46 protein-coding genes, 2 pseudogenes and 1 riboswitch (1 of these 49 only partly in view) are annotated in these 57,098 nt (G+C 72.6%); of the genes and pseudogenes, 20 read left to right on the top strand and 28 right to left on the bottom strand.

Annotated features, from left to right (window positions below):
* Positions 1-115 (bottom strand): annotated as a pseudogene (locus ACIGW4_RS26330) (transposase) (its annotated part extends 263 nt beyond the left edge of the window); the annotation flags it as partial.
* Positions 116-249: 134 nt separating this feature from the next.
* On the opposite strand from ACIGW4_RS26330, the gene ACIGW4_RS26325 reads away from it, so the two are divergent.
* Both ACIGW4_RS26325 and ACIGW4_RS26320 read left to right on the top strand, forming a co-directional pair.
* Positions 250-1,497: a sensor histidine kinase gene (locus ACIGW4_RS26325; RefSeq protein ID WP_399583164.1), complete on the top strand. Its 1,248-nt coding sequence runs from the start codon at positions 250-252 to the stop codon at positions 1,495-1,497.
* A pseudogene (locus tag ACIGW4_RS26320) lies at positions 1,485-2,136 on the top strand (response regulator). Before ACIGW4_RS26325 ends, ACIGW4_RS26320 begins: the two are co-directional and overlap by 13 nt.
* Before the next feature lie 127 nt (positions 2,137-2,263).
* On the opposite strand, the gene ACIGW4_RS26315 reads toward ACIGW4_RS26320, so the two are convergent.
* From ACIGW4_RS26315 to ACIGW4_RS26270, 10 genes are all read right to left on the bottom strand, one after another.
* On the bottom strand, positions 2,264-2,893 hold the full coding sequence (locus tag ACIGW4_RS26315; RefSeq protein ID WP_359588593.1) for a class I SAM-dependent methyltransferase: 630 nt from the start codon (positions 2,891-2,893) through the stop codon (positions 2,264-2,266).
* A gap of 195 nt (positions 2,894-3,088) precedes the next feature.
* Positions 3,089-4,318: an MFS transporter gene (locus ACIGW4_RS26310; protein ID WP_399583162.1), complete on the bottom strand. Its 1,230-nt coding sequence runs from the start codon at positions 4,316-4,318 to the stop codon at positions 3,089-3,091.
* 3 nt (positions 4,319-4,321) lie between these two features.
* Entirely contained in the window at positions 4,322-4,579 is a 258-nt protein-coding gene (locus ACIGW4_RS26305; RefSeq protein ID WP_399583160.1) for an acyl carrier protein, read from the bottom strand.
* Positions 4,580-4,602: 23 nt separating this feature from the next.
* Positions 4,603-6,180, bottom strand: coding sequence for an amino acid adenylation domain-containing protein (locus ACIGW4_RS26300; protein WP_399583159.1), 1,578 nt, complete (start codon positions 6,178-6,180; stop codon positions 4,603-4,605).
* Positions 6,177-7,517 carry a condensation domain-containing protein gene (locus ACIGW4_RS26295; protein ID WP_399583157.1) on the bottom strand — a complete coding sequence of 447 codons (1,341 nt, stop codon included), beginning with the start codon at positions 7,515-7,517 and terminating at the stop codon, positions 6,177-6,179. The genes ACIGW4_RS26300 and ACIGW4_RS26295 overlap by 4 nt, the downstream gene beginning before the upstream one ends.
* 87 nt (positions 7,518-7,604) lie before the next feature.
* Positions 7,605-8,753: a TauD/TfdA family dioxygenase gene (locus ACIGW4_RS26290; RefSeq protein ID WP_399583156.1), complete on the bottom strand. Its 1,149-nt coding sequence runs from the start codon at positions 8,751-8,753 to the stop codon at positions 7,605-7,607.
* Positions 8,754-8,799: 46 nt separating this feature from the next.
* Complete coding sequence (locus ACIGW4_RS26285; RefSeq protein WP_123456542.1) at positions 8,800-9,738, bottom strand: fumarylacetoacetate hydrolase family protein; 939 nt, start codon at positions 9,736-9,738, stop codon at positions 8,800-8,802.
* 18 nt (positions 9,739-9,756) lie between these two features.
* The gene (locus ACIGW4_RS26280) at positions 9,757-11,007 is read right to left on the bottom strand and encodes a hypothetical protein (protein WP_123456543.1); all 1,251 of its coding nucleotides are present in this window, start codon (positions 11,005-11,007) and stop codon (positions 9,757-9,759) included.
* On the bottom strand, positions 11,004-12,140 hold the full coding sequence (locus ACIGW4_RS26275; RefSeq protein WP_359588601.1) for a pyridoxal phosphate-dependent aminotransferase: 1,137 nt from the start codon (positions 12,138-12,140) through the stop codon (positions 11,004-11,006). Before ACIGW4_RS26275 ends, ACIGW4_RS26280 begins: the two co-directional genes overlap by 4 nt.
* A gap of 478 nt (positions 12,141-12,618) precedes the next feature.
* The gene (locus ACIGW4_RS26270; protein ID WP_399583154.1) at positions 12,619-13,875 is read right to left on the bottom strand and encodes a cytochrome P450; all 1,257 of its coding nucleotides are present in this window, start codon (positions 13,873-13,875) and stop codon (positions 12,619-12,621) included.
* A 461-nt stretch (positions 13,876-14,336) separates the two neighbouring features.
* Between ACIGW4_RS26270 and zapE the strand changes: the two genes are divergently transcribed.
* From zapE to ACIGW4_RS26255, 3 genes are all read left to right on the top strand, one after another.
* On the top strand, positions 14,337-14,846 hold the full coding sequence (gene zapE, locus ACIGW4_RS26265) for an AFG1/ZapE family ATPase (protein ID WP_399583153.1): 510 nt from the start codon (positions 14,337-14,339) through the stop codon (positions 14,844-14,846).
* A gap of 210 nt (positions 14,847-15,056) precedes the next feature.
* Positions 15,057-16,115, top strand: a complete 1,059-nt coding sequence (locus tag ACIGW4_RS26260) for a PP2C family protein-serine/threonine phosphatase (RefSeq protein ID WP_398709084.1) — start codon at positions 15,057-15,059, stop codon at positions 16,113-16,115.
* A gap of 153 nt (positions 16,116-16,268) precedes the next feature.
* On the top strand, positions 16,269-16,664 hold the full coding sequence (locus tag ACIGW4_RS26255) for a hypothetical protein (protein ID WP_123456547.1): 396 nt from the start codon (positions 16,269-16,271) through the stop codon (positions 16,662-16,664).
* A gap of 333 nt (positions 16,665-16,997) precedes the next feature.
* Here ACIGW4_RS26255 and ACIGW4_RS26250 read toward each other — a convergent pair whose 3' ends face one another.
* From ACIGW4_RS26250 to ACIGW4_RS26235, 4 genes are all read right to left on the bottom strand, one after another.
* Positions 16,998-18,974, bottom strand: coding sequence for an FAD-dependent oxidoreductase (locus ACIGW4_RS26250; protein WP_399583150.1), 1,977 nt, complete (start codon positions 18,972-18,974; stop codon positions 16,998-17,000).
* A 56-nt stretch (positions 18,975-19,030) separates the two neighbouring features.
* The gene (locus tag ACIGW4_RS26245) at positions 19,031-19,909 is read right to left on the bottom strand and encodes a TetR family transcriptional regulator C-terminal domain-containing protein (protein WP_399583148.1); all 879 of its coding nucleotides are present in this window, start codon (positions 19,907-19,909) and stop codon (positions 19,031-19,033) included.
* Positions 19,906-21,351 (bottom strand): flavin monoamine oxidase family protein, encoded by a 1,446-nt coding sequence (locus ACIGW4_RS26240; protein WP_399583146.1) that lies wholly within the window; start codon positions 21,349-21,351, stop codon positions 19,906-19,908. Before ACIGW4_RS26240 ends, ACIGW4_RS26245 begins: the two co-directional genes overlap by 4 nt.
* 88 nt (positions 21,352-21,439) lie before the next feature.
* The gene (locus ACIGW4_RS26235; RefSeq protein WP_399583145.1) at positions 21,440-22,060 is read right to left on the bottom strand and encodes a TetR/AcrR family transcriptional regulator; all 621 of its coding nucleotides are present in this window, start codon (positions 22,058-22,060) and stop codon (positions 21,440-21,442) included.
* A gap of 132 nt (positions 22,061-22,192) precedes the next feature.
* On the opposite strand from ACIGW4_RS26235, the gene ACIGW4_RS26230 reads away from it, so the two are divergent.
* On the top strand, positions 22,193-23,752 hold the full coding sequence (locus ACIGW4_RS26230; RefSeq protein WP_399583143.1) for an APC family permease: 1,560 nt from the start codon (positions 22,193-22,195) through the stop codon (positions 23,750-23,752).
* A gap of 72 nt (positions 23,753-23,824) precedes the next feature.
* Here ACIGW4_RS26230 and ACIGW4_RS26225 read toward each other — a convergent pair whose 3' ends face one another.
* The 8 genes from ACIGW4_RS26225 to ACIGW4_RS26190 form a co-directional block, all read right to left on the bottom strand.
* Positions 23,825-24,610, bottom strand: a complete 786-nt coding sequence (locus tag ACIGW4_RS26225) for an SDR family oxidoreductase (RefSeq protein ID WP_398709073.1) — start codon at positions 24,608-24,610, stop codon at positions 23,825-23,827.
* Positions 24,607-26,829 (bottom strand): acetate--CoA ligase family protein, encoded by a 2,223-nt coding sequence (locus tag ACIGW4_RS26220; protein WP_399583142.1) that lies wholly within the window; start codon positions 26,827-26,829, stop codon positions 24,607-24,609. The genes ACIGW4_RS26225 and ACIGW4_RS26220 overlap by 4 nt, the downstream gene beginning before the upstream one ends.
* Positions 26,826-28,031 carry a Glu/Leu/Phe/Val dehydrogenase dimerization domain-containing protein gene (locus ACIGW4_RS26215; RefSeq protein ID WP_399583140.1) on the bottom strand — a complete coding sequence of 402 codons (1,206 nt, stop codon included), beginning with the start codon at positions 28,029-28,031 and terminating at the stop codon, positions 26,826-26,828. Before ACIGW4_RS26215 ends, ACIGW4_RS26220 begins: the two co-directional genes overlap by 4 nt.
* Positions 28,028-29,713, bottom strand: a complete 1,686-nt coding sequence (locus ACIGW4_RS26210) for a thiamine pyrophosphate-binding protein (protein ID WP_399583138.1) — start codon at positions 29,711-29,713, stop codon at positions 28,028-28,030. The genes ACIGW4_RS26215 and ACIGW4_RS26210 overlap by 4 nt, the downstream gene beginning before the upstream one ends.
* The gene (locus tag ACIGW4_RS26205) at positions 29,713-30,870 is read right to left on the bottom strand and encodes an acyl-CoA dehydrogenase family protein (RefSeq protein ID WP_399583136.1); all 1,158 of its coding nucleotides are present in this window, start codon (positions 30,868-30,870) and stop codon (positions 29,713-29,715) included. Before ACIGW4_RS26205 ends, ACIGW4_RS26210 begins: the two co-directional genes overlap by 1 nt.
* Positions 30,871-31,193: 323 nt before the next feature.
* Positions 31,194-32,006 (bottom strand): ABC transporter ATP-binding protein, encoded by an 813-nt coding sequence (locus ACIGW4_RS26200; protein ID WP_399583134.1) that lies wholly within the window; start codon positions 32,004-32,006, stop codon positions 31,194-31,196.
* Complete coding sequence (locus tag ACIGW4_RS26195) at positions 32,003-33,037, bottom strand: FecCD family ABC transporter permease (RefSeq protein ID WP_398709065.1); 1,035 nt, start codon at positions 33,035-33,037, stop codon at positions 32,003-32,005. Before ACIGW4_RS26195 ends, ACIGW4_RS26200 begins: the two co-directional genes overlap by 4 nt.
* A 140-nt stretch (positions 33,038-33,177) precedes the next feature.
* Positions 33,178-34,224: an ABC transporter substrate-binding protein gene (locus ACIGW4_RS26190; RefSeq protein WP_399583132.1), complete on the bottom strand. Its 1,047-nt coding sequence runs from the start codon at positions 34,222-34,224 to the stop codon at positions 33,178-33,180.
* A gap of 67 nt (positions 34,225-34,291) precedes the next feature.
* Positions 34,292-34,496, bottom strand: a riboswitch (cobalamin riboswitch).
* 207 nt (positions 34,497-34,703) lie between these two features.
* On the opposite strand from ACIGW4_RS26190, the gene tsaD reads away from it, so the two are divergent.
* From tsaD to ACIGW4_RS26170, 4 genes are all read left to right on the top strand, one after another.
* Positions 34,704-35,774 (top strand): tRNA (adenosine(37)-N6)-threonylcarbamoyltransferase complex transferase subunit TsaD, encoded by a 1,071-nt coding sequence (gene tsaD, locus ACIGW4_RS26185; protein ID WP_398709061.1) that lies wholly within the window; start codon positions 34,704-34,706, stop codon positions 35,772-35,774.
* Between the two features lie 535 nt (positions 35,775-36,309).
* Complete coding sequence (locus ACIGW4_RS26180) at positions 36,310-38,157, top strand: glycoside hydrolase family 15 protein (protein WP_399583130.1); 1,848 nt, start codon at positions 36,310-36,312, stop codon at positions 38,155-38,157.
* Between the two features lie 30 nt (positions 38,158-38,187).
* Positions 38,188-39,591, top strand: coding sequence for an MFS transporter (locus ACIGW4_RS26175; RefSeq protein ID WP_399583128.1), 1,404 nt, complete (start codon positions 38,188-38,190; stop codon positions 39,589-39,591).
* 60 nt (positions 39,592-39,651) lie between these two features.
* Entirely contained in the window at positions 39,652-39,936 is a 285-nt protein-coding gene (locus tag ACIGW4_RS26170; RefSeq protein WP_359588628.1) for a hypothetical protein, read from the top strand.
* Positions 39,937-40,113: 177 nt separating this feature from the next.
* On the opposite strand, the gene ACIGW4_RS26165 is transcribed toward ACIGW4_RS26170, so the two are convergent.
* A complete protein-coding gene (locus ACIGW4_RS26165) occupies positions 40,114-42,372 on the bottom strand; it encodes an ABC transporter substrate-binding protein (protein WP_399583126.1) in 2,259 nt (752 codons plus the stop codon).
* 380 nt (positions 42,373-42,752) lie between these two features.
* Positions 42,753-43,442, bottom strand: coding sequence for a TetR/AcrR family transcriptional regulator (locus ACIGW4_RS26160; protein ID WP_399583125.1), 690 nt, complete (start codon positions 43,440-43,442; stop codon positions 42,753-42,755).
* A gap of 386 nt (positions 43,443-43,828) precedes the next feature.
* On the opposite strand from ACIGW4_RS26160, the gene ACIGW4_RS26155 reads away from it, so the two are divergent.
* Both ACIGW4_RS26155 and ACIGW4_RS26150 read left to right on the top strand, forming a co-directional pair.
* Positions 43,829-44,332 (top strand): hypothetical protein, encoded by a 504-nt coding sequence (locus ACIGW4_RS26155; RefSeq protein WP_399583123.1) that lies wholly within the window; start codon positions 43,829-43,831, stop codon positions 44,330-44,332.
* Between the two features lie 52 nt (positions 44,333-44,384).
* The gene (locus ACIGW4_RS26150) at positions 44,385-46,106 is read left to right on the top strand and encodes a serine/threonine-protein kinase (protein ID WP_399583121.1); all 1,722 of its coding nucleotides are present in this window, start codon (positions 44,385-44,387) and stop codon (positions 46,104-46,106) included.
* 522 nt (positions 46,107-46,628) lie between these two features.
* On the opposite strand, the gene ACIGW4_RS26145 is transcribed toward ACIGW4_RS26150, so the two are convergent.
* Both ACIGW4_RS26145 and ACIGW4_RS26140 read right to left on the bottom strand, forming a co-directional pair.
* Positions 46,629-46,841, bottom strand: a complete 213-nt coding sequence (locus ACIGW4_RS26145) for a hypothetical protein (RefSeq protein ID WP_359588635.1) — start codon at positions 46,839-46,841, stop codon at positions 46,629-46,631.
* Between the two features lie 39 nt (positions 46,842-46,880).
* On the bottom strand, positions 46,881-47,045 hold the full coding sequence (locus tag ACIGW4_RS26140; protein WP_399583119.1) for a hypothetical protein: 165 nt from the start codon (positions 47,043-47,045) through the stop codon (positions 46,881-46,883).
* Between ACIGW4_RS26140 and ACIGW4_RS26135 the strand changes: the two genes are divergently transcribed.
* Complete coding sequence (locus tag ACIGW4_RS26135) at positions 47,044-47,478, top strand: DUF6892 domain-containing protein (protein WP_123456569.1); 435 nt, start codon at positions 47,044-47,046, stop codon at positions 47,476-47,478. The genes ACIGW4_RS26140 and ACIGW4_RS26135 overlap by 2 nt on opposite strands.
* Before the next feature lie 253 nt (positions 47,479-47,731).
* Here ACIGW4_RS26135 and ACIGW4_RS26130 read toward each other — a convergent pair whose 3' ends face one another.
* Positions 47,732-48,688, bottom strand: coding sequence for a YafY family protein (locus ACIGW4_RS26130; protein ID WP_185094703.1), 957 nt, complete (start codon positions 48,686-48,688; stop codon positions 47,732-47,734).
* Between the two features lie 62 nt (positions 48,689-48,750).
* Between ACIGW4_RS26130 and ACIGW4_RS26125 the strand changes: the two genes are divergently transcribed.
* The 7 genes from ACIGW4_RS26125 (at position 48,751) to ACIGW4_RS26095 (ending at position 56,950) form a co-directional block, all read left to right on the top strand.
* Positions 48,751-49,365 carry a TIGR03086 family metal-binding protein gene (locus ACIGW4_RS26125; RefSeq protein WP_399583116.1) on the top strand — a complete coding sequence of 205 codons (615 nt, stop codon included), beginning with the start codon at positions 48,751-48,753 and terminating at the stop codon, positions 49,363-49,365.
* Between the two features lie 226 nt (positions 49,366-49,591).
* The gene (locus tag ACIGW4_RS26120) at positions 49,592-50,251 is read left to right on the top strand and encodes a choice-of-anchor M domain-containing protein (RefSeq protein ID WP_399583115.1); all 660 of its coding nucleotides are present in this window, start codon (positions 49,592-49,594) and stop codon (positions 50,249-50,251) included.
* A 76-nt stretch (positions 50,252-50,327) separates the two neighbouring features.
* On the top strand, positions 50,328-52,067 hold the full coding sequence (locus ACIGW4_RS26115) for a choice-of-anchor M domain-containing protein (protein WP_399583113.1): 1,740 nt from the start codon (positions 50,328-50,330) through the stop codon (positions 52,065-52,067).
* A 77-nt stretch (positions 52,068-52,144) separates the two neighbouring features.
* A complete protein-coding gene (locus tag ACIGW4_RS26110; protein WP_399583112.1) occupies positions 52,145-53,689 on the top strand; it encodes an anchored repeat ABC transporter, substrate-binding protein in 1,545 nt (514 codons plus the stop codon).
* Positions 53,686-55,323 carry a TIGR03773 family transporter-associated surface protein gene (locus tag ACIGW4_RS26105; RefSeq protein ID WP_399583110.1) on the top strand — a complete coding sequence of 546 codons (1,638 nt, stop codon included), beginning with the start codon at positions 53,686-53,688 and terminating at the stop codon, positions 55,321-55,323. The genes ACIGW4_RS26110 and ACIGW4_RS26105 overlap by 4 nt, the downstream gene beginning before the upstream one ends.
* Entirely contained in the window at positions 55,320-56,075 is a 756-nt protein-coding gene (locus ACIGW4_RS26100) for an anchored repeat-type ABC transporter ATP-binding subunit (RefSeq protein WP_399583108.1), read from the top strand. The genes ACIGW4_RS26105 and ACIGW4_RS26100 overlap by 4 nt, the downstream gene beginning before the upstream one ends.
* Positions 56,072-56,950, top strand: coding sequence for an anchored repeat-type ABC transporter permease subunit (locus ACIGW4_RS26095; RefSeq protein WP_399583106.1), 879 nt, complete (start codon positions 56,072-56,074; stop codon positions 56,948-56,950). Before ACIGW4_RS26100 ends, ACIGW4_RS26095 begins: the two co-directional genes overlap by 4 nt.
* Positions 56,951-57,098 lie beyond the last annotated feature (148 nt).

Raw genomic sequence — 57,098 nt, 5'->3', positions numbered from 1 at the left:
CCACGAAGTCCCGTATGTCGTCGCGGACTCCGTCGGCGTCCCGGGACGCGCGGCTGAGCAGGTGCCGCATACCGGCCGGACTGCTGTCACCGGCATGCTCCGGGATCGTCCGGCAGAAGCCGACCTGCCGATCCGAGACGCTGTCCGCCCACGGGCCAAGATCAAGATCTGCGGCTGGTACCAGGTTCACCATGAGATCGGGTACAGGTTTCATGGCACCGCCCTCCTGCGGTGCCCTAGCGTCGTGCCATGACTATTCCGGCTGGACTGAGACGCACGGTCCTCCGGGCGCGGCGGGACACCGGCTTCCTTGCCGCCGGTGTGCTGCCGCACCTGGCGCTGGTGCCCGTGTGGGCCTGGGCGGCGGCGACCACCGCCAGAACGGAGAACTGGCTCCTTACGGTTTTCGTGTCGGCCGCCCTGGTCCTGCTCGGCACCCCGGTGCTGACGACCGTTCAGCGGGCTCGCTACCGGCTGCTCATCGGTGTGGACGTCCCCCGGCTCACCCCCACCGCGCCGGAACGACGGACGTGGGCCTCGACCGCCCGGTGGCTCGCGGCGACGCGGCCTTGGCGCAAGATCGGCTACCACCTCCTGCTGGGCCCGCTGCTCGCGCTGCTGGAGCTGCTGGTGCTCGCGGTGGCAGCGGCGTGCCTGGCGGGCGTCCTCGCCTGCGCCTGGTCATGGGCGCTGCCCACCGGAATCCGCCAGGACTGGTTCGGCTACCTGACCCAGTTGCCGGCTTACACAGCGGCTGGACTCCTCCTCCTGGGTGCCCTGCCCTGGACCGCGCGGGCAGTGGCCCGGGCCGAGGCGCGGCTGGCGTCGGGCCTGCTCGGGCCCAGCCGGGCGCAGCGGCTCCAGGAGCGGGTCGATCAGCTGGCCGTGAGCCGGACCAACCTGATCGAGGCCGTCGACGCGGAGCGCCGCCGGATCGAGCGCGACCTGCACGACGGCACCCAACAGCGGCTGGTGTCTCTCGCGGTCAACCTGGGTCTGGCCATTGCCACCTGCCCGGACCTGCCGAGTGATGCCCGCGAGGTGATCGCGAGAGCGCACCTGGAGGCGAAGGAGGCGATCGCCGAACTCGATGACCTGGTGCGGGGGCTGCACCCGGCCGTCCTCGAAGACCGGGGCCTGGACGCGGCGTTGTCCGGGTTGGCTGCCCGCACGCCCCTGCCGGTGCGGCTGCGGGTCGATCTGGAGGAGCGGGTGGCGCCCGACGTGGAGTCAGCCGCGTACTTCGTGATCTCCGAGGCGCTGACCAATGCAACGAAGCACGCCGACGCGATGCGCGCAGAGGTGACGGTGCATCAGGTCGGTGAGGTGCTGCGGGTGCGCGTCACCGACGACGGGCTGGGCGGTGCCGACGCCGCCGCCGGGACGGGGCTGACCGGGCTGGCCAAACGGGTCGCTTCCCTCGACGGGGTCTTCCACGTCAGCAGCCCCGCCGGCGGGCCCACCACCATCACCGCGGAGCTGCCGTGCGCACGGTGATCGCCGAGGATTCGGTGTTGTTGCGGGTCGGCCCGATCAAGGTGCTGGAGAGGGGCGGGTTCCAGGTCGCCGCGGAAGCCGGCGACGCGGAGGGGCTGTTGGCGGCAGTGGCGGAGCACCGGCCCGAACGTGCCTTGATCGGCGTCCGGATGCCGCCCGGCTTCATCGACGAGGGGGTGCGGGCGGCGACGGAGATCCGCCGCCGCTGGCCGGGGACGCCGGTGGTGCTGCTTTCGCCGTACGTGGAAGAGCGGTACGCGGCTGACCTGCTGTCCGCGGACACCAGCGGTGTGGGCTACCTGCTCAAGCAGCGGGTTGCCGATGTCGCCGACTTCGTGGCGGCGGCCCGGCGAGTGGCGGACGGGGGCACGGTCCTGGACCCGCAGGTCGTCGCCCAGCTGCTGCTGCTGCGCGACAGCGACCCGCTCGCGCGGCTGCCCCCCCCGCGAACGGGAGGTGCTCGGCCTGATGGCCGAGGGGCGCTCCAATGCCGGCATCGCACGGGCGCTGCTGGTCAGCGAGAGCGCCGTGGTGAAGGACATCGGCAACGTCTTCGCCGAGCTCGACCTGCCCGTGGTCGACACGGACCACCGCCGCGTCCTGGCCGCGCTGCGGTTCCTCGGAGCGTCCCGGTCCTGACCTTCCCGTCCGTGATCACGATCCACGGCTGGAGTACCAGCCCCCGTGGCCTTCGCCCCGGCCGCGCTCTGGCTCGGACCGGCCGTCCTCATCACCGGCCACATCGAAACAGACGGCTTCCTCGTGGTCACGAACGGCGGGCCAGCAGGTGGGCGTCGAGGAAGCCCCGTTCGGAGCCCGGATCGTGGAGCAGCCGGGCGAAGGGAGCGAGCCCGGCATCGGCCAGCAGTTCGGCGAGGCGGTCCGCCGGCCAGCTGTAGGCGGGTGTCACCTTGTGGTCGAACCGGACCGGCTCCGGTCCGTCGGTCCCGAAGAAGGACACCAGGAGCAGGCCCCCCGGAGCCAGGACGCGTACCTGCTCGGCGAGCAGCTCCGGGAGTTCTCCCGGAGGGGTGTGGATCATCGAGTAGTGGGCCAGTACGCCGCCGAGCGCGCCGTCCTCGACCGGCAGGGACTCCATCCGCGCCTCCTGGAAGCGCAGCGCCGGATGGGCCCGCCGGGCGTGGTCGACCATGCCGGGGGAGAGGTCGAACCCGAAGGCGTCCAGGCCCAGTTCGTTCAGCATGGCCGTCAGGTGTCCGGGCCCGCACCCGACGTCCGCTGCCCGCGGGTTGCCGGTCGCGCGCACCAGTTCGGCGAAGGTGCCGATCATGGACCGGGCGAACGGTTGCGTCTCCAGCCGGTTCGCGAACAGTGATGCGTACAGCTCGACGACTCCGTCGTAGGCCGCCCTGGTCTCGTCCTGGTGATCCGCCACAGGCGGGACTCTACAACCGGCCCGATGGCTGGTCTTGTCGCACAGCGCGGCCGTGGTGCGGGAAGCGGCCGCCGACCTCGCCGAACGGTACGGCTGCGAGGCGTAGGACCGGCGCCGGCGGGGGCACGCGTCTCGAGGGCTCGTACTCGCGGGGCAGGGCCCGGGGCCGTGTCCCGCGCTCGCGTCCCCGTGGCCTCATTGCCGGGCGGCGGCCTCGCGCCGGTGGAACGCGGCCGTCGTGGCGAGGCCGAGGAGCGCGGCGCCCGCCCAGTAGGCCCAGCCCAGTCGGTGCTGGAACAGCGTGGTGAACAGTGCGCCTCCGGCGAAGCCGCCGAGGGACTCGCCGAGGGTGGCGCTGACCTGGCGGAAGTTGAAGACCTCGACCATGGGGCGGTCGCCGCCGAGTTGTGCGTAGGCGGTGCTGACCATGGGCGAGAAGACCATCTCGGCGGTGGCGAAGACACCCACGGCGAGGAAGGTCAGGGCGATGGACGCGCCGGGGAGCGCGAGGAGGAGGAAGGAGAGGCCGAACACGGCGATGCCGACGCGGATGACGGCCCACGGCGCGTGTCCGCGGCCGAGTGCCCGGTTGGTCAGGCGGGTGACCACGACCTGGCCCGCGACGATGACGACCGCGTTCACGGTGTAGTAGGCACCGCGTACGGCCGGGGAGCCGGTGACGTGGGTGACGTGGATGGCGAAGGCCGAGAAGAACTGGCCGTACATCACGCTGCCGACGAGGGTGAGCAGGGAGACGGTCCGTACGCGCGGGTCGCGCACCATGTCCGCGACGACCCGGAGCCCCAGGGGTCTGCGGGTGGCGCTGTCGGAGGGCCGCAGGCCCCGCGGTACGAGGGCGAACATCAGCACGGCGGTGAGCACGAAGATGCCGGCGATCACGGGGAGCAGGACACGGGGGTGGTCGCCGAGGACCAGGTTCGCCGCCAGGGGGCCGACGGCGGCGGCCACGTTGATGGCGACCTGGATGTGGGCGAAGGCCGTGTTGCGCGCGGTGGATTCGGCCTGGGTGAGGGCGACCAGTACGCGTGCGCTGATGTTGTTGGCGCTGACGCCGAGCCCGGCGAGGACCAGGGAGGCGAGGATGCCGACGGGGTGCGTCATGCCGTGCAGCAGAAGGAAGCCCGCACCCGCGACCACCAGGCCGCCGGCGGTCGTTGCGCGTACCGGAAGCCTCTGCAGGGTGTTGGCGAAGAAGAGCGAACCCCCCTTGTAGGCGAAGGTGAAGGCGAACAGCGCGGTGCCCGTCAGCAGGGGGTCGGGGTGTCGGGTGAGGATGCCGATGATCGTCGGCAGGACCGGGACCAGGCAGTAGAAGCCCAGGCCGGAGAGGAGGAAGTCGACGACCACGGGAGCCGCGATGGTGCCGCGGCTCCCGGATCGGGCGGTGGTGGCGTCCGCAGCCATGCGTCAGTGGCCGGCGAGGGCCTGGGCGCGGGCGTCGGCCGTGGCTCGGACGAGTCCGGCGAAGGACGCGTCGAGGAAGAGGTCGGCGATGTCGACGTCGGCCTTGACGGCGTCGCTGAGGGAGGCCACGAGCTCGGCGGCGAGGAGCGAGTCGCCGCCGTCGGCGAAGAAGTCGGAGTCGTCGGTGATGTCGTCGGCGGAGGTTTCGAGGATGAGGGCCCAGTGCTCGCGGACGGTCTCTTCGATGGCGGTGGGGTTCATGGGATCTCCTTGGCGGATGCGGGTCAGCTGTGGTGGAGCAGTCGGGTGCGGTCGACCTTGCCGTTGGTGGTGAGCGGGAAGGCGTCGAGGTGGATGATGCGACGGGGCACCATGTAGGAGGGGAGCGAGGCCGCGAGCGCCGTGCGCAGGGTGCGCGGGTCGACGGCGTCTCCGGTGTAGAAGCCGGTGAGTTCCAGGTGGCCCGCCCGACCGGGGGCGGCGACGACGACCGCGTCCTGGACGGGCTCGGCGAGCCTCAGCGCGCCCTCGACCTCGGCGAGTTCGATGCGGAAACCCCTGATCTTGACCTGGGAGTCGAGGCGTCCGAGGTGGACCAGGTCGCCGTCGGGAGTGAGGGCGACGCGGTCCCCGGTGCGGTACCAGGCCTCCGCCGTGGGGGGAGCGCCGTCGGCGAGGGGGCGGTAGGCGTCCCCTTCGCGGACGAGGAACCGGCCGGCGTCGTCCCGGGGGTCGAGGTAGCCGGCGAAGCGTTGCGACCCCCGCACGCACAGCTCGCCCTGCTCGGCTTCGTGGCCGTCCGCGACGACGACGCACTCCAGGTGGTCGTACACGCGCCCGATGGGCAGGGTCCCGTTGTCCGTCCGGGGCCAGTACCGGGGATCGGCGGCGAGCGAGTGGCTGCTGACGGAGACGGTGCACTCCGTGGGGCCGTACAGGTTCTCCAGCCTGCTCTGCGGTGCCGCCCGGTGCCAGGCGAGGGCGTGGTCCGCGGTCAGGGGCTCTCCGCCGAACATGCTGACCTTCAGCGTCGGCATCGACGCGTCGGCCAGTTCGCCGAGTTTGACGGCCGTGGCGATGGTGGAGGGAACGGAGAACCAGTGGGTGATCGCCTCGCGGCGCACCCAGGCGACCGGGTGCAGCAGGTCGTTGGGGGCGGGGGCGACCAGGGTGGCTCCCGACCCCCAGGCGACGAACATGTCGAAGACCGAGGGGTCGAAGGCGAAGTCGAAGGTCTGGGTGAGCCGGTCGCCGACGCCCATGCCGTAGGCGTCGATGTTGTGGTGGACGCAGGCCAGGGCGTTGGCGTGGGTGATGGGCACGCCCTTGGGGCGGCCGGTGGTGCCCGACGTGAAGATCACGTAGGCGACGGGATCGTCCCCGTGCGCCGTGGCCGCCGACCGCTCCCGGCGCGCGGGCGCCGCCCGTACGGGAACGGGTGCCGACGGCGTGGGCGACGCGCCGATCGCGATCACGGCGGGGGCGTTCGGCGCCCCGGCGAGCGGCGCCGGAGCGGCCGCCCCGGTCGTGTCGACCAGGAGGGACAGGCCCGCCGCTTCGCAGATGGCGCTGACGCGTGCCGTGGGGGCGGCCGTGCTGATGGGCACGACCGCGGCGCCCAGGCTCAGGAGCGCGAGATAGGCGGCGTAGGTGGCCGTGGTCTTGTGCCCGGTGAGGCCGACGCGGGCCGGGAAGGCCTCCCCGGTTCCGGCCGCCTCCACGAGGGTGCGGGCCGTGGCCGCGGCCGCGTCGATCAACTGGGCGTAGGTGAGGGCGGGTTCGCCGGACACGACGAGCGCGGTGGCCGTGGGGTGGCGGCGTGCCGTCCGGGCGACGAGGTCGTGGAGGGTCGTGACGGTCATGCGGTCGCCTCCGCGGTCCGGTCGTGCTCGACGTCCGCGACGAGGGCGTCGAGGCGGTCGAGGAAGCGCCGGGCGAGGTCCTCGATCCAGGTGGTGGAGAGCAGACTGGGGCAGTAGGTGGCCCGCAGCGTCAGACGGGAGCCGTTGCGTTCGACCATGACGCTGAGCAGGTCCAGGATGCTGCCGGCCGCGGTGGGGTGCTGCTCGGCGACGACGCCGGGAAGGGGGAGCAGGTCCGTGAATCCGTCGATGAGTTGGAACGCGACGGCGGATTCCGGATTGGGCACGTACTGGCGGTCGAGGAGTGCCGCCTCGTTGACGGCGTCCAGGGAGACGCGGGCGTGGGCGAAAGCCGTCATGGCGGCGCGATGGGTGGCCGCGAGCTGTTCCCGGGTGCCGGCGCCGGGGTCGGTCGGCACACGCAGCACCAGATTGTTGGAGAAGCGCCCGACGCCTTCCCAGAGGGGTGCGGAGAGGCGGTTGGCGTAGCCGCATTCCACGAGGTGCTCGCGCGCTCCGGTCAGGTCGGCGAGCGCGCCGCCGAAGGCGGACAGCAGCAGCACGTACGGGGTGGTACGGGCTTCGGCCGCGGCCCGGGCGAGCCGGTCGGCCGAGTGGTGGGGCAGGGGCGTGGTGTACGTGGTCGCGTGCCGGTCCTGCGACGGCGTGACGGGCAGCGGCGTGACCGCCGGGGCGTCGGCCAGGCTACGGGCCCAGTGGGCCAGGTTGCGGTCGAAGCCGCCCGTCGTGGAGCGCTCGTGCCACCAGTGGGCGTAGTCGGGGAACTGAACGGGCAGTTCGGGCAGTTCCGCCGGGGCGGAGGTGATCTCGGCGGTGTACAGCGCGGCGAGGTCGCGCAGGGCGATGCGGACGCTGGTCTGGTCGCAGATGATGTGGTGCAGGACCACGCACAGGATGGCGCGCTCGGGCCCGGTGCGGGCGAGTGCGAAGCGGGCGGGCGGGCCGGCTTCGAGGTCGAAGGAGCGGTCCGCGACGGCCGCGGCCCATCGCCGCTCGGCCTGGTCGGGATCGAGGGCGTCGTCGGCCAGGTCCTCGGTGGCCAGCGACGGCAGGTGTTCGGCGGTCGCCGGGAGCACGTGCTGCCACAGCAGGTCGCCGTCGGTGCGGAACTCGGTGCGCAGGGCCTCGTGCCGGGCCACGAGTCGGTCGACAGCGCGGCGCAGCGCTCCTTCGTCCAGCGGCCCTTCGAGGGTGAAGGCGGCCGAGAGGTTCATGAAGGCGTTGTCGCTTCGGCCATGGTGGGCACGCCAGTCGCGGCGCTGGGCCGGGGTGGTGGGTGCGCGGCGGATGTCCGGGCGCGGCGTGATGTAGCTCATGGGCGGGCTTTCTGTCGGGCGATCGGGGCCGGGGCCCGGGGCGCCGCCGGCGAGGACGTCTCGCCGGCGGCGCCCCGGGCGGAGGGGTCAGGCCTGGACGGAGCCGAACAGGCCCGTCTTCTCGGACAGGGCGACGCCCTTGGCGAAGAACTCGTCGCGCATGACCTGGCACTGGCGCACGTGACGGTCGCCGTTGTAGCCCGTCCTCGCGTGCAGGACGCGCAGGTTGTCGAAGAGGAGGGCGTCTCCCGCGGCCATGGTGTACTCGATGCGCTGAGCGGGCTCGTAGGCGATGCGGAACGCCGTGCGCAGGGCCGCGTAGGTCTGCTCCATGAGGTCCTCGTCGACGCGGATGGCGGTCATGGTGCGCTCGTTGAGACGCACTTCGACGACCTCGCCCTCGTGGTCGAGGAGGATGGCGGGCAGGTCGGAGGTGATGACCTGGTCCTCGATGCGGCGCTGGTGCTGCACCGGGACGCGGGTGAGCAGTTCGTACGCCTCGGGGTCGCGCTCGCGCAGGATGCGCGCGACGTTGTACGCGTCGACGAGCTGGGAGACGCCGCCCCCGCACGGGCTGGGCTTGATGCAGTGGAAGATGTTGATGCCGGTGGGAACGCGTCGGTAGGCCTCGTCGGTGTGCGGCAGGATGGGACCGGCCAGGTCGGCGAGGATCTGGGGCTCGGCTCGGGTGATGAGGTCGAAGAACTTGCCGTAGTGCGTCTCGCGCAGGTACCCGATCTCGTCGGCGAGCTTCTCGATGCCGTCGTGGTCGGTGCCCAGGCCGCGCAGGAGGACGAAGCCGAATTCCGCGACGGCCACGTGCAGCTTGCGGCGCTCGGTGTCGTCGGTCAGGACCTTGTCCCACTCGACGGTGGGCCACTGGGTCAGTGTGCCGTCCCAGACGGTCTTGACCGGCTTGTGGGAGTCGCGCAGCGCGGTCGGGCTGTAGGCGTTGGTGCGCAGCCAGTGGGCGGTGTAGACCGACTGGTGGCCGTCGTCGTCCCAGGTGACGGCGAGGGTGTCGGGCTCGGCGACGACGGTGGCCGGGGCGACGTCGTCCGGGATGTCCAGCAGCCGCTGGAGCCTGCTGCCGGTGGCGTGCGGTCCGCAGTCGGCGCAGGCGCAGTTGTCGCGCAGCCACATGCTGTGCAGGGTGCTGTGGTGGCCGTCGCTCCACTGGATGCGGACGGCCGCGGTGTCGAAGGACGCGCTGGTGATGGTGGCCGTGTCGGCCATGGCGGTCTCCTTTGCGTGCAGGATCGTGAGGGGGGTGGCGCGGTGGTCAGGCGCGCGGGGACAGATGGGGGGCGACGACGGTGTTGGTGAGGCGCCCGATGCCCTCGACCTCCACCTCGATCGTGTCGCCGGCGGTCAGGAAGACGGGCGGCGACAGCTCGCCCAGGTCGGAGGGCGTTCCGGTGAGGACGACGTCGCCCACCTCCAGGGGGGTCAGCCAGGACAGACGGCTGATGATCTCGGCGACGCCGAAGGTCATGTCCGCGGTGTTGCCGTCCTGGATGACGTCGCCGTTGAGGTAGGTGCGGACGGCCAGGTCGCCGACGTCGCCGATCTCGTCGGAGGTCACGAGCGCGGGACCGAGCGGGCCGAAGGTGGCGAGCATCTTGCCGCTCGTCCACTGGCTCGTACGGAATTCCAGGTCGCGGGCGCTGATGTCGTTGGCACAGGAGTAGCCGGCGACGTGGGACAGCGCCTCGTCGGGCGAGACCTGGTGGGCGCGCTCGCCGATGATGACGGCCAGCTCGCCCTCGGGGACGGGCTGGTCGGTGTTGGACGGGACGTGGACCGCCTGGCGATGGCCGCGCAGCGCCGAGGCCGTCTTGTGGAAGACCGTCGGGTGCTCGGGGGTCGGTTCGTTCAGCTGGGCGAGGAACGACCGGTAGTTCATGCCGACTCCGATGACCTTGCCGGGGCGCAGCACCGGTGGTTCGAAGTGGACCTCGTCGGCCGGGACCCCGTGCTCGGCCAGGTGCCTGTCGAGGGTTTCGGGGTCGGTGAGTACGTTGTTCCAGGCTTCGCGGACGGTGTCGAGCGCGTAGGAGGCCAGGACGTCCTCGACCGAGCGGAAGGCCCGGTCGCGGTGCAGGCAGGCGGTCGGCAGGGGCAGCGTGTTGAGGTTGACGACGTGCCCGTCGTGCAGGACTCCGGCGAGGGTGAGGGTGGGGTCGCCCGTGTGCGGGGGGCGGTAGGTGACCAGGCGCATGATGTGCTCCGGGGCCTGTCAGGCCGGTGGGACGGTGTGGGGAGAGGGTCGGGCCGCGAGGTCGAGGACGCGCGCCGCCTCCTCGCGACCGCGCAGTGTCGTCGCGCGCTGTTTGCAGTGGTCCAGGACCGCGGCGACGGCCGCGTCGTCGGCGGGGAGCCCCATCTCGCCCAGGATGGTCGCGATGGAGCGGCCGCTGCTGTTGGGGCCCATGAGCAGTGTCTGCTCGCGGCCGAGGGAGGCGGCTTCGACGGCGGAGTAGATGAGGTCCTCGAAGTCCCGTCCCATGGCCCGCGCCTTGACCAGGGCGGTGGCGTGCGTGCCCGTCGCGGTGCTGAACGCGTCCGCTCCGACGAGGGGCTGGTGTGCCGGTACGTCGACGTGGAGCACCTCGGCGACCGCGGCGCACATCTCGGGAAGGCGCTTGAGGTCGAAGTCGGTGTGTCCGGCTTCGGCCAGTACGGCGATGAACTGCTCCAGGGCGAGGTTTCCCGTGCGCTCGCCCAACCCGAGGAACGTGCCGCTGATCACTCCGGCGCCGGCGCGTGCCGCCGCCAGCGAGTTGGCCAGGGCCAGACCGCGGTCGTTGTGGCCGTGCCAGGCCAGTACGGCGTCGCTGCCCGCCCGTGAGAGGACCTCGCGGGCGAATTCCGTGTGACGTGCGGCCCCTTCGGGCAGGCACTGGCCCACCGTGTCGTTGAGGACGACGCAGCGGGCTCCGACGTCGACGGCCGCGGTGATGCAGTCGGCGAGGACGTCGGGAGGGGTGCGGGTGGAGTCCTCGAAGGCGATCCGGAAGTCGAGGCCCTCCGCCGTCGCCCGGCGGGCCACCCGCTGGAGGCGGTGCAGCATGTCCGGCAGCGACCAGTCCTCGACGTGGCAGCGCAGCGGGCTGGTGCTCAGGTAGAGGTCGGCGAGGACGGGTGCTCCGGTGCTCTGCCCGATCTCCAGCAGCGGCGTGAGGTCGGACGGCACGGCGCGCGCCATCAGGACCGGCTCGATGTCGAGCCCGTTGTCGACGATGTGCCGCACGAGTGCCGCGCACTGCTCGTACTCGTTGTGCGAGGCGGCGGGGAAGCCGAGGAACGACACGTGCACGCCGACGGCGGCGGCGAGGTCCAGCAGGTGGGTGCGGTGGCCCAGTGTGGGCCGGCGCACCGCCACGCTCTGGAGGGACTCGCGTACGTCGTCCTCGATGCGTACTCCGCGCAGCGCCGCGTCGGCCCGGGGGTTCCAGCTGTGCAGCAGGTCCGCGGCGGCGGGGCTCATCGTGCGAGGGTCTCGGTCAGCCGTCGCACGGTGTCGCCGAGGCGGGCGGCGGCCTTGACGAACATGGCCGGGTCGCGCATGAGGGCGACGCGGACGTAGTGGTCGCCGACGCTCTTGTCGGTCCAGTAGAACTCGTTGCCGGGCAGGACGTGGACGCCTTCGCGTGCCAGTTCGGCGACGACCTCGGCGGAGGTGATGTCCGCGTCGATGCGCAGCCAGCTCACGCTCATGTGCTCGCGCTCGACGGGCGTCAGGAAGGTGCCGGCGAGCTCGGCGTGCAGCACGGCCCGGTTCTGGGCGGCGACGCCGCGGATGTGGCTGCGGCCGTCCTGCAGCGAGGTGCGCAGGAAGTCCGTCACGAGGTCGATGGAGAACGGCGACACGTGGAGCAGGAAGTCGGAGTTGATGTGCGAGATCGCCTCGACGAGCCGCTTGGAGACGGACAGGAACGGGCCCTTGAGCTCAAGGGTGGGCCAGGTCTTGCCGGTGTCCTCGATGACGATGCAGTCGATGTCGGCGTCGGCGAGCATCTTGTACTGGTCGTAGACGTCCTCGTCCGGCATGTAGAACCGGAAGCACGAGTCGAGGATGAGGGTCTTGCCGGTGCGGGCGCAGAAGTCGACGATGCGCTCGAAGTTGGGGCGCCGCACGGTGGCCCCGGTGGGGTTGTTCGGGCTGACGATGAACAGCGCGTCCGTCGTGATCCGGTCCAGGAAGGCCGTGAGCACGTCGCCGTCGGCCTCCAGCAGGTCGTCCGGGATGGGCTCCAGGGGGATCTGGTGGCGGAGCAGGATGTCCTTGAGGTTGTCGAAACAGGGCTCGATCAGGGTCGCCGACAGGTTCTTCAGGCGCAGGTAGTTGGCGATGATCTCGATGCCGGCCGACGCGGTGAAGCAGGGGAAACGGGCGAAGTGGTCCGTGTCGAGCGTCTGCTGCCCCAGGGCGTAGAACGTCTCGAAGTACTCGGCCTCGATGGCGTCCTGCTGGCGGCGGTCGACCTGCCGGAACTTCTGGGGGGTGGAGTCGACGACAGCCTGCTCCTGGGGGCTCCAGGCGCGGTAGGCGTGCCCGTCGGCGAGGTTGTACTCGTAGGACAGAACCGATACCTGACGCTCGGTCAAATTGCGCAGCACAGAGACTCCTGGTGCTTTTCGTGGGGAGTGTGGGCCTTGCGGCGCCTCGATCACGAGGCGGAGGGCGACTGTTCGACGTTGAACTAGGTCGCGTGCAAGGTGCGGCCGTGACGACGTGTCGCACCGGTATGCGCTCCGCCGTCCGGGTGTCCGGATACCGAACAGTAGGAACGCTACACGGATGATCAACCGAAACTCAACCGCCCCCGGAGGCTTTATTTCAGAGCAACGCACAATGGACAGGAGGGAATTCATGTGGGTGTCCATGTCCATCCCTTTTGCTGACCCTGTGTCCGTAAAGCGCCGTTCGGGCCGCGTGGGCCGCGGCCTGTCGTCGCACTCCTCTCCCGCCGTGTGATGGCAGCGGTCATCGCCTCAACCAGGCTCACCAGAAAGGGAGTTGAGGAAAGCGAAGGGGCTCCGCACGCTTGGCGTGCGGAGCCCGGGGGCGGCTACCCGTCCGAGGTGTGACCCGGCCTCAGCAGGGCGTCAGAGCCGCGTACCGGTCGAGGGCGTCACTGCGCGCCTTCATGGTCATCGGCATGCTCTTGATGCCGGCCACGAAGTTCGAGTGCAGATGCTCGACCTCGCCGACGATCTCGAAGTGGTCGAAGCCCTCGAACAGCTCGGTGAAGAGGATCTTCAGACTCATCCGGGCCACGGCGTGTCCCACGCAGTAGTGGGGGCCGCTGCCGAAGGCCATGTGCCGGTTGGGCTTGCGGCGTACGTCGAAGGTGAACGGGGCGTCGAAGACCTCCTCGTCGCGGTTGGCCGAACCGAGCCAGGCCACGACCGCGTCACCGGCCCGGATCCGCTTGCCGCGCAGTTCGACGTCCCGCACCGCGTACCGCATGAAGTGGTTGGCGGGCGAGGACCAGCGCAGCGCCTCGTCCACGCCTGAATGGAACAGTGACGGATCGCTGCGCCACAGTTCGAGCGCCGGTGTGCCGGCAATGGCCGCCATGGCCCCGGTGGGAACGAAGGGGGTGGTGACGTTGGCCCCCAGGATCAATCCGTAGCAGTTCGAAAGGACCGCGCCCGAATCCAGTTTCTCCCCGTCGACCTCCGTGTCCATGAGCAGGCTGATGAGATCGTCGCCCGGATTCCGGCGGCGCTGTCGGACGACGTTGTGGAAGTATCCGAACAATTCGCGATGGGCGCGTTGGAGGGTCGCGTTCTCTCCGCCGGGCTCCGCGAAGTCGGGATCGCCGGGCGCGACGGCCATCGCCGTCAGGCGGGTGAGGTGATCCCAGTCCTCGCGCGGCAGGCCCATCATCGTGCTGGCCGTGGCCATCGGCAGCGCCATCATGACCCGGGCGAAGTCGAACGGTTCACCGCTGACGGCCGGTGCGAGCAGCCGGCGCACCGCGGCGGTGACCGCGTCGCGGTACGGCTCCACATTCCTGGCGGTGAGCGCGCGCCGCAACGGCTCCCGCATCCGTGTGTGGCGCGGCGGATCGGTCGCGGCCATTTGACGTCCGCCGGCGGGATCCTGCTTCCCCAGCAGGAAGAGCATGGTTCCCCGCTCGGAGGTGAAAAGGGTGTGATCCCTCAACACCAGGTCCACGTCGGCGAATTTGGTGACGGACCAGAATCCGCGGTCTTCGTCCACCTGCTGCCATCTCACTGGGTCGCGATGCCGCATCGCGGTCCACACCGCATGCGGATCTCCATGGGCGTACAGATCGCTGTCCGTCAGATCGGTCGCTTCGAGGTCGACGTCGTCCGGGGACACGGAATGATCAAGTTTCATTTTCTTCGGGCAATCCTGGTGATGACACACCCGTCGCGAGCAGGCGCATTCGGCTGCATCGGGGCGTAACGAATCAGTCGTCCCGGCCTCCCGTACCGGCGGGAGGGGGAAGCGAGCGGGCCAGGCCCCTCCCGCTCTGTCCGGTGAACACACGAGGACGACGGCGAGGGGCTCTCAAGGCTCCGGCTGTGGACATGTGTAGCACCTCGCCGTCCGAAGGCTGAACGTGGCCGTCGTTTTGGGCGTAAAGGTCCCCTCAGAAATGGGAAGTTCTTGACGATCTTCCCCGTGAGTCGGACGCCGGGCCTCGAAGGGGGGCGGCAGGTCATGAGTCACGAGATCCGTGACGAGGGCGTCGTAGGTGTGCACCGCCATCGGCTGGAGCTGGAGCTGGAGCTGGAGCTGGACGACTCCACGACTTCTTCCGCCGGCTGCACGACGGGGTGACCGCACCGGGCGCCCGTCACGACGGGCAGAGCGCCGTCGACAGCGCCCTCGGCGAGCTGATCGGTGACAGCCGGGTCCTGGTCTTCGACGAGTTCCACGCACACGACGCGGGCGACACGATGCCGATCGCACGCCTGTTCCGCACGCCGCTGGACCGCCGGATCACCCTGGTCACCACCTCGAACCACCCGCCCGCCGGACTGATGCCGGACCCGCTCCACCACCACCTGTTCGAGCCGACCATCCAGCTCATAGAGGAGCGGATGGACGTCCTGGACGGTGTGCCCCCGCCGGCCGAGGTCTCCGCGGACGGACGGCAGAGGTTCGCCAACCCGGTGGACGTGGCCCGCGACCGTGACATCCGGCTCGTCCTCATCGGCGCCGACCCCCTGGCCGCCCTCCCCGCCGACCAGGCCCTCACCCGCGACCTGGACCGCACGGCGAGCCGCCTCGCCATGCGCCGGCGGACGGACCGAGACGGTCGGGTGCGGCCGACCGGGACGTAGGGCCGCTCTCCGGAGATCGCCTTTCCGGAGATCGCCGCCACTGGTCCGTGGCCGTGGCCGTGGCCGTGGTCCGCGTCCGTGCCCGGCGGGTCGGAGAGGGGCCGAGAGGACACGCCCCGGCGTCTGAGGTATGCCTTTTACGTGTGCCCCCTCAGGCGTGACCTCGTTCCCCGTCCTTCACGGCGCGGCGGGCGGCGGTGGCTGCTCGCCGTGCCGCTCGCGCTGATCGCGGCGGTCACGGTGGTGGACGTGGTGGTCCCTCCCGATGTGCACCTGGGGCCGTTCCTGATCGCCGCGCCCGCGATGACCGCCTCCTTCGCGGGTCCCCGGGCCACGGCCTTCGTGGGGGCGGTCGCGGTCGTCGCGCAGACGGTGGTGGCCCTCGCGCGGACGAGCGTCACGGACCTCAACCACACGTACCAGATCGTCGCCCTCGTCCTGATCTCGGTCATCGCGACCTTCTTCGCCCACCTGCGCGAACGGGACGAGAACCGGGTGGCACGCCTGCGTTCGATCGCCCACGCCGCCCAGAGCGTCGTCCTGCCGCCGCTTCCCGAACGGACAGGGCCCCTGCGGATCGCCTCGCTCTATCTGGCGGCCGAGGAGGAGGCGCAGATGGGCGGCGACCTGTACGCGGCGGCACGGACGGCGTCCGGGACCCGGCTGCTGATCGGCGATGCCCGCGGCAAGGGACTCGACGCGATCTGCGAGGCCTCGCTCGTCCTGGGCGCCTTCCGGGTCACGGCCCGCCGCGAACAGGAGCTGCCGGAACTGGTCGGACAGCTGGAAGCGGGAATCGGCTCGGCCGAGCGGACCCACGGGGCGACGGCGGCCCCGGTCGACGGCGCCGACGAGGCCTTCGTCACCGCGCTGGTGCTCGACGTCCCCGACCAGGAACCGGTGGTACGTCTCGTGAACTGCGGGCACCCCCCGCCGCTGCTCCTCAGCCGGGGGCGGGTGATCCCGCTCGACACGGCGCACACGAGGCCGCCGCTCGGGCTCTCGGACGTCCTCGCGGCGCACGCGACGGTCGAGACCTTCCCCTTCGGCGTCGAAGACGTGCTGCTCCTCCACACGGACGGAGTGACGGAGGCACGTGACCACTCACGCGCCTTCTATCCCCTGACGGAGCGGCTCGCCGCCTGGGCGGGCGACGACCCGGCGATCCTGCTCGGCAGGCTGCGGGCCGACCTCCAGACGTACGTCGGCGGCCATCTCGGCGATGACGCGGCGCTGGTCGCGGTGCAGAGGATCGCGCCGGAGCCGTAGGGCCGGTGGCTTTCGGGCCGGCCCGACGAGCACAGGAGCGTGACGATCGGCGAGGGCGAGGGCGGGCGCCTTCGTCCACCCCCCACCGTCCCGCGGCAGGCGGAGGGGCTCGGCGTTCTACGCTGGTGGACAGGAGCGCGCGAGGAGGCTGGCATGGCAGGCCGCCACCGGTACCACCTGGATCAGGACGGTCACTCGATCACCGTCCTGCACGACGCGCGGCGCCGGCGCGCGGAAGTCTGGGTCGACGGCAAGACCGTCGCCGTGGCCCCGACCCCGCGCCACCACGCCACCGTCCTGGAGGGGGAGATCCCCGCCCTTCCGCCCCGGCGCATCGTCGTGAGGATCGGCCACCCCGACGACGTGGGCGACGTCCCCCTGTGCGTGCTGGAGACGGGCGGCGAGCACTACCTCATGCCCCACATCGCCCTCACCCCGCAGGAGCGAGAACCGGCGGAACGGACACCGCCGGCCCGTACGCCCGGTGAGCTCCTGGCCCGGTGGAGAGCACGGCGCCGACACCGCCGAAGCGACCACCGCACGCGGTAGGGCAGCGGCCCGCGCCCGTGGCTCCCGTGGCTGCGGCACGGCCGCGGCCGCCCGCATCGGGGCCTCACCGGCGCGCGGATCCGCCGGCCTCACGGCTCGACCGCGCGAGATGACCTCTCGACCGGACGAAGAAGCCCCATGGCCTGCATGATGTGCCCTGCATGATGTGCATGGATGGCATGTTTTGCCGCCCCCTTCGGTGGGCGGGATTCAGCGACGTCGGGTTCATGAGACGTTCGCCCCGCCGCGGACGGGGCCGGCCGGCGGTCGGCGGTGCGCGAAGAGCTCAGGGGCGAACGACGTGCGGGCCCTTCGGCGGCGGAATCGCCGTGTCTACAGCCCGGACGCCACCGTCAGGCCCTCCAGTACCGCCTCCTCCACCGTGCGCGGGCTGACGCAGTCGCCCACCGTGAAGACACGGTCGGGCGCGACGCCCAGGGCGAGCGGGTCGGGGTCGGTGACCGGGAGGTGGCCCTGGGCCAGGACGACCCCGGCCGTGCCCTCCAGCACCACCGGGTCCTCGGTCAGGGTGTGCTGGAGGTAGACGGTGTCGTCGTCCGCGCCGTGGAGCCGGACGTTGGAGACGATCTCGATCCGGGCGCGCACGGCCCGGGCCAGCATGGCGGCGCGTACGTACTGCTGCAGGTGCTCGCCGGCCGCGAAGCCGGTCACGCAGAGGGTCACCTTCCGGCCCCGGCCGGCCAGGAGGAGGGCGGTGCCGAGGCCGATCCAGTCGCCGCGCCAGTCCGCCACCACGATCCGCCCCCGGCGGCCGCGCGGGATCCCGGCGTCGCCGCGGATCACCGACCAGGCGTCCAGCACCACCGGGTCGTCCACCAGCTCCAGGCGCGGTCGGCGGGGCCGGGCCCCGGTCGCGAGGACCACGGCGTCCGGGGCCGCGGCGGCGAGGCCCGGGGCGTCGATCCGCGAGCCCGTCACGACGCGGACTCCGGCGCGGTGCGCCTCGCCCTCCAGGTTGGTGACCACACCTCCGAACTCGGCCCGCCCCGGGAGCCGTTCGGCAAGGAGCACCTGGCCGCCCACGCGTCGGCCCGCCTCGTGCAGTTCCACGTCGTGGCCGCGTGCGGCCGCCACGGCCGCGGCCTTCAGGCCGGCCGGGCCGCCGCCGACCACCAGCACCCTCCTGCGCCGTGTCACGAGCGGCAGAACCCCGAAGCGACGCTCCCGCCCCGTCTCCGGGTACTGGATGCAGGAGACGGGGCGGCCGAGCTGGAAGTGGCCGATGCAGGCCTGGTTGCAGCCGACGCAAGCGCGGATCTCCTCGGTACGGCCTTCGGCGGTCTTGGCCGGCAGGTCCGGGTCGCAGATCAGCGCCCTGGTCATCGCGCAGGCGTCGGCCTGCCCGTCCGCGAGGATCCGCTCGGCCTCCTGCGGCTGGTTGATCCGGCCGGCCACCATCACCGGGACGCCGACCACCGCGCGCACCTTCGCGGCGAGCGGGGCGGTGTAACCGGCGGGCCGGAACATGGGGGGCGCGATGTGCTCGGCCCCGGACAGGCTGGACGAGCTGCCCGCGCACACCGAGACGCAGTCGAGGAGGCCTTCGGCGTCGAGCCGGGCGACGGTGTCCAGGACGAGGTCGGTGTCCAGGCCGTCGTGGCTGAGTTCGTCGCCCGAGATGCGCAGGCCGACGGCGAAGCCCGGCCGGGCCTCCGCCCGGGCGCTGCGCAGCGCCTCGCGCAGGAACCGCAGCCGTCCCTCGCGGTCGCCGCCCCAGCCGTCGGTCCGGACGTTGACGTGGGGGCTGAGGAACTGCGCCGGCAGGTAGCCGTGGCTGGCGACGACCTCCACGCCGTCGAGTCCGGCCTCGCGCAGTCGGCGCGCCGCCTGTCCGTAACCGTCGACGACCTCGTGGATCTCCGCCTCGGTCATGGCGCGCGGCATGACGTGGAAGCGCTCGCTCGGTGTGGCCGAGGGCGCCCACGCCACCGGCGCGGTGCCGTCCCCGGACTCCAGGATCTCCCGGCCGGGATGGAACAGCTGGCCGAAGACCTTCGTACCGTGCCGGTGCACCGCCGCCGCGAGCCGGGCGTAGCCGGGGACGCACGCGTCGTCCGTGGCCATCAGCACGTGCGTGGTGTAGCGGGCGGACTCGTGCACGCCGGACACCTGGAGCACGATCAGGCCGACGCCGCCCGCGGCGCGGGCCTCGTGATAGGCGATCAGGTCGTCGGTCACCGCGCCGTCCTCGGCCAGGACCGTGTCGTGGCCGGAGGACAGGATCCGGTTGGGCACGGTGACGCCGCCTATCCTCAGCGGGCTGAACAGGTGGGGGAACCGCGTCGTCATGGGACGTCCTTTCTCGGGCCGGGCGGGCGGCGACCGGAGGAAGGCCGCCGCGCCCGTCAGCGGAGCGTGATGTGCGGTTCGAAGGCGTCGAGGAGCAGCTCTCGCATCCGGGTCGGGGTCATCTCCCCGTTCCCCGCGAGGATCTGGATGGCCAGGCCGTCCGCGAGAGCGGTGAACCGGCTGGTCAGCGCCTCCGGATCGGCGTCCGTGGCCATCCCCTCGTACCGGCAGGCGTGCACCAGGTCGAGCACGGTCCGCCGCCAGCGGGCGTAGATCTCGCGCTGGCCCTCCCGCAGGGCGGGGTCGAGGATCGCCTCGTTCCACGACTGCACCCACACCGACCATTCGTCGTTGTCGTCCTCGCCGCTGATCAGCTGGACGTCGATCAGCCGCCGCAGCTTCTCGACCGGCCCGTCCGCGTCCCGGAACTCGGCTTCGAGGCGCTGGTGGAGCCGCTCGGCGTAGTGGTGCAGGGCGGCGCGCAGTGCGTCGCCCTTCGTGGGGAAGTGGTAGTGGATCGTGCCCGTGCTGGTTCCGCAGGCGCGGGCGATGTCCGCGACCCGGACCTGGTGGAAGCCGCGGCGGGCGATGAGCCGCGCGGTCTCCTCCAGGATCTGGGCCCGGCGGACCTCCGCGTCGACGGCGTCGGCGCGGCGTCGCGCCTCGGGCACCGCCGGGTCGTCCGGGGCGGCGGGCGGCCGGCCCTCCCCGGTCCGCAGGTACCGCAGGGACACCTTCCCGATCCGCGCGATGGCGGCGAGTTCGCGGTCCGCGAGGCGGCGGCCGCCGTTGAGGGCCTTGGACAGGGCGGTGGGCTCCATGCCGATGCGGGCGGCGAACTCACGCTGGCTGACCGCCGCCGACCGCACCACCCGGCGCGCCCGGTCCGCCACGGCCCGGGCGTCGTCGTCCCGCCCCCGCCGGATCGCCGTCATCGCGCCGCCCCGCCCGATCCGTTCGCCTCGCCCGCCCTGCCCCGTCCGTCCACCTCGTCCGCCCCGTCCAGGCCTGCGAGGACTTCGTCGGCGGCCCGGTACCCCGACGACACCGCGCCGTCGATGTAGCCGTTCCACTCCGACGCGGTCTCCGTCCCCGCCCAGTGCAGGGGCCCGGTCGGCTCCCGCCAGCCGCGCTCGCCGTGCCCGCTCCATCCGCCGGGCGTCGCGTAGGCCTCGTACCCGCCCCGGGCGAAGGGGTCCCGGGTCCAGATCTTCTCCGTGTAGTCGCGCGGCCGTCCGGCCCGGGGGCCGGCCACGGAGACGAGACCGTCCAGGACGGCCGTCCTGCGATCGGCCTCGTCCAGGGCGGCGAAGCCGTCCAGACGGCCGCCGTACACGAATCCGACGAGAACGCCGTACGAGCCGTCCTCCGGGGAGTTGTCGAACACGACGCCGATCGGCCCGTCGCCGTACAGCGTCGCCACCCCGGACAGTCCCTCCTCGCGCCAGAACGGGGTGTCGTAGACCGCGTGGACCTTGGCGACGCGTCCCATCGGACTGTGCGACAGCCAGCCGTCCCGTGCGGCGGGCAGGGGCGGCGCGAAGTCCACGGCCCGTACGGCGTGCGGGGGCAGGGCCACGATCGCCCGGCGCGCCCGGAGCAGGCTGGTCGGGGTGCGGACGCGGACGCCGTCGGCGTCGTACGCGATCGCGAGCGCCCGCTCGCCGAGGCGGACGCGGTCGCCGAGCAGGGCCGCGACCGCGCGGGCCGGGCCGGCGGCGCCCGTGGCGAACCGGCTGTCCTGGGCGCAGCCGCGGGTCTCCATCAGCTGCTCGAAGCCGCCGGCCGCGGCGATGTAGAAGAGGACGTGGAAGAGCGAGATCTCGTCGGGCTCCGCGCACCACAGCCCCTGGACGGCGAGGGCCAGGCGGCGCAGGGCGTCCGCGTCGTCGGTTTCGGACCGGAAGAAGGACTGTGCCGTCCGTGCGTCCCATTCCTCGAAGCGGGCCGTGCGCCACGGCCGGACGGTGTCCACGGTGCGGGCGAACTCGTCGAGGAGCTCGGTGACCCGGACGTACTCGGCCGTGCCGGGCCCGTCGGCGGGCGCGGCGCCGGTGTAGGGGACCCTCGCGCCGTCGTGCCAGACCTCGATGTGGCTGCCCTTCTCCCAGGTCGGGAAGGTGCGGCAGCCGAAGCGTGCGGCGAGTTCGAGGAGGCGGGTCTGTGTGGGGCCGACCCACTGGCCGCCGTGGTCGACGGGTCCGCCGCCCGGTCGGATCTCGGTCAGGACCCGTCCGCCGACCCGGTCGGAGGCTTCGACCAGGGTGAAGTCGACGGCGTTGTCGTGGAGTCGGAGTGCCGCGGCCAGCCCGGCGTACCCTCCGCCCACGACGACGACATCGGATTCGATCAGACGCGTTCCGCTCTGTCTCTCCATGGCCCGAGAGGATGCGGCAACACTGACGGGCGCGTCAATGGTTGCGGCAGGAGGGCCGCGCCGCACGGCCGGTGAGGGAGGCGCGGCCCTATCGACCGGCCGTCAGCGTCTCGCGGTCGACGCCCAGTTCGGCCACGAGCGCGTCGTCCACCCACTCCAGCATCATGGCGCGGCTGAGCGGTCCCTTGTACGAGGTCATCTGCACGGCCAGTCCGTCGAGCAGCGCGGTCAGACGCCAGGCCACGTCCTCGGGGCGGTCGCAGGTGAACTCGCCGGCCGCCACGCCCTGCGCGACGACGTCGGCGATCGCGGCCTTCCACTGCTGGTCGAGGTCGTGGGCGACCTTCCTGAGGGCGGGTTCGCGCAGCGCGGCCGCCCAGCCCTCGATCCAGAGCCGCCAGCCCTTCGCCTGCCCGGTCGGCGCGTACCAGCGCACGGCCGAGCGCAGCCGGAGCGTGGCGCTGGTGCGGGGTTTGTCCAGGAGTCTGCGCAGGTGGGCGAGGTCGCCCTCGGCGGCATGGGCGAAGGCCTCGGCGACGAGCAGTTCCTTGGTGGAGAAGTGGTAGAGCACCAGGGAGTTGCTGACTCCGAGCGCCGAGGCGACGTCCGCGATGCGTACGCCGCTGACGCCACGGGCTTCGATCTGCTCGACGGCGACGCGCAGGATCTCCGCGCGCCGTTCCTCCACGCTCAACCGGACTCTGGCCACGGCTTTACCCTACACAGCTCTTGACAGTGCCGTGTGGCCGGGCTCACAGTGCTGGCTACTGACTGGCCGTTCAGTCAGGTGATGTGCCGCTCCGTACGTGACCCTCCCCGTGCTGCCGTAGGAGTCCGCCCCGTGACCCAAGCACCCGTCACCGCCAGCAGGGCCGAAGAGCCCGCACCCGAGACCCCCGACCTCTCCGAGGGCTGGGGCGAACAGCGCGGCCGGCTCCGCAAGGAGCTGCGCCGTTTCGACGTCCTGCTGTTCCTCATATGCACCCTCGTCGGACTGGACACGATCGGGTCGGTCGCGGCGCAGGGCCCGCAGGGACTGACCTGGATGGCCGTCCTCGCGGTGCTCTTCTTCCTCCCCTACGGACTCCTCGTCGCCGAACTCGGCTCGGCCTTCCCCGTCCAGGGCGGCCCGTACGTCTGGACCCGGCTCGCTTTCGGCCGGCTCACCGCGGGCCTCAACCAGATCCTCTACTGGATCTCCAACCCGGTGTGGGTGGGCGGCAGTCTGTGCATCATCGCCCTCACCACCTGGGAGGAGTTCTTCACGCCGCTGCCCGGTCCATGGAAGTACGCCGCCGGTCTCGTCTTCATCTGGGGCGGCGCGCTCGCCGTCGTCCAGTCCGTCCGGGTCGGCAAGTGGGTGCCGATCGCGGGCGCCGTCGCGCGCATCGTGCTGCTGGGGTTCTTCCTCGTCTCGGTGGTCGTCTTCGCCGTGCGGAACGGCGTGCACGCCCTGCCCGCGAGCGAGTTCTCACCGACCTACGCCGGTTTCGTGGCGCTCGTCCCCGTCCTGATCTTCAACTACGTCGGCTTCGAACTGCCCAGCTCCGCGGCCGAGGAGATGCGCAACCCGCGCCGTGACATCCCGCTCTCCATCCTCCGCTCCGGCGTCGCCTCGCTCCTGCTCTACGGCGGGCCCATCCTCGGCATCATGTTCGTCCTGCCCGGCGAGAAGATCGGCAGCCTCGGCGGTTTCATCGACGCCTGCAAGGCCGTCTTCACCGTCTACGGGGGTTCCATCGCCGCGGACGGCACGGTCACCCTCACCGGTGCGGGCGCGGTCTTCGGCGGCATCGCCGCCGCGGGGCTCATCATCGGCCTGCTGACCTCCGGCGTCACCTGGGCGATGGGCGCGCACCGCGCCCAGGCCGTGGCCTGCGCCGACGGCGCCGGGCCGGCCTGGCTCGGCACGATCTCCGAGAAGCACGGCACCCCGGTGCGGGTGAACCTGCTCTCGGCGGTCCTCGCGTCGATCCTCCTCGTCGCCGCCCTCAACCTCACCGGGGGCGACGGAGAGAAGTACTTCGCGGCGGGCCTGGGCCTGACGATCTGCACGACCTTCATCTCGTACGTCATCACCTTCCCGAGCCTGGTGGTGCTGCGCCGCAAGTACCCCGACACCCCCCGTCCGTACGCCGTCCCGGGCGGTCGCCTCGGCGCCTGGACGGTCACCGCGCTCGCGACCGGCCTGGTCGCCTTCACGGTGGTCGTCCTGATCTGGCCGGGCTTCGGCGTCGGCTGGTTCGGCACGGAGGGTTCCCCCGCGGACTCCCTGCCCGAGGCCTTCGCCGGCCGGCGCTCCGCGTACACGCTGAGCCAGGTCGTGCCGCTGCTGATCATCGCGGTCATCGGCCTCGTCTTCTACGCGGCGGGCGCGAAGACCCGCCGTACGAAGAACTGAGGTCCGGACCGTACGCAACGGCGAGGGGCGGCCCGACGGCCGCCCCTCGCCGTTGCGTACGGTCCCTTTCCGCTACCCGGCCGACCGCCCGTACACCTGCTTCCCCAGCCACTGGCCGCCGTCCACCGTGAGGCACTCGCCGGTCAGGTACGACGCCCCGTCGCCCAGGAGGAACAGCGACGCCTCCGCGATCTCGGCGGGGTCGGCGAAGCGGCCCGCCGGGACCGTGGCCAGAACCTCCTCGCGAGCCTCGTCGGTGGCCCACAGGGCCGCGCCGGCGCCCTCCGTCTCCGTCGGGCCGGGGGCGACGCAGTTCAGGCGGATGCCCAGCGGGGCGAGTTCGACCGCCAGGGTCCGCGTCATGGCCAGGACGCCGGCCTTCGCGGCGGCCGAGTGGACGGTGCCCGGGTGGCCGTGCCAGGCGTACGTGGCGATCACCGAGAGGATCGAGCCGCCGGTGCCCTGTTCGCGCAGCCTGCGGGCGACGGCACGGGTGCAGTAGTACGAGCCGTTGAGGACGATGTCGACGACGGCGCGCCAGCCGCCCGGGGACAGGTCGATGCCGGGGACGACGAAGTTTCCGGCGGCGTTGTTGACCAGCCCGTCAAGGCTGCCGAACCGCCCGACCGCCGCGGCCACCAGCGTGTCCACCGCCTCCGGGTCGCGTACGTCCGTCGGCACCGCGAGGGCCTCCCCGCCGGCCTTCTCGACCAGGGCGACCGTCTCGTCGAGCCGCTGCGGGGTGCGGCCGGCGACGGCGACCCGGGCGCCCGCCCCCGCCAGGGCGAGCGCGATGGCGCGGCCGATGCCGCTGCCGCCGCCCGTCACGATGTACGTCCGTCCGTCGAACCGGGTCATGTCATCACTCCATGGGCGTCGAGGGCGACCGCGCCGCCCGGGTGGACGAGCAGCGGATTGACTTCGATCTCGGTGAGCTCGGGGTGCTCGGACGCGGCCCGCGCCAGCGCGCACAGGGCGTCCGCGGCGGCGTCCAGGTCGACGGCGGGCGCGCCCCGCCAGCCGGTGAGCAGCGGTGCGTGCCGCAGGGAGAGCAGCAGCTCGCGCGCCCGTCCCGGGGTGAGCGGGGCGAGGGCGAGCGCGGTGTCGGCGAGCAGTTCGGCGGTGACCCCGCCGAGGCCGACCACGGCGACGGGCCCGAACGCCGGGTCGTACCGCACTCCGGCGATGAGCTCGACGGAGTGCGGGTGGACGGCCATCTCCTCGACCGCGTACCGGGTGGCGCCGGTGGCGTCACGCATCCGGGCGAAGGCGGCGCGCAGCGCGGTCTCGTCGGCGATGCCGAGGGCCACCCCGCCCGCCTCGGTCTTGTGGGCCAGGCCCATCGCCTTGAGGACGAGCGGGTATCCGGTGTGGCGGGCGGCGTCGGCCGCCTCGTCGGCCGTGCCGACGAACTCGGCGGCGGGAAAGTCGAGTCCATGGGACCGGAGCAGGGTCCGGACGCTCTCGTACCCCCCGTCCGCGACCGGGCGGGACGAGGACGGGGGCGGGGACGGCACCCGCTCGGGCGGCGCGTACGGTGTCGCGCGCTCGAACCGGGCCGCATGGGCCAGGGCGGTCGCGGCCTGCTCGATGCGCTCGTAGACGGGTACGCCGTGTTCGCGCAGCACGGCCAGGGCCGGGGTGTCGCGGGCCATGGTGTGGACGACGAGCAGTCGGCCGGCCCTTCCCGCGGCCTCCGCCAGCTCCTCGGCGACCTCGCACTCCTCGCGGGTCTGGGCGGGGTTGGCGGTGGCGTAGTCGCCGAAGTAACCGGTGAGGACCGTGGCATCGGTGTCCCCGCCGTCGAGCAGGGCCCGGGTGATCCGGGCGTAGTTGCGGAGGTCCGCCTCCCCGGCGCCCGCGAGGTCGACGGGGTTGCCGCAGCCGCCCCGGCCGGGGAGGTGTGCGGCGACGGCGGCCCGGGTGGCCCCGTCGAGAACGGGGACGTCGAGCCCGCGGGCGACGAGCGCGTCGGCGGCGAGCGCGCCCTGGCCTCCGCTGTCGCCGACGACGGCGACGCGCGCCGCTTCGGGGGCCGTGGGGTCTCCGTCGGCGGCGCCTGCGGGCACGGCCCGGCCCGGCCCGAGACGCGACGCCCGTCCCTGTCCTTGCTCCTGTCCCTGCCCCTGCTCCTGTCCCTGCCCCTGCTCCTGTCTCTGCTCCTGCCCCTGTCCCTGCCCTTGTCCTCGTCCCCGCGTCCGCCTCTGCCCCAGGCCGTTCCGTGCCGCCAACAGGACGGCCGTGTCGACCAGTTCGCCCGCCGACTCCAGCAGGATCGCGCCCGTGTCTCGGCAGACGGCGTCCACCACCGCCCGGGCGCTCACCAGCGCGCCCGTGTGGGAGGCCGCCGCGCGGCCGGAGGCCTCGCTGCGGCCGAGGGTCAGCAGCAGGACGGGCTTGCCGGCCGCGTGGGCGGCGGCCAGGGTGCGGGCCAGGCGCCGCCCGTCCCGGAAGTCCTCCACGTACGCGGCGACGACGCGCGTCGCTTCGTGGGCGATCAGCGCGTCGAGGGCGTCCGCCGCGTCGATGTCGCGCTGGTTGCCGAGCGAGACGAACCGGGAGAACCCCTGTCCGGCCCGGGCCAGCAGTCTGCCGATCTCGAGTGCGAGGTTGCCGCTCTGCGACACGAGCCCGACCCCGCCCGCCGGGAAGTCGCCCCAGCTCAGCCGCAGTTCGGTGGTGGTGTCGACGACGCCCATGCAGTTGGGGCCGAGCAGCCGCCCGCCGTGCGAGGTGACGAGGGCGGCCAGTTCCCGTTCCTCCTGCGGACCGGACCCGCCGGACGTGATCACGGTGAAGCACCGCGCGCCCGCCGCGAGTCCCTGGACGACCACGGGCCGCACCTGCGGCGGCGGCACCGCGACGACGACCTGTTCGGGGACGGTCGCCAGGGACCCGAGGTCCGGCAGGAAGGGTACGCCGTCGAGGTTACCGCCCCGCTGGTTGACGAGGTGGACGGTGCGCCGGGAGCGTCCGGCGAGGGCGCCGGAGGCCAGCCAGTAACCCCACTTGGCCGGGTCGGCGGAGGCCCCGACGACGGCGACGGAACGCGGATCGAAGAGGGCGTCCAGGCTCATGCGTACCAGCCGAAGCGCGCGGCGATCACCGGCAGCCGGTCCGCGACGACGCCGTGCGCCGCCGCGCGCGGGGTGGTCCCGTCGCGCTCGGCCCGGGTCAGGACCTGCTCGACCAGCGTGCGCATGGAGCGCCGGATGTGGGCGAACGCCTCGTCCGGATCCGCGCCGATGTCGCCGAAGAGGGTCCACCACCACCAGGCGTTGGTCGCCGAGTTGACGACCACGTCCGGCAGGACGGTGATGCCGCGCGCCGCCAGCAGGTCCTCGGCCTCCGGCAGGACCGGCATGTTGGCCGCCTCGGCGATCCAGCGGGCCGTGATGCCGGCCTGGTTGCCGGCGTCGACCGCGTACGAGACGGCGGCCGGGACGAGTACGTCGGCGTCGGCGGACAGCCAGGCGTCGCCGGGCAGTTCGCGGTCGTCCGCGCGCAGGGCGGCGCGGTCCACGGTCCCGTACGCGTCCCGGGCGGCAAGGAGCGCCTCCACGTCCAGGCCGTCCGGGTGGACGATCGTGCCCTTGACGTCGGCCACGGCGACGATCTTCAGCCCGGCCCGGGCCAGGAAGCGGGCGGTCGCCCCGCCCATCGTCCCGAAGCCCTGCACCGACACCCGCGTCCCCGCGTGGGGGACACCGGCCCGGTCCAGCGCCGTCAGGACCGATTCGGCGACCCCGCAGCCGCCCGCCAGCTCGTCGAGCCCGATGCCGTCCACGTCCACGGCGAACGCGTCCGCGAGCCGGCGCCGGGCCGCGGCCTCGTCGTCGAGCAGCGGGTACACGGCCTGGATCGAGGAGACCAGACCGGCCTCGGCGGCCGCGCGGTCGACGAGGTCCTGGGTGAGGCCGAGGTCCTCGCCGGTGGTCCAGAAGCGCTCGATGTGCGGCCGCATCGCGCGGAGGTAGCGGACCAGCACCCCGTACGCCTCGGGGTCGCGCGGGTCGCAGTCGATGCCGCCCTTGGCGCCGCCGAGCGGAATGTAGCGGCCCTCGGGGTCGTAGTGCAGGGCCTCCTTCATCGTCATGCCGCGGGCCAGGCCGGCGACCTCGTCGAGGGTGCAGCCCTCCCGCATCCGCAGCCCGCCGCTGGAGACGCCGCGCACGAGCCGGTCGATCACCAGGTGGCCCTGGCGGCCGGTCACGTGGTCCGTCCAGGTGAGGGAGATGAGAGGGGTGTGCGGGAGGGCGGTCGCGGTCTCGGGCGTCATCGGGGGGACTCCTCGGGAACGTCGGGAACGTCGGTGACTTCGGGAACATCGGAAACTTCGGGAACGGTGAGGACGGTGGGTCCTGGAGCGGTCAGCGCGCGGGCCAGGGCGTCGGCGAGCTCCTCCGGCGAACGGACCACCGCGCCCCGGCCGCCGTAGGCGCGGGCGAGCGCGGGGAGGTCGACGGCGGGCAGGTCCACCGCCAGGGGAGTGTCCCCGCGGGCCGCCATCTCCTCGCGGATCTCGCCGTAGCCGCCGTTGTCGAAGACCACGACGGGAAGCGGGAGCCGGAGCTGTGCGGCGGTGGCGAGCTCCTGCACGGAGAACTGCAGGCCGCCGTCACCGCTGAGGGCGACGACCTGCCGCTCGGGACACGCGGTCTTCGCGCCGATCGCGGCGGGCAGGGCGTAGCCGAGGGTGCCGAAACCGGTGGGGTGCAGATAGCGGCCTTCGGGGCCGAGGGGCAGATGGGGCAGTGCGCCGTAGTAGCAGCACTGGGCGCTGTCGGAGGTGAGGACGGCGTCCTCGGCGAGGACGCGGCGGACGGTTCGGAGGTACGGGAGCCAGCGTGCGTCGCGGGTGCGGGTCTCGTCGTCCCGGGCGGCACGGAGGGCACGGACGCCGACGGGGTCCGCGGGGACGTCGTCGGGTTTCGAGGGGACGTCGCCGGTCCCTCCCCGGCACCCGGCGAGCAGTGTCCCGAGCAGGGCGCGGGCGTCGCCCACCAGGGGCACGTCCGCCGGGAGCCCCGCGTACATCTGGGCGGGGTCCACGTCGACCCGGATCAAGGTGCCCGTCAGGGCCGGCGGCGGACCCCAGATGTCGGACTCGGCCAGCTCGGTGCCGACGGCGAGGACCACGTCGCGGTCCACCAGCCACTTCTGCACGGCCGGGCTGTGCAGCGACACGCCCAGCGAGAGCGGATGGCGCTCGTCCACCACGCCCTTGCCGTTGGCGGTGGTCACGACCGGTGCGCCCAACTCCTCGGCGAGCGCCGCGCATTCCGCGGCCGCCGCCCGGGCCCCTCCGCCCAGGACAAGGGCGGGCCGCCGGGCCGCGCGCAGGACTTCGGCCGCCCTCCCCACCGCCGCCGGGTCGGGCGCGGGGGGTCCGGCGAGCGGCGCACGCCGTACGGGCCCTGCCGGCTCCACGGTCTCGAGGAGGTCCAGCGGCACCTCGACGTGCACCGGACGGGGCCGGCCCGTACGGAAGAGGGTGAAGGCCCGTGCCACCGCCGAGCCGATCTCCTCCACCGACGACACCCGGTGGCTGAAGGCCGCGACGCCGCGCAGGGCCTCGGTCTGGCTGCGCATCTCGTGGAGGAGCCCGGTGGACTGCCGGGGATGCCGCAGCGGCATGCCGGGGGAGACGACGAGCAGCGGCACGCTGTCGGAGTGGGCCTGGCCGACGGCGGCGGCGATGTTCAGCAGCGCGGGGCCGGTGGTGGTGATCGCGACACCGGGCCGGCCGGACACCCGGGCGTACGCGTCGGCGGCGTATCCCGCACCCTGTTCGTGACGGGGCGTCACATGACGTACGCCGTAAGCCCGGAGGTGGCGGTAGATCTCCAGGTTGTGCGTGCCGGGGATCCCGAAGGCGTCGGTGACCCCGTGCGAGGCGAGGGCGCGGACGACCGCCTCGCCGCCGGTGACGGCCTCGCCCTCCTCGGGTGGAGTCGTCATCACAGGCCCCGCGAGATCACGAGCCGCATGATGTCCGAGGTGCCCTCCTCGATCTCCTCCAGCTTGGCGTCCCGCATCCACTGCTCCACCGGGTACTCGCGCGAGTAGCCCCAGCCGCCGAGGGTCTGCACGGCGGCCCAGGTGCAGTACGCGGCCGTCTCCGAGGCGGTCAGTTTGGCCATGGCGGCCTCGGTCGTCGCGGACAGGCCGGCGTCCAGGCGCTTGGCCGCGCGCCAGGTCATCAGGCGGGCCTGCTCGATCCGGGTCCGCATGTCGGCCAGCCGGAACGCCACCGCCTGGTACTCGATGATCGGCTTGCCGAACTGCTGCCGGGTGCGCGCGTAGTCGCGCGCGTACTCGTACGCGGCCCGCGCCACGCCGGTCGCCGCCGCCCCCAGCACGACCCGCGAGATGTCGAAGGTCCGCATGAGCCCCCGGAAGCCCTGCCCCTCCTCTCCGAGGCGGTTCTCCTCGGGCACGAAGGCGTCGGCGAAGAAGATCTCCCGGCACACGATGGCGCGCTGGCCCATCTTGCGCATGGGCTCGCCGAAGGTGACGCCGGGGGTGTCCTTGCGCAGCAGGAAGGCGGTCACGCCCCGGGAGCGCCGCGTGGGATCGGTCTTGGCGAAGACGACGTACTGCTCGGCCTCCCCGGCGTTGGAGATCCAGGCCTTCTGGCCGTTCAGCAGGTAGCCGCCGTCGGTGCGGGCGGCCGTCGTCACGATGGACGCGGCGTCGGAGCCGGCGCCGGGTTCCGTGGTGGCCAGGGCGGTCATCGGGGTCTCGGGGCCGGTCAGCGGGGTGAGCCAGGTCCGCTTCTGCTCCTCGGTGCCGAGTTCGAGCACCGGGTCGGCGAAGAAGCCGTTGGAGCAGAGCAGGTTCCCGATGCCGAGGTCGCCGACGCACAGCTCCTCCTGCGCGAGGCACTGGGTGAAGACGTCGGTGAAGCCGCCGCCTCCGTACTCCTCGGGAAGCATGAAGCCGGTGATGCCGACCTTGGCGGCCTTGTGCCACAGGTCCCACGGCGTCTCGACGTCGGCCTCGTCCACGGCGCGCGCCCGCGGGCGGATCTCGTCACGGGCGAAGGCCCGGGTGAGTTCGACGATGCCACGCTGCTCGGGGGTGAACGGAACCAGCTCGGTGGGGAGGTCGGACATGGTGCCTCCAGGTGTGGCAACAGGGTCGCTAACTGAACCGTCAGTCAGTATCGAGAGGGGTCGGCGGCACTGTCAACGCCCCGGATCCGTCCACTTCCGGCCACCGCCTCCGGGCCGAGGTGAAGAACGCCCGTGTCGTCGACGACGGCGACCCCGTCACCGCCGCGGGATCACCTCCGGCCCCGGCCTCGCCCTCTGGCCGGTCCGCCGCGAACTCGGCGCGGACCCGGCGACGAACCCGGACCCTGCTTGTGTGCGGACACCGGCCTCGGCGCCGCTACGACGACGCGGGACGGGAAGCCCTGTGCCGAGGCCCGTCTCGCTCAGTCACGGGAGGGCGCCGTGCCGAGGAACCGGATGTGGGGGCGGTCGTCGGGCCCGGGGCGGGACACGGAGGCGCGGACGCCGTAGACGTCCGCGACGAGCTGTTCCGTGAGGACTTCCCCGACCGGCCCGGAGGCCACCACCCGCCCCTCGCGCAGGACCACCACGTGATGGCAGTACATCGCCGCCAGGTTGAGGTCGTGCAGCGCCATGACGCACGTGAGGCGCAGGCCCGATATCAGGGTCAGGAGGTCGAGTTGGTGCTGGATGTCGAGGTGGTTCGTCGGTTCGTCGAGGAGGAGTTCGCGCGGTTCCTGGGCGAGCGCGCGGGCGATCTGGACCCGCTGGCGTTCGCCGCCGGAGAGGGTGCGCCAGGTGCGGTGGGCATGGCCGGTCAGGCCGGTGCGGGCGAGCGCGGACCGGACGGCCTCCTCGTCGGTGGCCGTCGCCGGTGACCAGGCGCGGCGGTGCGGGACCCGGCCGAGTCGTACGGCGTCGGCCACGGTGAGGTCGACCTGGGTGTCGGCGTGCTGCTCGACGACCGCGAGTCGCCGTGCGAGGGCGCGGCGCGGGACGTCGCTCAGCGGGGCGCCGTCCAGGGTCACGACCCCGGCGTCCGGGGCGAGGACGCCGGCCAGCACTCTCAGGAGGGTGGATTTTCCCGAACCGTTCGGGCCCAGAAGGCCGGTGAGCGTACCGGGGCGCGGCGCGATGGTCACGCCGTCCAGGACGAGGGAGCCGCCGGCGGTGCGGGAGACGCGCTCGGCCCGTAGTCCCGTACGGCCGCCGGGGCGTGTCGCCGGGTCGGTCATCGGGTGCTCCTGGTGCGGTACAGGACGAGGACGAACGCGGGGACGCCGACGAGCGACGTCACCACGCCCACCGGCACCTCCTGCGGGTCGAGCACGGTACGGGCGAGGGTGTCGGCCCACACCAGGAAGACCGCCCCGGCCAGTGCGCTCAGCGGCAGCAGCCGGGCGTGGCCGGGGCCCACGAGGGCCCGGATCGCGTGCGGCAGGACCAGTCCGACGAAGCCGATCGCGCCGGCGGAGGAGACCAGGACCGCGGTCAGCAGGGCGGTGACCGAGAGGAGGACGAGGCGGGTCCGCGCCACGGAGACGCCGAGCGTCGCCGCCGCGTCCTCGCCGAACGCGAAGGCGTCCAGCGTACGGGCGTGTCCGCCGCAGACCACGAGTCCGACGGCGAGGACGGCGGCGCAGACCCCGGCGTCCGTCCACCCGGCCCCGGCGAGGGAGCCGAGCAGCCAGAAGAGGACGCCCCGGGTGGTCTCGGCGTCGGCGGCGGTCATCACCACGAAGGAGGTGAGGGCGGAGAAGAGCTGCATCGCCGCCACCCCGGCCAGGACGACGCGGTCGGTCGACCCGCCCAGCGTGTGGCTGAGGACCAGGACCAGGGCGAAGGAGCAGAGCGCGCCGAGGAAGGCGCCCCCGGTGACGGACAGCAGGCCCCCGCCCGCGCCGAGGACGACGACGGCCACCGCCCCGGTCGAGGCGCCGGAGGAGACGCCGAGGACGAACGGGTCGGCGAGCGGGTTGCGCAGCAGGGACTGCAGGACCGTGCCGCAGACCGCGAGTCCGGCTCCGCACACGGCCGCGAGGAGCGTGCGGGGCAGCCGCAGGTCCCAGACGATGCCGTCGCGGATCGCGCTCAGGCCGGACGGGCCCCCGCCGAGGTGGGAGACCACCACGGACCAGGAGTCCGAGACGCGGAGGTCGGCCGGGCCGATGGTGACGGCGAGCGCGATCGAGACGCACAGCAGGACGACCCCACCCGCCGCGGCGACCGGCGTGAGCGCCCGGGAGGAGCGGACGGCAGCTCGCACGGAAGGACCCGCCGCCGGTCGGTCGGCGGTGCTTCGGCTCGGCGGACCCACCGCCGCCGATCGGTCGGCGGCGCTTCGGCTCGACGGGACCACCGCCTCGGGTTCCGGGCGGGCCGCCTCGCGAGACCGTACGGAGCGGGTCACCTCGCGAGACCGTACGTCTTCAGCGCGGCGGCGACCTTCTCGATGCCCTCGACGGTGCGGATGGTCGGGTTCATGGCCTGCCCGCTGAGGATCACGTACCGCTTGTTCCTCACCGCGGTCATGTTCCGGGTGACCGGGTGGGACTCCAGGAACTCGATCTTCTTCGCGGCGCTCTCGGCCGACTGCGCCCTGCGGGTCAGGTCGGCGATCACGAGCACGTCGGGATCGCGGTCGGCGACGGTCTCCCAGTTGATCTGCGGCCACTCCTCCTTCGTGTCGTCGAAGACGTTCTTCACGCCGAGTGCCCCGCTGACGATGCCCGGGGCGCCGCAGCAGCCGGCCATGTACGGGCCCTGGGAGTCGGAGAACCAGTAGAGGACGGACGCGTCGCCGAAGTCCGCCCCGACCGTGGCCTTCTCGACCCGGGCGCGGAGTTCGCCGACGAGCTTCTCGCCGCGCTCCGGCACGCCGAACACCCGCGCGAGGTCGCGGATCTCCCCGTACACGGTGTCCATGGTCAGCGGCTTCGTCCGCACGCCGTCGCCGTCGCCGCTGTTGTCCTTGCCGACGCAGTCGGTGGGGGAGAGGTAGGTGGGGACGCCGAGTTTCGCGAACTGCTCCCGGGGGGCCACGCCGCCCTTGCCGAGGGTGTAGAGGAAGGAGGCGCTGACGAAGTCCGGTTCGGTGTCGAGGACCTTCTCGAAGGACGGGTAGCGGTCGGCCAGCCGTGGCACGCCCGCGTTCGCCTTCTCCAGTCCCTTGAGCACCGGATCGGTCCAGGTGGCGGTGCCCACCATGCGGTCGGCCAGGCCGAGGGAGAGCAGGATCTCGGCCGATCCCTGGTCGAGGGCGACGGCACGGCGGGGAGTGCGGTCGACCTCGACCCGCTGTCCGCAGTTGTCGAGACGGACCGGATGACCGGGGCCCGCCTCTTTCGCCTCGGGTGAAGCCGTCGTGGTGCCGGTGCCGTCGCCGCAGCCGGCGACGAGAACGGCACCGGCCACGAGCGGCACGGCGGAGCGGAGGCGGCGGGCGAGGGGCACGGGAGGAGTCCTCTGCGTCACGGCTCATGCGCGGAGCCTGTCGTACGGTGCTTCCCGGACGGCGGCACGCGCCGTCCGGGTCGCCAGCAGGTCTTCGGACTCGGGGTCGTCCGGACGGAGCGCCTTCCCGGGCCCCTCGGGACCCAGTGGCCGATGCTCCGCCCGTCACCCTCACCGCTGCGCGTCAGCTCCGGATTCCCACCGGATTCCCTGACCCGCGCCCATATCGTGTCGATACGTGCGGGGGTGCGACTGGCCCGGGCAAATTACCACAGGCCGATCTTGGGGCCGGCGGGCCGTGTGCCGGAAGGAGGTCCAGGCGGGCGACCGGAGCACCGGCACCGTCGTGCCCCACCCGGCCGAGGCGTCCCCACCCGCCCGAGCGGGTCCGTGGCCGACGCGCGACTCGGCGGGTACACGCCCCTTCCTTGTTGCACATATATTGCAGGTGCTATCTATAGGCAAAAGGAGACGGGTCGATGAGCGGACCAGTGGTGCTCGGGATCGAGTCCTCGTGCGACGAGACCGGCGCCGGGATCGTCCAGGACGGGAAGCTGCTCGCGCACGTCGTGGCGTCGAGCATGGACGAGCACGCCCGCTTCGGCGGCGTCGTGCCGGAGATCGCGGCCAGGGCGCACCTCCAGTCGTTCGACCCGGTCGTGCGCGAGGCCCTCGACCGGGCAGGACTGCGGCCGGGGCAGCTCGACGCCGTCGCCGTCACCACTGGCCCCGGTCTCTCCGGAGCCCTCCAGGTCGGCCTCGCCGGAGCCAAGACCCTCGCCTACGCCGCAGGGGTGCCGCTGTACGGGGTGCACCACCTCGCCGGACACGTCGCCGCCGACACCCTGGAGCACGGTCCCCTGCCCACCCCCTGCGTGGTGCTGATCGTCTCCGGCGGCCACACCTCCCTGCTCCTCGTACGGGACCTGGTCCGCGAGCCGATCCTGCACCTCGGCGACACGCTCGACGACGCGGCCGGCGAGTGCTTCGACAAGGTCGCCCGCATCCTCGGGCTCCCGTACCCGGGCGGGCCCGCGATCGACCGGGCGGCCCGCGAAGGCGACCCGCGCGCCGTGGACTTCCCGCGCCCGCTGACCCGCCCCGGCGACGACCCGTACGCCTTCTCCTTCTCCGGCCTCAAGACCGCGGCCGCCCGCTGGGTCGAGAAGCACCGGCTGCGTGGTGAGGAGCCGCCGGTGGCCGACGGGGCCGCCGCCCTCCAGGAGGCCGTCGCCGACGTGCTGACCCGCAAGGCGCTGGCCGCCTGCAAGGCGTACGACGTGAAGACGCTGATCGTCGTCGGAGGCGTCGCGGCCAACTCGCGCGTCCGGGGACTGGCCGAGCAGCGGTGCGCCGCGGCCGGCATCGAGCTGCGCGTGCCGCCGATGACCCTGTGCACCGACAACGGCGCCATGATCGCGGCCGTCGGCGACCTCCTCGTACGCTCCGGCGCGGAGCCCGCACCTCTCGACGTGTCGATCGACCCGTCGGCGCCGCTGGAGTACGCCTCCCTGACCCCGCTGCCGGCACCCTCGGCCCGGGCCGCCTGACGGCCGCGGTCGTCCGTACGCCGCCTCGCCTCGTGAGGGACGGACGGGGCGCCGACAGGCACGACGGCCTGCTCGAACCTAGCGTGGATCCTGACACCTCGATCCGACGAAGGGACCACCATGAGAAGGTATGGCGCCCTGGACAAGGCCAAGGCGAGGTGCAAAGTGATCGTCGGAAAGGCCACCGGGCACGAGCGTCTGGAGGCCGAGGGAAGAACGGACGAGGTGAGAGCCAGGATCCGGGAGAAGGTGACGAGCATCCGCCGCCGCGCCGAAGGCGTCAGGGACTCGTTGAGACACGACCGCTCCTGACGCCCTCCGGATCGCATGCCCCGCGGCCTCCTGGAGGGCATGGCGGGGCGCGGCCCGCAGAGCGGATCGGAGTCCCGGCGGCTCCGCTCCAAGATGCGGTGAACCGGCGACAGCGGTGAGCATGGAGGGGTGGCCGTCTGCCCGCCGCAGACGGCCGGTCCCGTCGTGCCCGGCGATCCCGGGCCCCCTCGGCGACGACCGCAGGCTCCTGACGGGAGAGGTCATGAGCGACTACCCCCCGATCGCGGATCACGGACTGGTGGGCGACCTGCAGACCGCGGCGCTGATCGCCTCCGACGGGACGGTGGACTGGTGGTGCGCGCCGCGGTTCGACTCGCCGAGCCTGTTCGCCTCCCTGCTCGACAACGATCGGGGCGGCCACTGCCGTCTCGCCGTGGACTTCGGTCAGGACTGCGCGGTGCGCCAGCTGTACATGCCGGACACGCCCGTCCTCATCACCCGGTTCATGGCCCCGCAGGGCGTCGGAGAAGTCATCGACTTCATGGAGCCCATCGACTCCAAGGTCCCCGCCGACAGGCACCGCCTCATCCGCGTGGCCCGGGTGGTCCGCGGCAGTCTGCCCTTCGAGCTGCTGTGCCGGCCCCGCTTCGACTACGGACGCGCCTCGCACACGCTCAGCCACCTCGAAGACGGCAGTGTCGTCTTCCAGGGCCCCGACACCGACCTGCACCTCCAGGTGTCCGGCCCGGTACGGCTGCACGCCGACGGCGCCGACGTCACGAGCCGCTTCACGCTGAACGCCGGCGAGAACGCGGCGGTGATCCTCACCAGTGAGACGGGCACGGCGGCCGCCCGCAGCGGACGCCCCGGAGGGGCGATGCCGACCACCGAGGAGATCACGGCACTGCTCGACGCATGCCGTGACTTCTGGCTCGGCTGGTTGAAGTCCTGTCACTACAGGGGCCGCTGGCACGAGATGGTCATCCGTTCCGCCATCACCCTCAAGCTGCTCACCTACGCGCCGACCGGCGCCCCGATCGCGGCGGCCACGATGGGTCTTCCCGAGGAGGTCGGCGGCGAGCGCAACTGGGACTACCGCTACACCTGGGTACGGGACGCCTCCCTGTCCGTGCGCGCCCTGATCGACCTCGGCTTCACCGCCGAGGCGGACGCCTTCCGCCACTGGCTGCGGGAGCGGCTGGAAGCCGGCGCCACCGCTTCCGGCGAGCCCTTGCAGATCATGTACCGGATCGACGGGGAGCCCCGTCTCACCGAAGAGGTCCTGGAGCACCTGGAGGGCTACCGGCGCTCCGCCCCGGTCCGGGCCGGAAACGCCGCGGCCGACCAGATCCAACTGGACATCTACGGCGAGGCCGCGTACGCCCTCGCCCAGTCGAGCGACATCGGCGGCCTTCGCGGCTGGCGGGTGTTCGCGGAGCTCATCGACTGGCTGTGCGACCACTGGGACCGCCCGGACGAGGGCATCTGGGAGACCCGCGGCGGCCGTCAGAACTTCACCTACAGCCGTCTGATGACCTGGGTCGCCTTCGACCGTGCGATCCGGCTCGCCACCGCCCACTCCCGCCCGGCCGACCTGCCCCGCTGGCACGCGGCCCGTGACGCCGTGCTCCAGCAGATCACCGAAAAGGGCTGGAGCCGGAAGCGTTCGGCCTTCGTCCAGCACTACGACACCGACGTCCTCGACGCCTCGCTGCTGCTGATGCCCCGCGTCGGGTTCGTGTCCCCCACCGACCCGGACTGGCTCAGCACCCTGGACGCGATGGGCGAGGAGCTCGTCAGCGACAGCCTCGTCTACCGCTACGACCCCTCCGCCTCGCCCGACGGACTGCGGGGCTCCGAAGGCACCTTCAGCCTGTGCAGCTTCCTGTACGTCGAGGCACTCGCCCGATCCGGCCGGGTCCACCAGGCCCGCTACGCCTTCGACAAGATGCTCACCTACGCCAACCACGTCGGCCTGTTCGCCGAGGAGATCGGCCCGTCCGGCGAGCAGCTCGGGAACTTCCCGCAGGCGTTCACGCACCTCGCCCTCGTCGCCGCCGCCCTCGCCCTCGACGAGGAACTCGACCGCGCCGACCGGCAGGACGCCTGAGCAGCCGGACGCGAAGAGAGGCCAGGTCCCATGCCTGAGGATGCCGCCCTCGACAGCAGCGCCCGCGCCGCCCGTGCCGGGTCGCGGATGCTCGCCCCCCTCGCGCTGGCGCAGTTCATCTGCAGCTTCGCCGGCTCGAACATGAACGTGATGATCAACGACATCAGCCATGACCTGGACACCACCGTCCAGGGCGTCCAGGTCGCGATCACCGTGTTCCTCCTCGTCATGGCCGCCCTCATGATTCCCGGCGGGAAGGCGACGGACCGCTTCGGCCGCAAGCGGTGCTTCCTCGTGGGCCTGGCCGTCTACGGCGTCGGCGCCGTCCTCAGTGCCGTGGCACCCGGACTCGGTGTGCTGATCCTCGGCAACTCGATCCTCGAAGGCGTCGGTACGGCCCTCCTCATCCCGCCGGTGTACATCCTCACCACGCTGCTCTTCACCGACCTCACGTCCCGGGCCCGCGCCTTCGGCGTGATCATGGCCGCCGGAGGCATCGGCGCGGCCGCGGGACCGCTGATCGGCGGACTCATCACCTCGGCGATCAGCTGGCGCGCCGCGTTCGCGTTCCAGGCCCTCGTGATCGCGCTGATCATCTTCCTGAGCCGTGCCGTCGACGACCCCCTGCCGCCCGCCCCGGAGCGCCACTTCGACGTCAAGGGCTCGATCCTGTCCGCGGGCGGCCTGGTCCTGCTCGTCCTGGGCATCCTCGCCGCCGACGACGACCTCGGCCTGATGCTCGGCCTGATCGCCGCCGGCGTCCTCGTGCTGGCCTGGTTCCTCCACTGGATCCGCAGCGAGGAACGCGCCGGAAGGGAACCCCTGCTGTCCACGAGCCTCTTCCGCGAGCGCACCTCCAACCTCGGCCTGATCACCCAGAACGCCCAATGGCTGCTGCTCATGGGCACGTCCTTCACCGTGGCCACCTACCTCCAGGTCGTCCGCGGCTACGACGCCATCCAGACCGGCGTCATCTTCACCGCCGCCACCCTCGGCCTGCTCGTCTCCTCGCTCGCCGCGGAACGCCTCGCCGAGCGCCTCGCACAGCGGACGCTGATCATGACCGGCTTCGCCCTCGCCGTCGTCGGCGTCGGCGTCCTGATCGCCCTGGTCGCCGGCACGCCCAGCCCCTGGGCCTTCGCTCCCGGGCTGCTGCTGATCGGGCTGGGACTCGGCGTCATGCTCACCCCGTCCGTGAACGTGGTCCAGTCCGCCTTCCCCGAGGCTCAACAGGGCGAGATCTCCGGCCTGTCCCGAAGCGTCTCCAACCTCGGCTCCACCTTCGGCACCGCCATCGCCGGCACCATCCTGGTCGCCGACCTCACCGAGAACGCCTACGCCGCCGCCATGGCGACCCTCGCTCTGGCCGCACTCCTCGGCCTCCTCGCGGCCGCCCGCCTCCCCCGCGCCGCCCCCGACCGAAGCCGCCCGTAAACCCTGAGGCCGTGCTTGACGAAGCTCTCCGAGAACGGCTCCGACATGAGGAGGTCAGTCATGTACGCAGTGATCCGACGGTACGAAGGAGTCACCGACCCCGCCGAGGCAGGGCGCCGGGTGGACGAGGGATTTGTGCCCCTCCTCCGCCAGGTCCCCGGTTTCGTGGCGTACTACTGGGTGGACGCCGGTGACGGAGTGATGGTCTCCACCAGCGTCTTCGAGGACCGGTCCGGGGCCGAAGAGTCCATAAAGCGGGCAGCGGACTTCGTCAGGGACAACCTCGCACCGCTGCTCCCCAACAGTCCCCAGGTCACGGCCGGCCCGGTTCTGGCCGCTGGGTAGCCACCTGTGGAACAGGGCCGGGCTCCGGCCCTTTCTGTTCCGACGCCCGGCCCTTCACGGAGGTCCGGCCGGAGCAGGTTCCAAGACCCCGCTGGGCGTCGTGAACGGCAGGGGGACCGCCAGAACGCACCCTGGCCGCCTGCGACGGATCGGTGACGGCGGCCTAGGGACGCCCCGTCATGGAGCGGAAGGCCCGGTTGTCCTGGCCTGCCAGCTCCCGCCGTCCACCTGGTACACCGTCAGTCGGCGGTCGACGGCGTCACCGCCGTCGAAGGCGACGCGGCCGGTGACGCCGTCGAAGGCCAGCTGCTCGACGGCCTGCGGCAGTTTCGCGCGGGTGTCGCCGGCAAGGGTGCCGCCGTTCGCCTTCACGACGGCCTTCACCGCTTCGACGAGGGCCCAGGTCGCGTCGTAGGCGTAGGGGCCGTACCAGCCGGGCGGCTGCGCGTAGCCCGCCTTCTCGTACCGGGCGAGGAAGTCGCGTCCTGCCGCCGACTCCGTCGCGGGTGCGCCGATCTGGGTCGCGAGGTCCCCGTCGGCCCGGGGGTTCCCGGTGAGGTATGCCTGGTCGAAGATGCCGTCGCCGCCCATGAGGGGGATGGTCACGCCCGCCTGCTTGAGCTGCTGGGACAGCGGTGCCGCGGTGTCGTAGTAGCCGCCGAAGTAGACGGCTTCGGCCCCCGAGGCCCGTACCCTGAGGGTGAGGCCCGCGAAGTCGCGTTCCGCGGGATCGACGTGCTCGGTGCCGACGACGGTCCCCCCGAGCTTCTTCCATTCGGCGGTGAGGCCGGAGGCGACGGCGGTTCCGTGGGGGCTCGCGTCGTCGACCACGTAGAGCTTGGTCTTCCCGGCGCCGCGCAGGTACCGGGCGGCGAACGGCCCCTGGTCGGCATCCGTGCCGACCGTCCGGAAGTAGGTGGAGTACGGACGGACGCGGGTGCCCGTGGCCCAGTCGGGGCCCAGGGTCAGGGCCGGGTCGGTGTTGCCCGGCGACACGTTGACCACGCCCGCGCGGGAGAGCACGGGCACCAGGGTGCGGGCGACGGTGGAGTTGAGCGGGCCGACGACGCCGACCAGTTCGTCGTCGGACACGAACCGGGTGGCGTTGGCCGCGCCCTTGGCGGGGTCGGCCCCGTCGTCCACGGCCGTGAGTTCGAAGGTCACGCCGGGGACGTGTCCGGTCTCGTTGGCGGTCCTGACCGCGAGTTCGGCGGAGTTCCTGATACCGGCGCCCATCGAGGAGAGCCCGCCGCTGAGGGGCGCGTCCACCCCGATCCGCACCGTGACGGAGGACGCCGCCGACCCGCCGCCTCCCGCCCCGCCGCCGCTCCGCGGGTCGTCGTCACGGGTGAGGGACCAGGTCAGGAAGGACCCCGTGGCGAGCACGGCGAGCGCCGTCCCCAGAACCGCGGAGCGCCGGGTGAGGCCCCTGGGCCCCCTGGACGTCGGGTCGCCCTGCTCGGACGGAGCCGTCGCGTCGAGTGTGGGCGGCTGCTCGTCCGGGGCCGCGACGACCGGCGGGGCGGTCGGCCGGTCCGGCACGGGATGACGCGCGGGGCCCGCCCCGGCCTTGGAGGAGTCCGGGAGCGTGGGGGTCGCCACGGACGGCGTCGCGGACATCAGGACGCCCCTGAGCATTTCGGCCGCTTCCGCGGCGCCCACGCGTCGTCCCGGGTCCTTGGTGAGGAGGGCGTCCAGCACGGGCGCGAGCGGGCCGGCGTGGACCGGCGGCCGGTGCGGGCGGGTGAACACGGCCACGGCGAGGGCGTGGAGACCCTCCGCCTCGAACGGGGGGTGCCCCTCGACGGCGTGGTACAGGGTGGCGCCGAGCGCCCACAGGTCGTTGGCCGGGGTCGGGCGCTTGCCGTCGAGCTGCTCCGGCGGCATGTACTGCGGGGTGCCGATGACGATCCCGCTGTGGCTCAGCTTGGTCGTGGCGTCGGCGAGGTGGGCGATGCCGAAGTCGGTCAGGACGACACGGTCCTTGGCCAGGAGCACGTTGTCCGGCTTGATGTCGCGGTGGACGATCCGCGCCGCGTGCGCCGCGGTCAGCGCGTCGAGCACGGCGGCACCGATCTCCGCCACGCGCTGTACGGGCAGCCGGCCGTGGCTGCGGATCTCGGCGGCCAGGGACCGGCCGCGGACCAGCTCCATGACGATGACGGGAGCACCGCGGTGCTCCACGACGTCATGGACGGTGATGACCCCCGGATGGCTGAGAGTGACCGCCGCGCGCGCCTCGCCCGTGAACCGCCGGAGCAGCGCCTCACGGTCGGTCTCGTCCATGCCCGGAGGGAAGAGGATTTCCTTGACGGCGACTTCGCGTCCGAAGAGCTGCTGGTCAAGACCGCGCCAGACCCGGCCCATCCCGCCTTGGCCGATGCGTTCGACCAGTTGGTAGCGGCCGGCGATGAGTGCGTGGTTCTCCTCGGTCACGCGCACACTCTAGGTCCTGATGAGCCGGTCAGGTGGCGGAAAGACGATCGTCATGATGGCGGGAAGCGGTCTGCGGAACGGTGAGGCGCGGGCGGTGGACGTCCACGACGTCGTGGCGCAGGGCGTCCACCGGGTGCGGCAGCGGATCCACTTGAACACATGGAGGCCAGGGCGCCGCCCACGGCCGTCCTCGCGCACTGCCGGGACCGGCTCGCCGACTTCGAGGTCCCCCGGTACGCCACCGTCTCCGCCGAGGCGCTCCCGCGCAACGCGGGCGGCAAACTCCTCAAGAACCGGATCCGGGAACAGGTGCGGTGGGGCGCCCCGCGGCGTCCGGCGGCCCTTCGTGCCCGGGGAACACCGGTCTCATGCCGGAGACGTCACTCGCCCCGAGGGGCCGTGCTCTTCTCCGCGTAGGTCTCGAGGTAGGCGGTCACCAGGCGCTTCGCCTCCGTCATCGTCGCCTCGTCCCCGTTCCGGTCCTGCTGGAACGCGACGTCGAAGAGACGCCCGCCGGCTTCGAACGCCAGCTTCATCACGAGGATGGGCGTGTCGACGCGCAGCAGTCCGCGACCGATTCCCAGACGCCACAGCCGTTCCGCGACGCGATCGTCGAACTCCTTGACCAGGGCGCTCAGAGTCTCGTTACGGCCGGAGAACCAGAGTTGGACACAACTCGGATGGGCCCGGAAATACGCGACGATCGGATCGAACACGAGGGTCACGAGATCCGGAACCGATCGGAACTCCTCGCTGTCGATGCCGTCGAGCACACCGGCCAACGCCTCGCCGTGACGCTTGATGATGGCGGCGTCCACCTGATAGCGGTCGCTGAAGTAGTGGTACACGGAGGGCGTCGGAATCCCCGCCCGCTCGCCGATCGCCTTGAGGGTGGCCGCTTCGTAGCCGCTCTCGGCCAGGATCTCCTCCGCGGCGTCCAGGATCGCTCTGACCCGGGCCACTCCACGGCGCTGCAGTGCCGCTTCCGGCCGGGCAGGCGCCTGGTGCACCACCGGCGCGGCCCCCGCCGACCGGCCGCGCTTCGACCCGCCGGCACTCCCCTCAACCACGCGGTCCTCCAGCCGGACAAGCAAAGTCGATCATGAGTCGACACTCTAGCAAGGTGCTCTCGGGCGGTCTCCCGACCTTTTCCCTTGAGGGCCTCTCGACGAAATATGAAAAACAAATCGAATTTCGCACCTCTGGATGCTCGCACCACCGGCAGAGTACGGCCGAGTCAGCGTGCTTGTCGGCGAATAAGGAGGCGCTTATCCGTACGGCAACTCGCTGCTCGTGCGCGGCTCGACCGCATCGCCGGTCGTCGATCCGTCGCTGTCGCTGCTGGGAGCGGCACCTCCGGCGGACGCGGTCCTGGTGTACCGACCCCACGTCGAAGGGCCGCAGGTGAGGCCGGTGGAACGGAGGACCGCGGTGCGGCACCTGGACCGGCTGATGAGTGGAGGGCGGGTCGCGGAGGTGGAGGAAGGCCGGTTCCGCGCGTCGTGAGTTCGCGGCGGCCGGCCGGGGCGCCCCGTGCCGGTGGCGCCCGGAACCGAGGGAGCTCATCCTCACCGTGCCGGAACTGCAGGCGAACTCCACGCTGCGCTGCGCCGCCTGGCATGCCCTTGTCGCGGAATTCGAGGAATTCGAGGAATTCGCGGCGGAGCGGCTGCGCCGGCCGGTGGACGCCCTGATGCCCCAGGCCCTCGCCCACGGCGTCCTCGGCGCCGCCACAGCGGCCTTCGAGCACTGGCTGCACGACGAGGAAGCCGACCTGGGCCGGCTCTTGGACCTGCTGTTCGCCGCCGGCCGGCTCTTCGCGCCGGCCGGCCACGCCCGGCCCGTCCTGGAACAGACGGTCCTGACCGGCCTCGACGCGGAGCGCTCGCCGTGCGTCGAGGTGCTGTCCGGCGCGTACGAGACGGCCCGGCGGCCGTCTCGCCGCTCCCGGGACGGGTGACGAGCCGGGCCCGTTCCGGCCTGTCGTCCGAAACCGCCTACGATGACCGCCCATGAGCACGAATGACGACCGAAGACCCCTGGTCGACGGACGCTTCCGACTGATCTCCCGACTCGGCAGCGGCGGCATGGGCACCGTCTGGCGCGCCCGCGACATCGCCCTCGACCGCGACGTCGCCCTCAAGGAGGTCCGCCCGCCCGATCCCGCCGTCGAGGACGCGAACCCCGGATTCGCCGCACAGCTGCGCGAACGCGCCGTCCGCGAAGCCCGCGCCCTGGCCCGGCTGTCGAACCCGCACGTCGTGACGATCCACCACATCGTCGAGCCGCAGGACGGCTCGCACCCGTGGATCGTGATGGAGCTCGTCGAGGGCAGCTCCGTGTACGACCGGCTCGCCGCGGGCCCGATGCCCGTCCCCGAGGTGCTCGCCCTCGGCCGTCAGGTCCTCTCCGCACTGCGCGCCGCGCACACCGCCGGCATCCAGCACCGCGACGTCAAACCCGCCAACGTCCTGCTCCGCCACGGAGGCGGGGCCGTGCTCACCGACTTCGGCATCGCCGCGTTCGACGGCGCCACCTCCCGGCTCACGTCCACCGGCGACCTGATCGGCTCGCCGGAGTTCATCGCCCCCGAGCGGGTGCGTGGCGAGGAGGGCAACCCGGCCTCCGACCTGTGGTCGCTCGGCATGCTCCTGTACGTGGCGGCCGAGGGCCACCACCCGCTGCGCCGCGCCACCGGCCTCGCGACCGTGGTCGCGGTGCTCGACGACCCGATCCCCGCGCCGGTGCGGTCCGGCGCGCTGGGGCCCGTACTGACCCGGCTCCTCGTCCGCGATCCTGCGCAGCGGCCGGACGGGGCGCTCCTGGACCGGCTGTTGGCGGAGGCGGAGGCGGCGGCGCAGGCGGAGGGCGGCACGGCCGCGGCTCCTGCTCCCCCTGCTGTTCCTGCCGCCGTTCCTTCTGCGCCCGTCGCCGTCCCTGCCGCCCCCGGCCCGTACGCGCCGACGCCCGCGCCGTACCCTCACCCCGCCTACGGCCCGCCCGCCGCGCCGGGCGCGGGCTTCGGCCCGCCGACGCTGCCCACCTCCGCGCCCTCGAACCCGCGCAAGCGCGCCGCGGGCGTCGCCGTCGGCCTCGCGCTGGCGACCGCCGCGGTGATCGGCGTTGTGAATCTGCTCCCCGACGGCAACGACGGTGGTGACGGCAGCGGCGGGACCTCCGGGGCGAAGGGGAGCACCTCGCCGACCGGCGCCGTGCACACCCCCGGCCAGGGCTCGGGTACCGGCACGGTTCCGTCCGCCTCCGCGCCCGCGGTCCGCGGCAGCCTCCTCACCACCGCCAACGTCCGTGCCGTCATCGCGGAGCTCCGCCGGGTGAGCGGCACCACGACGATCAAGGACCTGACGGTCTATGAGGAGTACGCCCTGGCGAACATCCCGACCCGGCCCGGCGCGAAGACCTACGACGCGTACGAGTACCGGGCCGGCGTGGCCAGGAAGACCGGCCCCGGCGGCACCATCAGCGCCGACGATGCCGACGAGCAGCCCTTCGACGTGTCCACGATGCCCTGGGACAGCCTCCCCGCGCTGATGAAGCGCGGCGAACGCGACCTCAAGGTGGACGACCCCACGATGCGCTACGTCGTCGTCGAACGCTGGACCTTCAACGACGACCGTCCGACACTGCGCTTCTACCTCAGCAACGACTACCAGGCCAGCGGCTATCTCGCTGCCGACGCCTCCGGCAAGGTCGTGTCGACCCTGCCCGCGTCCTGAGGTCACCGCCTCTGCGGATCGTGGCCGTCCGCAAAGGCTCCTGGAACGCCGCCGTCTGCCCGACCGATCGGCCGGCCCGAGCCGTGACCACCCGGCCCGGGCCGGCCCGCCCCCCCGTCGAGGGCTGCGACCTCCGCATGCTCCGGGCCGAGGATCCGTACGAAGGTCCGCGTCGTCGGCGTCGAGTTCCAGGGCAGGTGGCAGTACGTGGCCACCTGCCCATGCGGTCGGCAGTACGCCCGTCGGGACTCCGACCGGGCGTTCTTCGTCACCATCGCCGTCGCCGGCGGCGGACTGAAGAAAGGAGCGCGGTGAAGATCCACGTCTACGGCTACCGCGGCGTCCGGCATTGGCGCTACCGGGCTGTCTGCCCCTGCGGCTGGTCCCTCGACACACACGCCGCCGCCATCCCCCTGCTCCCCCTCTCCATCCGGGACCACCGCCGCGCGTGCCGGAAGCACACGTGCACCTCCGTGGGCACGCGACCCACGACAGAGGGAAGGAGCGCAGGGACGGCTTCGATCAGGGGAGGGTGACGTTGTTGAGGGCGTTGTGGGTGGGCAGGGTGTCGGCGGCGTTGTCCTGCTGGTCGCCGTTTCCGAAGCTCTGGGACAGGAGTCCGAGCCCGGGAAGGTTGTTGCCGACGCTGTCGGCCGACGCCGCCCCGGCCGAGGCGAGGACGGCGGTGGCGGCGACAGCGGCGGAGGCGAGAACGCGGCGCTTGAAGATCGTCATGCCGTGCTCAACGAAGCCGGCCGCGACAGGGCACGGGCCTCATGCCGCCTGCCGCCGTTGCCGACGCTGCTCGGGGTCCGCCGGTACGAGTTCGTCGACGGCCGCGAAGGACGGCGCCGTGGCGTCCGCGAGCCCGTACGCCGCCGCCCGGCCGGGGACGGGGCGCCGGACCCGTGTCGTACCTCCGTGATACTCATGCCCCATGAGCCAGTTCCGCGACTTCAACCTCAAGCTGCTCGTCATCGAGGAGCTCATGTACGGCCCCGAGCCGCTCCTCCCGGTCTACGACCTGCCCGCTCAGCTGGCCGAACGGGGCATCGGCGACCCCGCGTCCTACGTCCTGGAGAACGGCCTCCACGCGGAGGTGCTTCCGGAGGCCCGGGACCATTTCGAGGCCCTGGAGATCCCGGCCGAACTGCTCGCCCGGGTGGAAGAGCTGTGCTTCGACGCCGGGGCGGACGTCTTCCGGCACTGCGCCCCCGCCTGGGACGGCGAGGACGACCTGTTCGACGTCCGCTCCCTCGACGACCTCGCGCTGCTGCCCAACCTGCGGGAGGTCACCTTCGTGGAGGACGGCGTCCTGGCCGTGCCGGACGCGGCGAAGGCCTTCGCCGCACGGGGCATCGACACCGACTGATCCCGCCCCCGTTCGTCGTCCGTTCTCCCCGGCCGGGGAAGGCCGCACACCACCGTCACACGGACGCCTCCAGCGACGACGGCTGTTTCGGCAGCTCTGCCGCGTGTGCCACCGTCAGCCTCGACACCGCACGCGTCGGCGCCGCTTGTCCCGGGAAGCGGGGCAGGCGCGCCTTCCAGCGTCGGCCGGGTGGTGGTCAGCCCGCCTGTGGAAGTGCCGGAGGCACCCGTGGAGCCGGTGCGCCACCTCTTGCTCAGAAAGAGGCCGGCGGCCCGTACACACCGGCCAGCTCGACCGCCAGGCGGGCGAGCCGTTCCCTCGCCTCCGGCGGGTCCAGCACCTCGACGCGTGCCCCCAGCCCGGCCAGCTGTGTCGCGATGACCTCCGGCGTCGGCCCGTCGACCCGTATCTCCGTCCACCCGTCGGGGAGCACCGGACCGACACGCAGGCGCCCGTCGAACAGCCGCTCCAGGATCGCCATGGCACCCGGTTCGGCCCGGGCCCGGACCGTCGCCGCGTACAGCCGCTCCTCCAGGCGCGCGGCGAACGAACGCCAGACCGTGGGGAGATCGAAGCCGGGTGGCCGTACGACGGGCTCGCCGGTCACCTCGACCGAGGTGACCCGGCTGAGCCGGAAGGTTCGCAAGCCCCGCTCCGTCTCGGCGACGAGGTAGTCGTGACCGGCCTTGGCCACGAGCCCGAGCGGGTGGACGGTTCGCACGCCGGCGGGCTTGCCGGGCCCGGCGTACCCGAGCCGCACCTGGATCCCGTCCACCACGGCCCGCCGGAGCGCATCGAGGTGCGGCCCGGTGGCCGTGGCGTCGGCGCGCGACCAGTTCGTGCCGTCGTTGAGGCCGGCCTGCGACGCGGCCTCGGCGCCCGCACGCAGGGGCGCGGGCAGCGCACGGACCAACTTGCGCAAGGCCGTGCGGAGTTCGGGCGTGGTCGACGAAGGGCCCGCGAGCAGGAACAGTGCCCGTGTCTCCTCGGCGGTCAGCCCGGTGAGGTCCGTACGGGCGCCGCCGACCAGCGACCAGCCGCCGCCGCGGCCACGCTGCGAGTAGACGGGGATGCCCGCAGTGGCCAGGGCCTCCAGGTCGCGGCGCGCGGTCCGCGGCGACACTTCGAGTTCGGCGGCGACCTCGGCCACGGTCACACGGGTGCGCGTTTGGAGGAACAGCAGGGTCGCCACCAGGCGATCGGCTCTCATGCCGATCATTCTCTTCTGGAAAGTGGCCAGGAGATGACCTGTTCGGCTTCCAGGATGAGGTCATGACGCACATCGAGAACACCCCGCGCCCCACTGTCACCCCTGACCTCACCGGCGACCCTCGCCGGGGCCTGTTGAAGGCGATCGCGCTGGCCGGACACACCGTCGCCGCGGTCCGGCCCGAGCAGCTCGACGAGCCCACGCCCTGCACCGAGTTCACCGTCCGGCGGCTGGCCGGGCACCTCGTCGCCGTCCTGCGCCGGATCGCCCTCGCCGGACGCGGCGGCGACGTGACGACTCTCCCCACGGTCGCCGACGACCTCGCGGACGCCGAATGGCAGGAGGCGTGGGACGCCGCGGTGCGTGAGGTCGAGGAGGCGTGGGCGGATCCCGCGGTCCTGGGCCGGACGCTGACCCTGCCGTTCGGCAGCCTTCCGGGTGCTGCCGCGGCAGCCGTCTGGACCTCGGAATTCACCGTGCACACCTGGGACGTGGCCACCGCGACCGGACAGTTCCCGGACTGGGACCCCGAACTCGTGGCGGTCTCGTACGCCGCCATGAGGCGCGGGCTGCCCGCCGGGCCGCGTGACGGTGCGCCGTTCGGGGCCGCGGTGGACGTCGACGCGGACGCGCCGGCCATCGACCGTCTCGTGGCGTGGTGCGGACGCAAGCCGTAATCGGCGCGCAGAACAGGGAGGGCGGCCTCATGACGGGGCCGCCCTCCCTGCGCGTTCGGGCCGTACGGGGGAGACGGTCGGCGCAGACGCCGGTGAGTTCGACGATGTGCTCCACCGGCGAGGTGGGATCCGTGCGTCGGTGGGACGGGGGTTGCGAACAGCTAATGAAAATGATTATCGTCACGGTGTCCATGAGGGCCATGGACATGACCCATGGGGGGTTCCTTTGCATACCCGTAAGCGCCTGATGATCGTCACCGGCGTCGCCGCCACCGTGCTTGCGGTGGCCGGGCTCAACAGCTCCGCCTTCGCCGCGACCACGCTCTCCACCGGTCACGTCGACGTCATGGACGCGGACTGGGACGGCGCCGCGCTCACGCTGCACGTGCACGACGAGACGAACGCGGTCGAGTACGACCCGGCCGACGCCGTCCTCTTCGTGCCGGCCGCCGCCAAGACCGCGCGCCCGACCGGCACGCAGTACGCCTTCCTCGGCACCGGAGCCCAGGTCTGGGTCCTGCCGCAGGACCAGGCCGCGGCGACCGCCAAGAACGTCCTGTGGCCCGGCATCTCCACCGAGCACCTGGCCACCGGCGTGTTCGCCAACGACACCGTGCAGTACAAGCTCGGCACGGTGACCCGCGACGGCGCCGCCACCGACGACTTCAGCGTCTACAAGGTCAACGGCTCGACCGTCGACCGCTACTACGACAGCGGCACCACCACCTCGTACAAGACCAAGACGTTCGCCGTCGGCACCCACGACCACGCCAACTGGGCCTTCGAGGAGCCCGGCACCTACAAGGTGACCTTCACCGTCACCGGCACCGTCGGCGGCGTGACCAGGTCGGCCACCGACACGTACACCGTCACCGTCACCAACTGACCGGCGACCAGGCCGCGGTGACCCGCCCGTGCCCGCCGCGCGGGCGGGTCACCGCCTCGGCAAGGAGGCAGGACCGATGAGCGTCCTGACACACGGCCGACGCGCCGTCGCGGCGACCGCCGCCACCCTGGCCGCCGCGCTGCTCGCCGCAGCCGCCGGACTGGTCGCCGCGGGCAGCGGGACCGCCCACGCCGGCAGCGGCGCCGTCGTGCTGGCCCGGGGCGACATCGACTTCGTACCGCAGCTCGCCGACGGGCGGCTGGATCTGCGGATCGCCGACCGCACCGGCAGCGGAACGGTGATGCGCGAGCCGTCTGACGTGGTGCTGCACGTCGTGCCCGAGGCGAAGGAGTCGATCCTCTCGCCCGTCAATCCCGTCCTGGGCGACGGACTGTACGGATGGTTCCTCAACGGCCGTCACGCGAAGGACGTCTTCGCCCTGACACCCGGCTGGACAGGTCCGGCCGGCGCGCAAGCGGTCGAGGTCACACTCGACCGCACCCAGGGGGAGGGGCGCTTCGCGCTCTACACCTTCACCGAAGAGATGGAGTGGTCCGACCAGGAACCCGTCCAGCACCTCGACAGCGACGACCCCGCGTATCGCTCCTTCGTGCTGCCCCAGGGGGCGGAACGGTTCGCTCCCACGTGGGGCTTCGCCGCCGAAGGCGTCCACCGGCTCACCCTCACCGTCAGCGCCACCCTGGCAGACGGGAGCAAGGTCAGCGACACCGAGACCCTCGCCGTCGCCGTCGGGGCCACCGACCCCACGCAGGTACGGCCGGGTGACGGCAGCATCCCGACAGCCACGCCCACGCCCACCGCCACCCCTTCCACGTCCGCCCCGACGCCGACCCCGACGGCGCCGGCCGCGTACGTCATCGACGACGGACACATCGACCTGGCCGCGCGGCCGGGAGAGGGCGGAAAGCTCGCCTTCCAGATCAAGGACGGAACCCTCCAGAACCCGCGGTGGCACGAGCCCGACGACGTCGTCATCCACGTCGGACCCGCAGCCAAGCGCCGTATCAGTGAGGCGTACGCCTTCCTCGGCACCCCCGGAGAGCCCGTCTGGTGGCTCCCGTCCAGCCGGCTCGCCGGACTCGTCTGGCCCGGCTGGAGCACCGAAGGCTTCCCCGCCTCCCAGGTCAGGGGCAGGATCACCTACCGGCTCGACTCGCTCCGGGGCCCGGGCACGCTCGCCGTCGTCAACGACAACTCGATGGACAGCACCGTCCTCGTCAACAGCGGCGACGGACTGCCCGACGCGATCGAGCACACCGCCGGCAGCCACTCCCACTCCGCGTGGGCCTTCACCGAGGAAGGCGTCTACCGTACGACGTTCACCGTCGCCGCCACCCTCGCCGACGGCACGAAGGTCAGCGACACGGCGACGATCGCCTGGGCGGTCGGGGCCGTCGACCCCACCACGGTGAAGCCGGGGAAGGGCACCGAGCCCACCGCTCCCACGACCGCCCCGCCCACCGGGACGCCGACCACGCACCCGACAGCCACACCGACCGTCCCCCCGGCCACCACCCCGACCACCCCGGGCCCGTCCCTCCCCCCGTCCGCACCGGCCTCCGGCGGAACGAACCACCCGCAGGGCACGGACACTTCCCGGGCGGGTGACGGCGACGCCGGGAACGGCGGGCAGGCCGCCGGCGGGTCGACCGGTGGGCCGACCGGCGGCAGCCTGGCCTCCACCGGCGTCCCCGCCCTCCTGCCGATCGGCCTGGCGATCGCCGCGATCTGCGCCGGAGCGGTGGCCCTCCTGGTCGCCCGCCGTCGCGAGGACGCGTCCGACCCCGCCCACTGACCACCGGCTCCGGGGGCTCACAGCCGTCCCTCCCGTCCCCGGAGCCGGTCCTCCGTACCCACCAAGGAGTTTCCGTCGTGCGCACCACCGCACCACGTAGAACCGCTCTCGCACTGACCGTTGCCCTGCTACTGGCCGGCTGCTCCGGCCGCGGCCCAGGAGAGTCCGACGCCGCCCTGACGGTCTCGACGACCACGGGCATCCTCGCCGACCTGGTGCGCCAGGTCGGCGGCGAGCGCGTCGACGTCACCTCGATCGTCCCGCACCACGGCGACCCGCACTCCTACGAGCCCAGTCCGAGCGACACGGCCAAGGTCGCGCGGGCCGACGTCGTCTTCTCCAACGGGCTGCTCCTGGAGGAGCCCGGGATCATGAAGATGATCCACAACAACGCCCGCACAGGCGCGCCGAAGATCGAGATCGCCGACGAGCTGGAGCGGTTCGGCGGCCACGTCATGAAGCTGGAGGAGGACCTCGGACTCGACGTCCTGTGGCTCGGCTGGGCCGTGGAGGGCGAGGTCGCCGGCGACGGCGCCCACGTCCGTACCACCGCCGTGAAGCTCACCGGCCCGGGCGACCTGCACGTCTACCTCACCGACACCCTCGGCAACCCCACCAGCTACATCGACTCGACCGACGGCCTCGACGCGAAGGACTCCTTCACCCTGCCGCCCGAGGCGCACACCCACGTCAACTGGGTCTTCACCAAGCCGGGTACGTACGAACTGACCGTACGCGGCCGGGTCGAGGCCCTGGACGGAACGACCACCGACGCCGGGCAGGGCACCGTCACCTTCACCGTCGGCGGCGCCGCGCACAACAAGGCGGCCCGGGGGCGCAGGACCCTCGACGGCGGACACGCCGACCTCACCCTCGACGCCCGGCAGAAGTCCGTCTACGTACGGACCGACGACAAGGCCACCGGCGAACGGGCGCGCATACCCGGCACGGCCGTCGCGCTGAACGTCCCCGACCGGGCGAAGCGGAAGGTCCCCAAGGAGCAGCAGTACCGCTTCCTCGGCGCCGCCGGCCAGGACATCTGGGTCCTGCCGCAAGCCGTCATCGGCAAGCACGTCCACGGCGACATGGACCCGCACGCCTGGGGCGACGTCTCCAACGCCGAAGCCTACGTCCGCCGCATCGAGGCCGAACTCACCGAGGCCGACCCCGCGGGCAGGGCCGCCTACGCGCGCAACACCGAGGCGTACCTGCGCACGCTCGCCGACCTCCACCAGAACGTCGCCACCACCCTCGCGACCGTCCCCGCCGCCCACCGCAAGCTCATCACCACGCACGACGCGTTCGGTTACCTCGCCCAGGCGTACGGGATGGAGATCGCCGGCTTCGTCGTGCCCGTACCGAGCCAGGAACCGAGCGCGGCCGAGGTCGAGCGGCTGCGCCGCACCATCCGGGAGAAGAAGGTCCCGGCCGTCTTCCTCGAACCCAACCTCGCCGCACGCGCCGACATCCTGCGCCGCGTGGCCCAGGACGAGGGCGTGGGCCTGTGCACGATCTACGGCGACTCCTTCGACGACAAGGTCCACGACTACGTCGGGATGATGCGCCACAACGCCGACGAACTCGCCCGCTGCCTGGGCGGAAAGGGAAGCACGACCCGATGACGAGCCCACGGAAGAAAGGGGCACCCGGCCGGATCGCGCTGGGCTGCGCCCTCGGTACGGCCCTGATGCTGGCCCCCGCCGCGGCCGCCGTCGCGGCCCCCGACGAGCCCGGCACGGCCGCGACGGCGACGCCCGGAGCCCCCGCGGCACCGGTCACCGGTTCGTCGGTCGACGTCGACGACAGCCACCTGACGGTCGTACCGGACGACGCCGCGTACGCGTTTCTCGGCGAGCCCGGCGCGCGGGTGTGGGACGTCGCGGAGCCCGCCGGCACCGCCGGACTGACCCTGACGGGAGTCGAGGGCCCCGGAGCCCTCGTCATCCACCGCACGGGGGAGGGGGCGGCCCCCGAGCCGCTGGCGCACAGCGGCGGCGCCGACGGCTGGCCCGTGGACGGCTACCCGATCCCGCCCCGCCCCGCCGGTACCGCGCTGCCGCCCGCGGCCCGCTGGGCGTTCACCGCCCCGGGGACCTACCTGCTCACCCTCGCCCCCACCATGGCGGAGACGGCCCCGGTCCGCCGGACGACCACGCTGACGGTACGGGTCGGCGACGCCGCCCTCGCCACGCCACCCCCCTCCTCCCCGCCCACGGCCGAACCCGTGCCGCCCGTCGAGGGCGACTCCGGCGCCGCCCCCGGGCGGGTCCGGACCGTCGTCCCGCCCTCCGCCGGGCACGCCCCGGCCCCGGCCGCCGCACAGGCGGGCAGGGAGTCGGCCGGCGCCGTGACGACGGCGGAGGAACCCGCCACGACGAAGGCCGCCACGGAGAAGAAGGTGCTTGAGGAAGGGCACGTCGACATCGCCGCACGGGTCGTCGACGGGAAACTGCAGATCCAGGTCGAGGACGGCACGGTCGCCGGGAAGACCACCTGGCGCGAGCCGTCCTCGGTGGAACTCCACGTCAAGCCGGCCGCGAAGAAGCGGATCCCGGCCGGAAACGCCTTCTCCTTCCTGGGGCGGGCCGGCGACCCGGTCTGGCTGCTCGACCAGGTCCAGCAGGAGGGCCTGCTGTGGCCGGGCTGGTCCACCGACAACGTCGAGGCGGGCGCCCTCAAGGGCGGCGTGAAGTTCGCCCTGGCGAAGGCCGAGGGGCCCGGCGGCTTCGCCCTCTACACGTACGACGGACTGGCGGGCGCGAACGTCCTGTTCGACAGCAAGGACGGCGTGCCGGACACCATCGACGTCCCGGCCGACACGCACGCCCACGGCGGTTGGGCCTTCAGCGGCGAAGGCGTCCACCGGCTCACCGTCTCCATGACCGGCACCCTGGCGAACGGCTCGGCCACGACCGACACGGAGACGCTCACGTTCGTTGTCGGCGACAAGAAGGGCCCGGGGTCCGTCAGCCCGCCGGGCGGCGGGTCCGGCAGTGGGTCCGTCGGCGGATCCGGGACCGGAGGGTCGTCCTCGGGTACGGGCGACGAGCCGGACTCCAACGGCGCCGGCACGACCGCGTCCGGTGGAAGCGGGAACAGCGCGGGGGACAGCAAGGGCCCCTCGGGATCCATGGCCGGCACCGGTGCCGGAGACGTGGCGCTCATGGGGATCGGCGCCGTGGCGCTCGCCGCCGCCGGTGCCGCCCTGGTCGTGTTCAACCGCCGCCGGGACCAGCGGAACGGAGCGAGGCCATGAGCGACGGCGATCCCCTCCTGCGGGCCGAAGGCGTCACCGTCGCCCTCGGCGGTCGCATCGCCCTCCGGGATGCGTGCCTCTCCGTCGGCGCGGGCGAGCTGGTCGGGCTGATCGGACCCAACGGCGCCGGCAAGACGACCCTGCTGCGCGCCGTCCTCGGCCTCACCCCCCTGTCGGCCGGCCGCGTCCTGGTGGCCGGGCGGCCCGTGTCGGAGGCGCGGCGACTGATCGGCTACGTCCCCCAGCGCCACGAGTTCGCCTGGGACTTCCCCGTCGACATCGCGGGAGCCGTCCTGTCCGGCCGAACGCGGCGCATCGGCTGGTTGCGCGGGCCGACGACGGCGGACCACGCCGCGGTGGACCGGGCGCTGGAACTCACCGGCCTCACGGACCTGCGGCGCAGACCCGTCGGCGAGTTGTCGGGCGGCCAGCGGCAGCGGGTCCTCGTGGCCCGTGCCCTGGCCGCCGAGCCCCGAACCCTGCTTCTGGACGAGCCGTTCACCGGCGTCGACGTCCCCACGCAGGAGCTCCTGAACGACCTGTTCGGCCGGCTGGCCGAGGACGGAACGGCCCTGCTGATGACCACACATGACCTGGCGGCCGCCGCCCGCACCTGCACCCGCGTCGTCCTGCTCAACCGGACGGTGGTCGCGGAGGGCGGCCCGGAGCTGCTGTCCGACCCGGACCGGATGCTCCGGGCCTTCGGGCTGGACCGGGCGGGCGCCGCGGGAGCGACGGAGGCGGCGGCGTGATCGACTTCCTGCTCGGCCCGTGGGAACTGCCCTTCATGCAGCGGGCCTTTGCGGTCGCCGCGGTCGTCGGCCTCGTCTGCGGGGTCGTCGGCGTCTTCGTCGTCCTGCGGGGCATGGCCTTCATCGGCGACGCCGTGGCCCACTCCGCGTTCCCCGGCGTGGCACTCGCCTACGCCCTGGAGGGCAACCTGCTGCTCGGCGGCGCGGCCGCCGGCATCACCACTGCCGTCCTCATCGCCTTCGTCTCCCAGAACCGGAGGCTGAAGGAGGACACCGTCATCGGCGTCTTCTTCGCGTTCGCCTTCGGCCTCGGCATCGTCCTCGTGTCCACCCGGGACAGCTGGACGACCGACCTGTCCTCCTTCCTCTTCGGCCAGGTCCTCGCCGTCGGCCCCGAGGACGTGTGGACCGTGGCGGGACTCGGAGCCGTGCTCGTCACCGTCGTTCTCCTCCTGCGCAAGGAACTCGTCGCCGTCACCCTCGACCGCGAGACGGCCCGCGCCGCCGGCCTGCCCGTCTTCCGCCTCGACCTGCTCCTCTACATCGTGGTGACGACGACGATCGTCATGTCGCTGGAGGCCGTCGGCAACGTCCTGGTCCTCGCGCTGCTCATCACCCCGGCCGCGACCGCCCGCATGCTCACCGACCGGCTCGGCGTCATGACCGTCCTGGCGTCGGGCATCGGCTGTGCCGGCACGCTCGGCGGGCTGTACGTGTCGTACGCGTACGACCTGGCGGCCGGCGGCTCCATCGTCGTCGTCCTCACCGGGCTCTTCGCCCTCACCTGGTGCCTGGCCCCCAGGCACGGCCTCCTGGCCCGCGCCCGCCGCAGGGCGGCGCCCGCGGCGCTGCCCGTGCCGGAGGCGGCAGGGTAGGCGGCGGACGGGAGACGGAGGAACGAGAGTGGGGGGGGGGGGGGGGGGGGGGGGGGCGCGCGCCGGGGGGGGGGGGGGGGCGGGGGGGGGGGGGGGGGGCGGCGGCCCCCCCGCCCCCCCCCCCCGCGCCGCGGGGGGCCGCGCCCCA

It is taken from the genome of Streptomyces sp. NPDC053513, assembly GCF_044544765.1.
Lineage (GTDB): Bacteria > Actinomycetota > Actinomycetes > Streptomycetales > Streptomycetaceae > Streptomyces > Streptomyces litmocidini.
This window is presented reverse-complemented; position numbering and strand designations above follow the sequence as displayed.

What these genes read in the sequence shown, in the direction of transcription:
- ACIGW4_RS26290 (WP_399583156.1), bottom strand. Translation starts at nt 8,753, where the DNA reads ATGGCCGACACGGCCACCATCACCAGCGCGTCCTTCGACACCGCGGCC.
- ACIGW4_RS26300 (WP_399583159.1), bottom strand. Translation starts at nt 6,180, where the DNA reads ATGACCGTCACGACCCTCCACGACCTCGTCGCCCGGACGGCACGCCGC.
- ACIGW4_RS26115 (WP_399583113.1), top strand. Translation starts at nt 50,328, where the DNA reads ATGAGCGTCCTGACACACGGCCGACGCGCCGTCGCGGCGACCGCCGCC.
- ACIGW4_RS26255 (WP_123456547.1), top strand. Translation starts at nt 16,269, where the DNA reads ATGGCAGGCCGCCACCGGTACCACCTGGATCAGGACGGTCACTCGATC.
- ACIGW4_RS26135 (WP_123456569.1), top strand. Translation starts at nt 47,044, where the DNA reads ATGAGCCAGTTCCGCGACTTCAACCTCAAGCTGCTCGTCATCGAGGAG.
- ACIGW4_RS26105 (WP_399583110.1), top strand. Translation starts at nt 53,686, where the DNA reads ATGACGAGCCCACGGAAGAAAGGGGCACCCGGCCGGATCGCGCTGGGC.
- ACIGW4_RS26225 (WP_398709073.1), bottom strand. Translation starts at nt 24,610, where the DNA reads ATGACCCGGTTCGACGGACGGACGTACATCGTGACGGGCGGCGGCAGC.
- ACIGW4_RS26285 (WP_123456542.1), bottom strand. Translation starts at nt 9,738, where the DNA reads ATGCGCCTGGTCACCTACCGCCCCCCGCACACGGGCGACCCCACCCTC.
- ACIGW4_RS26170 (WP_359588628.1), top strand. Translation starts at nt 39,652, where the DNA reads ATGTACGCAGTGATCCGACGGTACGAAGGAGTCACCGACCCCGCCGAG.
- ACIGW4_RS26150 (WP_399583121.1), top strand. Translation starts at nt 44,385, where the DNA reads ATGAGCACGAATGACGACCGAAGACCCCTGGTCGACGGACGCTTCCGA.
- ACIGW4_RS26280 (WP_123456543.1), bottom strand. Translation starts at nt 11,007, where the DNA reads ATGAGCCCCGCCGCCGCGGACCTGCTGCACAGCTGGAACCCCCGGGCC.
- ACIGW4_RS26200 (WP_399583134.1), bottom strand. Translation starts at nt 32,006, where the DNA reads ATGACCGACCCGGCGACACGCCCCGGCGGCCGTACGGGACTACGGGCC.
- ACIGW4_RS26145 (WP_359588635.1), bottom strand. Translation starts at nt 46,841, where the DNA reads ATGACGATCTTCAAGCGCCGCGTTCTCGCCTCCGCCGCTGTCGCCGCC.
- ACIGW4_RS26310 (WP_399583162.1), bottom strand. Translation starts at nt 4,318, where the DNA reads ATGGCTGCGGACGCCACCACCGCCCGATCCGGGAGCCGCGGCACCATC.
- ACIGW4_RS26215 (WP_399583140.1), bottom strand. Translation starts at nt 28,031, where the DNA reads ATGACGCCCGAGACCGCGACCGCCCTCCCGCACACCCCTCTCATCTCC.
- ACIGW4_RS26205 (WP_399583136.1), bottom strand. Translation starts at nt 30,870, where the DNA reads ATGTCCGACCTCCCCACCGAGCTGGTTCCGTTCACCCCCGAGCAGCGT.
- ACIGW4_RS26125 (WP_399583116.1), top strand. Translation starts at nt 48,751, where the DNA reads ATGACGCACATCGAGAACACCCCGCGCCCCACTGTCACCCCTGACCTC.
- ACIGW4_RS26295 (WP_399583157.1), bottom strand. Translation starts at nt 7,517, where the DNA reads ATGAGCTACATCACGCCGCGCCCGGACATCCGCCGCGCACCCACCACC.
- ACIGW4_RS26245 (WP_399583148.1), bottom strand. Translation starts at nt 19,909, where the DNA reads ATGACGGCGATCCGGCGGGGGCGGGACGACGACGCCCGGGCCGTGGCG.
- ACIGW4_RS26240 (WP_399583146.1), bottom strand. Translation starts at nt 21,351, where the DNA reads ATGGAGAGACAGAGCGGAACGCGTCTGATCGAATCCGATGTCGTCGTC.
- ACIGW4_RS26210 (WP_399583138.1), bottom strand. Translation starts at nt 29,713, where the DNA reads ATGACGACTCCACCCGAGGAGGGCGAGGCCGTCACCGGCGGCGAGGCG.
- ACIGW4_RS26175 (WP_399583128.1), top strand. Translation starts at nt 38,188, where the DNA reads ATGCCTGAGGATGCCGCCCTCGACAGCAGCGCCCGCGCCGCCCGTGCC.
- ACIGW4_RS26325 (WP_399583164.1), top strand. Translation starts at nt 250, where the DNA reads ATGACTATTCCGGCTGGACTGAGACGCACGGTCCTCCGGGCGCGGCGG.
- ACIGW4_RS26220 (WP_399583142.1), bottom strand. Translation starts at nt 26,829, where the DNA reads ATGAGCCTGGACGCCCTCTTCGATCCGCGTTCCGTCGCCGTCGTCGGG.
- ACIGW4_RS26305 (WP_399583160.1), bottom strand. Translation starts at nt 4,579, where the DNA reads ATGAACCCCACCGCCATCGAAGAGACCGTCCGCGAGCACTGGGCCCTC.
- ACIGW4_RS26140 (WP_399583119.1), bottom strand. Translation starts at nt 47,045, where the DNA reads ATGGGGCATGAGTATCACGGAGGTACGACACGGGTCCGGCGCCCCGTC.
- ACIGW4_RS26100 (WP_399583108.1), top strand. Translation starts at nt 55,320, where the DNA reads ATGAGCGACGGCGATCCCCTCCTGCGGGCCGAAGGCGTCACCGTCGCC.
- ACIGW4_RS26130 (WP_185094703.1), bottom strand. Translation starts at nt 48,688, where the DNA reads ATGAGAGCCGATCGCCTGGTGGCGACCCTGCTGTTCCTCCAAACGCGC.
- tsaD (WP_398709061.1), top strand. Translation starts at nt 34,704, where the DNA reads ATGAGCGGACCAGTGGTGCTCGGGATCGAGTCCTCGTGCGACGAGACC.
- ACIGW4_RS26180 (WP_399583130.1), top strand. Translation starts at nt 36,310, where the DNA reads ATGAGCGACTACCCCCCGATCGCGGATCACGGACTGGTGGGCGACCTG.
- ACIGW4_RS26250 (WP_399583150.1), bottom strand. Translation starts at nt 18,974, where the DNA reads ATGACGACGCGGTTCCCCCACCTGTTCAGCCCGCTGAGGATAGGCGGC.